Here is a 57,671-nt window from a genome sequence, read left to right as displayed (position 1 = left end):
CTTCTGTGCGTTGCCATGACAGCGGCTATGGTTGCAGGATGCGGAAGCAGCAGTGACGGAGGGTCATCCTCAGACAGTGGCGAGGACAGCGGCAGCGGTGATGTGATCACAGTCGGCTTCTCCCAGGTAGGTGCTGAGTCTGACTGGCGTACTGCCAACACAGAGTCCATGCAGGAGACATTTACAGAGGAGAACGGTTATGAGCTGATCTTCGATGATGCACAGCAGAAGCAGGAGAACCAGATCACAGCCATCCGTAACTTCATCCAGCAGGAAGTTGACTACATACTTCTGGCACCTGTTACAGAGTCCGGATGGGACACAGTTCTCCAGGAAGCATACGATGCAGATATCCCGGTCATTATCGTTGACCGTATGGTAGATGTATCCAATGACGATCTGTACACAACATGGATCGGAACAGACTCCCTGCTGGAGGGACGCAAGGCAGCTGAGTGGCTGAACGCTTACGCTACAGCAAAGGGATGGGATGCAAGCGAACTGAACATTGCTCACATCCAGGGAACAATGGGATCCACAGCTCAGATCGGACGTACACAGGGCCTTGAGGAAGGCGTTGAGAAGTATGGATGGAACCTTGTAGCTCAGCAGTGCGGCGAGTTCACACAGGCCAAGGGACAGGAAGTTATGGAGTCCATGCTGAAACAGTACGACAACATCAACGTAGTATACTGCGAGAATGACAACGAGGCATTCGGCGCAATCGACGCTATCGAGGCAGCAGGCAAGACAGTCGGAACTGATATCGCAAACGGTGAGATCCTTGTACTCTCCTTCGATACAACAAATGCAGGCCTTACCGATACTCTGGAAGGCAAGATCGTCTGCGACGTTGAGTGCAATCCGCTTCACGGACCTCGCGCAGAGGAGCTGATCAAAGCTCTTGAGGCAGGAGAGGAAGTTGAGAAGCTGAACTATGTTGATGAGGAAATCTTCGCATACGACGACACAGTAGCAAGCGTTACAGCTACAAACAGCCTGGACGAGGAAGGCGACTATGCAGTTACAGTGATCACACAGGAAATCATCGACGGACGTGCATACTAAAAAAGAAAGGCAGCGGGTATAGCGCTGTATTCTAAAAAGAAGGGGCGTAGTGGAATAAACGGGGTACTCCGGGTATGCTGCTACGCTTTCTTCATGAAAAAATGGAAACAGATCGAGTAAGGTGGAATAAGAGAAAGCAGGTGAGAGCTATATGGAAGAAAATGTTGTATTAAGTATGAGGGATATATCCAAGACATTTCCTGGCGTAAAAGCACTGCAGCATGTTGATTTCACACTGCGCAAAGGTGAGATCCATGCCCTTATGGGTGAAAATGGAGCGGGCAAATCCACACTCATAAAAGTCCTGACGGGCGTATATGAGCTCCAGACAGGTGAGATCACTATGGACGGACAGAAAATCGTTAATAAGTCCCCTCAGGATGCGCAGAAAAACGGGATCAGCACTGTGTACCAGGAAGTCAATCTTTGCCCGAATCTGACGGTGGCAGAGAACCTTTTCATCGGCAGGGAACCGAGAAAGGCAGGCTTTATCGACTGGAAGACTATGAACAGGAAGTCCGCAGAGCTGCTCCGGGATCTGAAGATCGATGCCAACGCGACAGACAAGCTGGAAGATGTATCTCTGGCCAGACAGCAGATGATCGCCATTGCCCGTGCAGTGGATATGCAGTGTAAGGTCCTGATCCTCGACGAGCCAACATCTTCTCTGGACGATGATGAGGTGGCAAAGCTGTTTACACTCATGAACCGGCTGAAGGACCAGGGGGTGGGAATCATTTTTGTTACCCATTTCCTGGAGCAGGTGTACGAGGTGTGCGACCGTATCACTGTGCTGCGGAACGGTGAACTGGTGGGAGAGTATAAAGTGAAAGAACTTCCGAGAGTTCAGCTCGTGGCAAAGATGATGGGCAAGGATTTTGATGATCTTGCGGATATCAAGAGCGCACATGAGGGACTCAAGGAGTTTGTGCCCGTAGTGGAGGCGAAAGGACTGGGACATCAGGGAACGATCAAGCCGTTTGACTTTACAGTCAACAAAGGCGAGGTTGTAGGCCTTTCCGGTCTGCTGGGATCCGGGCGTTCCGAGCTGGTGCGCACGATCTACGGCGCTGACAAGGCGGACAGCGGTACACTGAAAGTTAAGGGAAAAGAGGTTAAGATAAAAGCCCCTATAGATGCCATGAAGCTTGGCATGGCCTATTTGCCGGAGGACAGAAAGAAGGACGGTATCATCGCGGACCTGTCCGTGAGGGAGAACATCATCATCGCCCTTCAGGCCAAGAGAGGCATGTTCCGCCCCATGAGCCGAAAAGAGATGGAGGAGGCAGCTGACAAATATATCGATATGCTCCAGATCAAGACGGCAAGCCGCGAGACTCCTATCAAGAGCCTTTCAGGCGGTAACCAGCAGAAGGTGATCATCGGGCGCTGGCTTCTGACGGATCCGGACTATCTGATCCTGGATGAGCCTACGAGAGGTATTGATATCGGTACAAAGACAGAGATCCAGAAACTGGTGCTTGATCTTGCCGATCAGGGCATGGCAGTGACATTTATCTCTTCCGAGGTAGAGGAGATGCTCCGCACATGTTCGCGTATGGCGATCCTGCGCGACGGGAAAAAGGTGGGAGAGCTCTCCGGTGACGAGCTGTCACAGGAAGGCATTATGAAAGCGATTGCAGGAGGTGGAGAAGATGAGTAATCAGAAATCCGGACTGAAAAAACTGACATCCATGCGGCTGTTCATGCCGATCGTTTGCCTGCTGGTCATCATCATCGTGGCGACGATCACCATACCCGGCTTTTTGAGCATAACTTTCCAGAACGGAGTGCCCTACGGGTATCCGGTGGACGTGATCAACAGGGCATCTGAGCTGGTGATCCTGGCTGTGGGCATGACCCTTGTCACAGCTGCTTCCGGTGGACAGGACATCAGTGTGGGAGCCGTTATGGCGGTGGCCGCGGCTGTGTGCTGCCAGATCCTCTCCGGAGGGGAGGTCTCCGTTAATTCACTTGCCGCCCCCATCATCCTGGCATTCCTTGCGGCTATCGCAGCATCTGCTCTGTGCGGCGCCTTTAACGGTTTCCTGGTAGCGAAGCTGAACATTCAGCCCATGGTCGCCACCCTGATCCTGTACACAGCAGGACGCGGTATTGCGCAGCTTATCACAAACGGACAGATCACATACATCCGCGTGGACTCTTACCAGATCTTTGGAAGTTATATCGGGAAATTTCCCATTCCCACGCCGGTGATCATAGCGGTGGTCGTAGTCATCATCACTTATCTGATCCTGAAGAAGACGGCTCTGGGACTTTATATCGAGAGCGTCGGAATCAATGGAACGGCATCCAGACTGGTGGGACTTAACTCCACTATGATCAAATTTCTGACATATGTCATTTGCGGCATCCTGGCAGGTGTTGCCGGTTTTGTGGCCTCCAGCCGTATCTATTCGGCGGATGCAAACAATATCGGACTGAACCTGGAGATGGACGCCATCCTGGCAGTTGCCCTCGGCGGCAATGTCCTTGGCGGCGGTAAGTTCAGCCTGATGGGATCTGTGATCGGGGCCTATACGATCCAGGCGCTGACAACCGTACTTTACGGAATGAACGTGTCTTCCGACCAGCTTCCGGTGTACAAAGCTATCGTCGTTGTCATCATTGTCGTTCTTCAGAGCCCTGTATTCCAGAAGCTCCTTGCCACCAGAAAAGCAAAAAGACAGGCGGCAGCGCCTGCTGCGGAAGGAGGTAACCAGTAATGGGAAAGAAGAAAATCAATGCTATGCCTAAAAAGAAGATCAGTGCAACTGGCTTCCTTCTTATCATCACGATAGCGCTTTTTGTTGTCATGTATGCGGCCGGTATGGTGGTGTTCTCGGATAAAGGTTTTGCGAAACCGCAGATGTTTTTTAATCTTTTCGTGTCCAATGCGGGCCTTCTTGTCATCGCCCTCGGACAGACCATTGTCATGATCACAGGAGGAATCGACATTTCCGTGGGATCTGTGACAGCTCTTGTCTGCATGGTTTCCGCGTATGAGATGGAAAATATGGGCATGAGTGCCTATGTGGCAGTGGTTTCGGCGCTTGCTATTGGACTTGCCTACGGCGTGATCCAGGGATTTCTTGTGTCCTATCTGGAGATCCAGCCATTTATCGTCACTCTGGCCGGTATGTTCTTTGGGCGCGGCATGACTGCTGTGATCAGCACGGAAATGATCTCCATCAAGAACGAGCTGTTCCTGGCCTGGGCAAACTTTAAGATCAACCTTCCTATTGGATCCCACAGTAAACGGGGAAAATTTATTCCGGCCTATATCTATCCGACGGTCGTGATCGCAATCCTCGTACTGATCATCATCATCCTTGTGATGAAGTATTCCAAGTTTGGACGCTCCGTATACGCCATTGGAGGAAATTCCCAGAGCGCTCTGATGATGGGACTGAATGTAAAGAAGACGAAGTTCAAAGCCTATATCCTGGACGGTTTTCTGGCAGGTCTTGGCGGCTTTCTGTTCTGCCTGAACAGCTGTGCCGGCTTCGTGGAGCAGGCGAAAGGTCTTGAGATGGATGCCATTTCCTCGGCCGTTATCGGAGGTACACTGCTCAGCGGAGGTGTGGGCGTGCCCTTCGGAACACTGTTCGGAGTGCTGATCAAGGGTACGATCCAGTCCCTGATCACGACACAGGGAACACTGTCAAGCTGGTGGGTCCGCATCGTGCTCTCTGCACTGCTGTGCTTCTTCATCATCCTGCAGGCGGTCCTTGGAAATATCAAAAAGAAAAAATAGGCAGGATATCATATGGATTTTAAATGTTGCGGCTATGGGATAACCTGTAGCTGCAATATTTTTACAGACAACGAAAATTTCCTGTAAAGAAAACAAAAATAAGTTGCAGATACAGCCGGAGAAATATGCGGCATAGTTATAAACATAAATACAGCAAAAAGGAGGATTTGTTATGGAACAGAAACAGTATAAATTTTGGTTTTGTACGGGATCCCAGGATTTATACGGAGATGAATGCCTGGCTCATGTAGCTGAGCATTCCCGGAAAATGGTGGAGGTGCTGAACGCATCGGGCAATCTCCCTTACGAACTTGTGTGGAAACCGACACTCATCACCAATGAGCTGATCCGGAAGACGTTCAACGAAGCCAACATGGACGACACCTGTGCGGGAGTGATCACCTGGATGCACACCTTCTCTCCTGCAAAATCCTGGATACTGGGACTCCAGGAATTCAGGAAACCGCTGCTCCACTTCCACACTCAGTTTAACCGGGAAATCCCCTATGACACTATTGACATGGATTTTATGAATGAAAACCAGGCAGCCCACGGAGACAGGGAATACGGACATATTTTCACCCGGCTTGGGATGGAGCGCAAAGTGGTCATGGGATACTGGGAAGATGAGGCGGTCCAGAAAAGGATCGGCTCCTGGATGCAGACCGCTGTCGGCGTGATCGAGAGCAGCCACGTGCGTGTCATGCGCATTGCGGATAATATGCGCAACGTAGCTGTGACAGAAGGAGATAAGGTGGAAGCCCAGATCCGGTTTGGCTGGGAAGTGGATACCTATCCCGTCAATGAGATCGCAGAGGCTGTTGAGGAAGTGCCAAAAGGGGATATTGACACATTAGTGGAAGAATATTACGATAAATATGATATACTCCTGGAGGGAAGGGATGAGAAAGAATTCCGTGAGCATGTAGCAGTGCAGGCGGGCATTGAGATCGGATTTGAGCGATTTCTCCAGGAAAAAAATTACCAGGCTATCGTGACACATTTTGGAGATCTGGGATCCCTGAAGCAGCTTCCGGGACTGGCCATCCAGCGCCTGATGGAGAAAGGTTACGGTTTTGGCGCTGAGGGCGACTGGAAGACAGCGGCTATGGTCCGCGTTATGAAGATCATGACCCAGGGGATGACGGATGCCAAAGGCACTTCCTTTATGGAGGACTACACTTACAACCTTGTCCCCGGGAAAGAGGGGATCCTGGAAGCGCATATGCTGGAAGTGTGTCCTACGATCGCGGACGGCTCCATAGCTATCAAGTGTCAGCCCCTCTCTATGGGAGACAGGGAGGATCCTGCCCGACTTGTATTTACGTCCAAGACAGGACCTGCCATCGCTACATCGCTGATTGATCTGGGGGATCGTTTCCGTCTGATCATCAATGACGTAAACTGCAAAAAGACGGAGAAGCCCATGCCTAAACTCCCGGTGGCGACGGCGTTCTGGACACCGGAGCCGAACCTGCAGACCGGAGCTGAGGCCTGGATCCTTGCAGGAGGAGCCCACCACACGGCCTTCTCCTACGATCTGACTGCGGAGCAGATGGGCGACTGGGCAGCCTGCATGGGAACAGAAGCGGTGTATATTGACAAGGATACAACGATCCGTCAGTTCCAGAATGAGTTGAAATGGAATGCGCTGGTATACAGAAAGTAAAAACGAGGAAGGTGGAGAAAAAGATGTTGGAAGAGCTGAAAAAAGAAGTGTATGAGGCAAATATGCTGCTCCCGAAGTACAATTTGGTGACATTTACATGGGGAAATGTGAGCGGCATTGACCGTGAAAAAGGTCTCTTTGTTATCAAGCCGAGCGGCGTGGACTACGACAAGCTGACACCGAATGATATGGTAGTCGTGGATCTGGAGGGAAATAAGGTAGAGGGAAGATACAATCCCTCTTCTGACACGCCTACCCATGTAGTTCTGTACAACCGTTTTAAGGACATCGGAGGGATTGTACACACCCACTCACCATGGGCCACAAGCTGGGCCCAGGCAGGGCGCGATATTCCCTGTTATGGTACCACCCATGCGGATTACATCTACGGGGAAGTTCCCTGCGTGCGCAATCTGACGAAGGAGGAGATTGAGGAGGCCTATGAGAAAAATACAGGCGTTCTCATCGCAGACGAATTTGAGATCCGGCAGAAGGATTACAATGCTGTTCCTGCGGTACTCTGCAAGAATCACGGACCGTTTACATGGGGGAAGGATGCTCATGAGGCGGTACACAATGCGGTGGTGCTGGAAGAGGTGGCCAAGATGGCGGCCCGGTGCGAGATGATCAATCCTGGAAATGAGCCGGCTCCGCAGGCGCTGCAGGACAAACACTACTATCGGAAACACGGGGCAAACGCGTACTACGGCCAGAAGGCTGAAGATTAAGTGTACCCTGATGAGGAAAGTATCCTGTATGTCATCACCGGCAATATAGAGGAGGCGGTCCTCAGAAGGAAGAACGGACATAGCAGCAAAAGGAGGAGAAGATGAACGCAAACACAGAAAAGGTAAAACAGATGATAGAGGAAGGGCAGGCTGTTGTCGGCATTGAGCTTGGATCTACCAGGATCAAGACAGTCATGATCGATAAAGATCATATCCCTGTCGCTTCCGGAAGCTATGCATGGGAGAACAGGCTGGACGGCCATATCTGGACTTATACCCTGGATGATATCTGGCAGGGACTCCAGGGGAGCTATCAGGATATGGTGAAGAATGTAAAGGAGACCTACGGGACAGAGGTCAAAAAGATCGCGGCTATTGGTTTCAGCGCCATGATGCACGGATACATGGCTTTTGACAAGGAGGACAGACTCCTTGTTCCCTTCCGGACATGGAGAAATACGATCACAGGCCAGGCGGCGGAAGAACTGACAGAGCTGTTTCAGTATAATATCCCGGAAAGGTGGAGTATCGCCCACTTATATCAGGCAATCCTGAACAAAGAGGAGCACGTAAAAGACGTGGCTTACTTTACGACTCTGGCCGGCTATATACACTGGCGCATGACAGGCAGGAAGGTGCTGGGCATAGGCGACGCTTCGGGCATGTTCCCCATCGATATCCGGACGAAAGACTTTGATGAGCGGATGATCGGCCAGTTTGACCAGCTTGTGGCAGAGAGAGGCTATCCATGGAAACTGCGCCAGATCATGCCGGAAGTGCTGCTGGCAGGAGAAGATGCAGGGACGATGACGGAGGAGGGGGCCGCCCTTCTGGATCCATCAGGAGTGCTGCAGGCGGGAGCTGTCGTATGCCCGCCCGAGGGCGACGCGGGAACCGGAATGGCTGCAACTAACAGTGTGGCAGTGCGCACGGGAAATGTGTCAGCCGGAACTTCTGTATTCGCCATGATCGTTCTGGAAAAAGAGCTCTCCAAAGTACACAGGGAAATCGATATGGTGACAACACCTACCGGAAGTCTTGTGGCTATGGCCCACGCCAACAACTGCACTTCGGATCTGAATGCATGGGTGTCCCTCTTTAGAGAATACGGGGAGGCCATGGGAGTAAAGGCTGATATGGATGAGATATTCTCCGCACTGTATAACAAGGCTCTCGAGGGTGATGCGGACTGCGGAGGACTTCTGTCCTACGGATTTTATTCAGGAGAGAGTATTGTCCCCGTAGATGAGGGAAGACCCCTGTTTGTGCGCACGCCGGACAGCTGTTTCAACCTGGCGAACTTTATGCGAACTCATCTCTATGCGGCCCTCGGAACGCTGAAGATCGGCATGGATATCCTGGTGAAAGAGGAGAAGATCCAGATTGACAAGATACTTGGACACGGAGGTCTGTTCAAGACTCCCGGAGTGGGCCAGCGGATCATGGCCGCAGCTATGCAGGCACCTGTCTCTGTCATGGAGACTGCCGGCGAGGGCGGCGCATGGGGGATCGCGCTTCTGGCTTCTTATGCTCTGCGCAAAGAGGAAGGAGAGGCGTTGGAGTCCTATCTGGACAGCAGAGTGTTCGGCGGAGAGGAAGGCGTAAAGATGGATCCTGACGCCGGTGATGTGGCTGGCTTCGAGGCCTTTATCGAAAGATTTAAGGCAGGGCTTTCCGTTGAGCAGGAGGCTGTCAGGAAACTGGTATAAGTGAAAGGATAATGGACGGATTATAGAAAGACCGGGCAGACAAAAGTTCTGCCCGGTCTTTTATGAGAGTTAAATGCTGGTGGAGGAGATTATATCGTCAAGCACATCGGAAACGGAATCTGTGACATAGGTGGAGTAGAAGGAGATGCCGGGAGCTGCGCTTGACATGGCATAACTGATCCCTGCAAGCTGCAGCATTTCTACATCATTGTACTGGTCGCCAAAGGCAACACATTCTTCCGGAAGGATGTGCAGATAATCCAGAAGGGTGTGAAGGGCAGTCCCTTTGTTGGCGTCAGGGGCAATGAAGTCTACCCATATGTTGCCTGAGGTGACGACTTTGATCTCGCTGGAAAACAATTTCTGAAAATAGGCCAGACAGTCTTTTGTGCCGTTGAAATTGCAGACTGCTATCTTCAGGTAAGGTTCCTGAATCTCGTCAATACTGTCCACAAATTTCATGTCATTTTTCATGACATGCAGCATATGGTATCTGAACTCTTCGTTTACAGAGTCGCTGTAGCACACTTTTTCCCCCGAAATGATACATTCGCATCCGCTGCATTGGTGGATGGCATCAACGATGCGGTTGCCCAAATCCCGTGGGATCAGCCCTCTGGAAAGCACTTTCCCGTCATGCACGCAGAGAGAGCCGTTTTCGGCTATATAGGAAATATCGTCCTGCACGGGGGCAAACAGTCTCCGCAGATTTGGATACTGGCGTCCACTGGCCGCTGCAAAGTGGATACCATTTTCCTTCAGTGTGCGGATCTGGTCAAATATAATGGGGTCCAGTTCCTGGGCTCCGTTCTGGAGCAGCGTCCCATCCAGGTCGCTGGCGATCAATTTTATCATATACGGTACTCCTCATAAAAAATAGAAATAGTATGTAGTCCTTAAGGATCCTACCCATTATAGTACGAAACAGGAAAATGTGCAAAACAAAACTGCTGGGAGGCGAATATTCCTAATAGACATTGCCTTTCAAAAATGAAAAGATTATAATATATCCAGAAATGAATTTTGAGTAAAGAAGGAGACCAGATGTATGAGAATAGGAATAGGAAACGACCACTCAGCGGTGGAGATGAAAAAGGAAGTCATGAAATTTCTGCAGGATCTGGGCTATGAAGTGATCAATTATGGAACAGATTCCACAGAGAGCTGTGACTATCCGGTGTATGGGGAGAAAGTCGGGCGCGCTGTTGTTGCGAAGGAAGTGGATCTGGGTATATTGATCTGCGGTACCGGCGTAGGCATTTCCCTGGCGGCCAATAAAGTGAAAGGCGTTCGGGCGGTAGTCTGCAGTGAGCCGTATTCAGCCCGTTTGTCCAGACAGCACAACAACACGAACATCCTTGCGTTCGGTGCAAGAGTAGTGGGAATTGAGCTGGCAAAGATGATCATAGAGGAGTGGCTGAACGCGGAATTTGAAGGCGGAAGGCACCAGAGAAGGGTCGATATGATCATGGACATAGAAAAGAGAGACGAATAAAGTAAAAAAGTAAAAACGAAACAAAACGAAAGTGGACAAAAGTATAACGAAATGATAAAATGAAGAAAACGAAACAGAAATAACTATAAGGAGGAAGAAAAAATGAAAATTGCAATTGGATGTGATCCCAATGCCCAGGAAGCAAAAGAAGAGATCATCAAGTACATTGAGGCAAAAGGATACGGGGAAGTAACAGATTTTGGAAGCGATGATCCTATCTACGCCAACGTTGCCATTAAGGTCGGCGAGGCTGTGGCTTCCAAGGAGTATGACAGGGGTATCCTGATCTGCGGCACAGGTATCGGCGTATCTATTGCAGCCAACAAAGTAAAGGGCGCCTATGCAGCTCTTGTATCCGATGTATACTCCGCGCAGAGAGCGCGCCTGAGCAATGACGCCAACATCGCATGTATGGGTGCGTTTACAACGGGAAACAAGGTGCGTGAGCTGTTAGTGGACGCCTTCCTCGGAAACGAATTCGTTCCAGGATGCTCTTCTCAGCCGAAAGTAGACGCATTTGTAAAATACGACCAGGAGAGATAATCTTCCGGGTCAGTTCTAAGTTATCAAAAAAGCGATGCAGGTCACGCCGGTCTCATCGCTTTTTTCTATGCAGGGCTGTACAAATGTTCTTTTCGCTCGTTCTTTTCACTCTAAAACCGGGCTAAAACCCGGCCAGGTGCAGGATTATGCCGGCGATCACCGCGCAGGCGTACAGAAGGCCGGTGAATTTGACGCACTCCAGCTTGTCCGGATTGACCTTGAAAAGGACGATCAGCCCGACGCCCGCGTTGGTGCACAGGCCGGCGATGACGGAGGCGAAGGAGAGGGCTTTGCCGAGATAGAGCTCAGTCAACAGCACGGAGGCGGCGCAGTTGGGGATGAACCCGAGAAGGGCCGCCAGAAAGGGCTGGAAGATGCTTCCATTTAATAGGAAGGTGGACACTGACTCAAGGCCGGCTCCCTCGATCACGGCGTTCAGGACAAAGGTGCAGATAAAAATATAGCCGAACAGACGGACCGTGTGGTTCAGGGCCGGGCGCAGGATGCCGTGGTGGTCGTGGCAGCCGCAGTGGTGGCACAGATCCTCGATTTCCTTTTTAGTGGAGATAAATTTGGCGAAGAACAGGTCCGCCAGGTATCCGGCTGCGATGGCAATGATGATTTTAACTGCCAGGAGAGCGGCAATAGCACCCCCGTTTCCCGGGTGGCCGATGAGGATCAGCACAGCCTCGTCGGAGGTGGCCAGAAAGACGGACAGCAGCGTGCCCATGGAGATGACGCCTCCGGAGTAGAGGTTGGCGGCCATGACCGAGAAGCCGCACTGGGGGATACAGCCAAAGAGGGCGCCCACTACAGGGCCTGCCTTCTCGATCTTTGTCAGCGTCCGGCGGATCCAGGCGCTGGAATAGTGCTCCAGACCCTCCAGGAGCAGGAAGGCGGCAAACAGGAAGGGCAGCATGCGGACGCTGTCCTCGGCTGTGTGTAAGAAAATGTGTTCCAGTAATTCCATGATCAGATCTTCCTTTTTATATAAAAATGAAAACGATTATCAGGGTATCTTGAAAATAGTACCAATTTCCGGGCGGAATGTCAAGTAAAAGGAGCCCTGCGTCAGCAGAGCTCCAACTGAAATATTCTGATGATTTTCAGGCCAGACTGCGCGGCGGAGATTAGCCCTCCACAACAAACATGTCTTTGCCCACTCCGCAGATGGGGCATACCCAATCCTCCGGGAGATCTTCAAATGCTGTACCCGGTGCGATGCCGTTGTCAGGATCGCCGATTTCCGGATCATACACATAGCCGCAAGGTTCGCATACATATTTCTGCATAATTTTTTCCTCCTGATATAGTTGATTGTAATGTGTTTTACAATTACAAGGCTATTATAAAATGGATGGACAGTTTCTGCAAGGCATAGAAGAAAGATTATTCTGCCTCCTTGAAATTTGTGCCGGGCTGTGACAAAATAGTTTTGGATGTGCGCAGATATGATGCGCAAATGTCCGGAAAAATAAATAAGAAAGAACAGGAGTGGATAAAATGACAAAAATAGATATTATCTCCGGCTTTCTGGGAGCCGGGAAGACCACACTTATCCAGAAGCTTCTCCGGGAGGCCTTCAAGGGAGAGCAGGTGGTCCTGATTGAAAACGAGTTCGGCGAGATCGGCATTGACGGAGGCTTCCTCAAGGAGGCGGGCATCGAGATACGGGAGATGAATTCCGGCTGCATCTGCTGCTCTCTCGTGGGTGACTTCGGCGCTTCCTTAAAGGAAGTCATCGAGACCTACCATCCGGACAGAATTCTCATCGAGCCCTCCGGCGTGGGCAAGCTCTCTGATGTAAAAAAGGCGGTGGAGAGTGTGAAGACAGATGCGGATGTGGCGCTGAACAGCGCGACCACAGTGGTGGATGTGAAGAAGTGCAAGATGTATCTAAAAAATTTCGGAGAATTTTACAAGAACCAGGTGGAGTCGGCGGGAGCCATTATCCTGAGCCGTACCGACATTGCGGACGATGACAAGGTGGAGCAGGCAGTGGCACAGATCCGCGCCCTCAACCCGGACGCCCCCATTATCACCACCCCGGAGGACCAGATCGACGGGGCCAAGCTCTTTGAGATCATGGAGCAGCACGCTCCCTCTCTGGAGGAGGAGCTGATGGAGGAGACGAGATGCGACGTGTGCGGCGGCCATCACGGGCTCGGCGAAGAGCATCACCATGACCATGATCACGACCACCATCACGACCATGAGGAGCATGATCACGGCCACCATCACGAGCATGACCACGATGGGTGCGGCCACGACCACCATCACGGGCATGACCACGATCATCACGGCCACCACCATCACCATGCGGATGAGGTGTTTGGAAGCTGGGGCCTGGAGACGGTGAAAAAGTACAGCGCCCAGGATCTGAAGGTGCGCCTGGATGCCCTCGGCGACGCGGACACCTACGGCATGGTGCTCCGGGCCAAGGGAATGGTGGAAGGCGACAAGGGAACGTGGATCTACTTTGACATGGTGCCCGGGGAAGTGGAGCTCCGGGAGGGACAGCCGGACTACACAGGACGCATCTGCGTGATCGGATCCAAGCTGAAAGAGGACGCCCTGAAGGAACTTTTTGCGGGCGCGGCAGAATAGAAAGGGCAGGTGACGAAAGCTTATGCAGATGGTAGACAATGCCAGAGTGGTGGTGTACCTAATGGCGGGCTTCCTGGAGAGCGGGAAGACCAGCTTCCTGCGGTACACCTTGAGCCAGGAATATTTTGAGATCGACGGGAATACCCTGCTGATCCTCTGCGAGGAGGGGGAGGAGGAGTACGGCGAGGCGCTTCTGAAGCGGACTAACACCACCCTCCTTACTGTGGATGACCCGGAGGAGATGACCCTGGAGTGGCTCCAGGAGGCGGACCGGAAGTATCATCCGGAGCGGGTCATCATCGAGTGCAACGGCATGTACCCGGTGAGCAGGATCGAGGCCATGGACGTGCCCTCCGGGTGGGGGCTTGTGCAGAAGCTGGTGACAGTGGATGCCACCACCTTTGGGACCTACATCGCCAACATGAAGCCCCTCTTTATGGATATGGTGAGAAATGCGGAGCTTGTCATGTTCAACCGCTGCACAAAGGATATGCCTCTCGCCTCCTACCGGCGGAATGTGAAGGTGGTCAACCAGAGCGCCCAGATCATTTTCGAGGGGGAGGACGGGGAGATCGACAACATCTTTGAGGACGCCATGCCCTATGACCTGGACGCTCCGGTGGTGCAGATCGATGACATGGACTACGGTATCTGGTACGTGGACATGATGGATCATCCCGAGAGATACTTAAAGAAGACAGTGGAGTACAAGGCGAAGGTACTCAAGCCGAGAGGATTTCCGGCCAAGGAGTTCGTGGCGGGCCGGATGGCGATGACCTGCTGCGCCGACGACACCACCTTCCTGGGATATATATGCCGCAGTCCTTACGCCCCCAAGCTGACGCCCGGACAGTGGGTGAAGGTGCGGGGGACGGTAGGCTATGAGTATACCCGCGCCTACGGGCGGAAGGGCCCGGTGATCAGGGCGGAATATGTGGAGGAGGCACAGGCTCCCCAGGACGAGATGGTCTATTTTAACTAGACGGATATGAGGAGGAGTATATGAGTAATGTACTGATCGGTATTCTGATACCGTTTTTTGGCACCACACTGGGCGCGGCCTGCGTTTTTCTGATGCGGAGAGAGAGTATGCCGCCCCTTGTCCAGAAGGTGCTTTTGGGGTTCGCCTCCGGCGTCATGGTGGCGGCCTCCGTGTGGTCCCTTCTCATCCCGGCCATGGACATGTCCGCGGATATGGGAAAGCTGGCATTTATCCCCGCGGCGGCGGGAGTGGCAGTGGGTATGCTCTTTCTGCTTCTGCTGGATAAGAGGGTGCCCCACCAGCACATGGACCACAGGGAGCCGGAGGGGCCAAAAAGCAGCTGGCGCCGCTCTACCATGCTGGTCATGGCAGTGACCCTCCACAATATACCGGAGGGAATGGCAGTGGGCGTAGTGTTTGCCGGGCTTCTGGCGGACAACGCCCAGATCTCCCTCATGGGGGCCTTTGCCCTTTCCATCGGTATTGCCATCCAGAATTTCCCGGAGGGCGCCATCATTTCCATGCCCCTTAGAAGTGAGGGCGGGGCTACCAGGGGCAGGACCTTCCTGTATGGAACCCTGTCCGGCATCGTGGAGCCGGCCGCGGCTCTTGTCACTATCCTGCTCTCGGAGCTTCTCACCCCGGTGCTTCCCTTTCTCCTGGCCTTTGCGGCGGGAGCTATGCTGTACGTGGTGGTGGAGGAGCTCATACCGGAGGCCAACGAGGGAGAGCACAGCAATATTGGCACGATGGGCTTCGCGGTGGGATTTATCCTCATGATGATCCTGGACGTGGCCCTGGGCTGATGTGGTAACGAATGAAAAGACAAGCAGCAAAGGAGGAACAAGGACATGAAAGAGACACTGAAGGATTTAAAGGAGAGAAGGAGCGTCCGGGCCTATAAGGCGGAGCAGATCAGGGACGAGGAGCTTGAGCGGATCCTGGAGGCCGGCCTCTGGGCGCCCAGCGGTATGGGGCAGCAGCCGGTTGTCTTTGTGGCCGTGCAGGATCCGGAGACGAGAGAACAGCTCCGGAAAATGAACGCTTCCATTATGGGGGATCCGGATACAGATCCCTTCTACGGAGCGCCCACCATCGTGGTGGTGCTGGCGGACACAGGGCGCCCCACCTATGTGGAGGACGGAAGCCTGGCCATGGGCAACCTGATGAATGCGGCCCAGGCGGTGGGACTTGGCTCCTGCTGGATCCACAGGGCGAAGGAAGAGTTTGAGAGCGAGGAGGGGAAAAGGCTCCTGGAAAAATGGGGGCTTGGAGAAAACTATGCCGGCGTCGGACACTGCGCGCTGGGCTATGCGGCCGGGGAGAAGCCGGCAGCCAAAGAGCGCAGGCCGGGCCGCGTGATCCGGATCTGAGCTGACAGCATACAAAAGAGCGGGGCGGGGCATCCTTAAGAGGAAGGTTCCCGCCCCGGCGCTTTGCGGGCTTAAGAGAATTTTTAGAGAACCTTTATAGAAATCTTAAGAGGAGAGGTATATAATAGGATAGATATAGAGGAGACGTAAATATACATGAAGAAAAGACAAAAAAATGTGAAGAAAAAAGTAGAGGAACACAGTGAGAGGAGAAACCGGCGGATCCGCACGACCCGGTATGACCCGGACCCGGCGGAGGGGCTTAGCTCCCAGAAGGTGCAGGAGCACCGGATGCACGGGTGGACCAACATCTCGGTGGATCCGCCTGCCAAGACGACAAAGGAGATCATACATGAAAATGTATTTACCTACTTCAACCTGATCTTTGTCGTGCTGGGCGTGCTGCTCTGCCTGGTGGGCTCCTTCCGGAACCTGACCTTCCTCCCGGTGGTCATTGTCAACACCCTGATCGGCATTGTCCAGGAGGTGCGGTCCAAGAATGTGCTGGAGAAGATGAGCATGCTGAACGCGCCCCACGCCAGGGTGGTCCGGGACGGAAAGGTGAGAAAGGTGAATTCCGAGGAGCTGGTGCTGGATGACATCGTCATCTTCAGCGCGGGCAATCAGATCTGCGCGGACGCAGTGGTATCCGCAGGGGAGATACAGGTCAACGAGTCCCTGCTGACAGGCGAGTCCGACGAGATCACCAAGCGAAAGGGGGATAAGCTCATGTCCGGCAGCTTTGTGGTGTCCGGGGAGTGCCGGGCCCGGCTGGACAAGGTGGGGGAGGACTCCTACATCTCCCGTCTGACCATGGAGGCCAAGGCCATGGACGACCAGGAGCAGTCGGAGATGATCCGCTCTCTGGACAAGCTGGTCAAGTGGGTGGGCATTATCATCATCCCCATCGGCCTGATCCTCTTTTCCCAGAGCTTTTTCTTCAACCATGAGGGCTTTTCCCAGAGCGTCACCTCCATGGTGGCGGCGGTCATTGGTATGATCCCTGAGGGACTGTATCTGCTGGCCAGCGTGGCCCTGGCGGTGAGCGCCATGCGCCTGGCCAGCCAGAAGGTGCTGCTCCACGACATGAAGAGCATCGAGACGTTGGCCAGAGTCAACGTGCTCTGTGTGGATAAGACGGGAACCATCACGGAAAACACCATGACGGTAAACCGGGTGGAGCCCACGCTGGACTACCGGGAGAAGGAGGAGGAGTATCCGCCTCTGGAGAAAATGCTGGGGGATTTCGCGGCGGCCATGAGCGAGGACAACATCACCATGGCAGCTCTGAAGGAGTATTTCCAGGAGAATACGGGGAAAAAGCCGGTGAGCCTGACCTCATTTTCCTCCGCAGTGAAATACAGCAGCGTCACCTACAAGGACGGCGCCTATGTGCTGGGAGCGCCGGAGATGGTCCTGCGGGACGATTATGTCCTCTATGAGGCGGAAATCGAGCAGTTTACAAAGAAAGGCTACCGTGTTCTCGTGTTCGGAAAATATGCGGGACAGATAGACGGAAAGCCCCTTACGGAGAAGGTCACGCCCCTGGGCTATGTGATGCTCTCCAACCCCATCCGGCAGAATGCGCCGGAGACCTTCGCCTACTTTGCGGAGCAGGGCGTGGACATCAAGGTCATCTCCGGTGACAACCCGGTGACAGTGTCCGAGGTGGCCTCCCGGGCCGGCATTGCGGGGGCGGAGAACTATGTGGACGCGGGCACGCTGAAGACGGACCAGGACGTGGCGGCGGCCATGAAGAAGTACACGGTCTTCGGCCGTGTGACTCCAAATCAGAAGCGGCAGTTTGTGAATGTGCTGAAGGACCAGGGAAACACAGTGGCTATGACAGGGGACGGCGTCAACGATATCCTGGCTCTGAAGGACGCGGACTGCAGCATCGCCATGGCGTCGGGCAGCGAGGCCGCCTCCCAGGCGGCCCAGGTGGTGCTGCTGGAGTCGGATTTCTCCTGTATGCCCTCTGTGGTAATGGAGGGACGCCGGGTGGTCAACAACATCCAGAGGTCGGCAAGCCTGTTCCTTGTGAAGAATATCTTTTCCCTCCTTTTGTCCGTGTTCTCGGCGGTGTTCATGATCACCTACCCGCTGGAGCCGGCCCAGGTCTCGCTGATCAGCATGTTTACCATCGGCGTGCCCGCCTTTTTCCTGGCGCTCGAGCCCAACAAGAACCGGATACAGGGACATTTCCTCCCCAACGTCTTCCTGAAGGCGCTGCCCGGGGGACTGACCGATGTGCTGATCGTGGGAGCGCTGGTCATCTTCGGGCAGACCTTTGAGGTGGGACAGTCGGATATCGCCACGGCGGCCACCATCCTTCTGGCCATTGTGGGCTTCATGGTTCTCTGGAAGATCAGCCAGCCTATGAACCCCATCCGGATCGCTGTGCTGTCAGGCTGCGGCATTGCCCTTGTGCTCTCCAGCATCTACCTGGGTGACCTGTTTGCCATCACGGCCATGTCCACCAAGTGCATCATGCTCTTTATCGTGTTCTCCATCGCCGCGGAGCCGGTGTTCCGCTACCTCAGCTTTGTGGTGGAGGCTCTGGGGAAATTTGGAAAGCGGCTGATCCTGTGGCATGAGAAGAATAAGGGGAAGACGGCGTAGGGATACAAAAAAGAGTTCCAATGAGGAACTCTTTTTTTGTGAGGACAGGAGCGGTCCTATCTCATAAATTTATTGATCACATGCAGAACCCCGTTCTCATCGTTGGACTTGGTGATGTAGTCCGCGCTGTCCCGCACAGGGGGCTGGGCGTTTGCCATGGCCACTCCCAGCCCGGCGGTCTCGATCATGGTGATGTCGTTGTACCCGTCCCCGCAGCAGATCATCTGCCGGGTGGAGAGCCCGATGCTGCCCAGCAGCTTTACGAGGGCGTGGGCCTTATCCACGCCCCTTGGCATGATCTCCAGGAAGAAAGGGTCTGAGCAGTAGATGTTCAGATAAGAGCGGAAATGGGTGGTCATGATATCCTTCATACGGCTGATCACCTCCGGCTCGCCGGTGGCCAGGAGCTTATTGATCTGCCGGGGAATATCTGCTGTAAAGTCGCTGCTTTCCAGAATCGGCATGTGATTGATCCGGGACTCCAGCAGCGTGTACCGGTTGGGCTTTATCCCCGAGATAATGTGATCCTCCGTGTAGGTCAGGATATCCGCACCCTCCCCGGCAAAGGACGAGGCCAGCCGGAAAGCGGGGGCGGGGGCGTCCTGGGGGAGATAGCGGTTGTACATGATCTGTCCGCTGCGGCAGTCTGTAATGCGCGCCCCGTTAAAGGAGAGAATGTAGCTCCCGTAGTCGGACAGATGGAGCTGCTTGGCCAGGGGCAGCACACCCTTTGTGGGGCGGCCGCTTGCCAGGACCACCTTTTTCCCCATCTCCTGTATATCGATCAGCGCTTCCCGGGTCTCCGGCGTGATCTCTTTTTTTGAGTTTGTCAGTGTGCCGTCCAGATCAAGGACAAGAACCTGATAATCCATGGTCTGCTCTGTTCTCCTTTGTGAAATCCCCTACAGCTCTCTCAGCGCCTGTACGATCCCGCTGAAGCCGAGGCTGTTGGATGCTTTTACAAGAACATTGTCCCCCTTCTGTATCAGATCTCCCAGATGAGGGATCAGCTCCTCTCTTGTGGCGAACCAGTGTGTCTCTATGTGTGAGCCGGCATCTTCAATGCCCCGGATGATCTCCCTGGCCAGCTCGTCCACGGCGATCACCACATCGGTCTCTGAGGCGGCCAGATAGGCGCCCACCTCGTAGTGGAGCTCCTTTTCGTTGCTGCCCAGCTCGCCCATCTTTCCCAGGATAGCCACCCTGCGCCCGATGCCCAGATCCAGCACATCGATGGCGGCCTTCATGGAAACCGGATTGGCGTTATAGCAGTCGTCCAGGATGATGATCCTGTCGGTCTGTATGATATTGTTCCTGCCAGCCATGAAGGGCAGATTTTCAATGCCGTCTTTGATCTGTCTGCTGTCAAGGCCCAGCACATACCCTACAGCCGCTCCGGCCAGGGCGTTGGACACCATGTGGGAGCCGGGGGTGGGCACCAGACAGGAGAACTCTCCGGCCGGGGTGTGGATGACGCAGGAGGATCCCTTCAGCCCCTGGGACTGCACATCTGAGGCGTATACGTCGCAGTCCGGCGATGTTCCGTAGAAGAGGGGAGTCACACCTTTTACGGGCCCGATAGTGGACAGAAGAGGATCGTCCCCGTTGAGGACGATGGAACCGCCCGGCTTCATGTCCTGGAACATCTGCGTCTTCTCCTGCATGATGCCCTCCTGTGTCTTGAGAAATTCCAGGTGGGCCACACCGATGTTTGTGATCACGCACACATCGGGCTGAGCCACGGTGGAGAGCTTGCGCATTTCACCGAAATGGTTGATGCCCATTTCCAGGACGGACACTTCATTTTCCTCCTTCAGGTCAAAGACAGTCAGGGGGAGTCCGGACTCGCTGTTTAAGTTTCCCTGGGTCTTGTGGACATTGTACTTCTGAGACAGGACAGAGGCGATCATCTCCTTTGTGCTTGTCTTTCCCACGCTGCCGGAGATGCCTACCACCTTTACGTCAAAGGAGTCCCGGTACAGCTTTGCGATGTCCAGAAGGGCCTGGGCCGTTGACTCCACCTGGATATAGGGGAAGGCTGTCTCCCCCAGATCCTGCTCGGACACAGCGCAAAGGGCGCCCTTTTCCATGACACCCGGGATGAAGGAGTGGCCGTCCACCCGCTCGCCCTTGATGGCTACGAACACATCGCCGGGGCCGGCCTTGCGGCTGTCGATGACCACGTGGGCAGCCTCCCTTCCAAGGAGGCTGTCGCTGCCGTGATAAATGCCCCTGCAGGCCTTTGTCATATTTTCTATTGTGAGATTTTTCATGTTCTTCTCCTATCTGTATCTGGCGTCCAGAGATTTCTCAATGATCTGTTCGCAGAATTCACCGTACTCATATCCTGCCGCCTTTGCCGCCTTGGGCAGAAGGCTGGCGCTTGTCATGCCGGGGAGAGAGTTGACCTCCAGGCAGTAGAACTGTCCGGTGTGATTGTCTACGATAAAATCAGCCCTGCAGTACACGTTCAGGCGCAGAGCCTGGGCGGCCAGCACGCCGGTCTTCTGGATGGCCTCTGTAGTCTCCTTGTCCACGGATGTGGCGGGGCAGATCTCGGAGGCGCCGCCGCTCTGGTATTTGTGGACATAGTCGAATACGCCGCCATCGGGGATGATCTCCACGAGAGGCAGGGCCTGACCGTCAAAGATCCCGCAGGCATATTCCCGGCCGTCGATGAAGGGCTCAATGACCACTTCGTCCTCCTTCTCGAAGGAGACGCGCATGGCCTCCCTGAACTCCTCCTCCGTATGTACAAAGTGGACTCCGATGCTGGAGCCGCCGGAGCAGGGCTTCACCACAAGGGGAAGGGGGATCTGAAGGGTCTCAAGGGAGATGTCCTTGTTCCTCCTGGAAACATGGGTTCCGTAGGGAGTGGGAACCCCGGCGGAGTGGAAGAGATCCTTTGTCACGCCCTTATCCATGGACAGGGCGCAGCCCAGAGAGTCAGGCCCTGTGTAGCGTATCCCCAGTGTGTCAAAGGCAGCCTGCAGCTTGCCGTTCTCGCCCAGTCCCCCGTGGAGGGCCAGGAAGGTGATGTCAGCCAGACCGCACAGCTCCAGCACGTTGGGGCCCAGGAAGCTGGGGGAATCCCCGGGGCGCGAGGCCCAGAGGGCGTCAAGGTCCGGCTCGGATGTCTGGATACCTGTGGCGATCTCAAGGCCGCCTCCCGGGAGTGTGAATACGTCCTCCAGGTTTTCGGGGGCCTTCTCAAGGCCAAGGAAAGCGTCCAGAAGATAGGCGTTGTGTCCTCTCTCCCGGAGCGCCCGGCAGATACTGCCTCCGGAGCTTAAGGACACATCCCGCTCGTTGCTGTAGCCGCCTGCCAGTACAATAATATTCATAGAAATAAATCCTCCTTAAAAATAAAACCAATTAATCCATATCCATCTGATCAAGCAGAGATTTCTTCACCTCGTAGAGTCTGTCAGACAGATCCACGTAGACCTGATGGGGGTAGAAGAGACGCTTTGTCTCCTCCCACAGGGTCTTTTTCTCCTGCTTGCAGTATTCCGCTATCTCCATGACGGAGGGTGACTGGTACACGCACTCTCCATTTCGGAAAATGGGCACAAGGATCTCCCGCATGGTGTAGGAGCCGCCCGGCAGCTTTGTCTTCTTCCATGTGTCGATGGGGTCGAAGATAAGAAGATCCTTTTCTGTGTCGTAGGTCTCGTCCGCGAAGCAGATCAGGTCTGCCCGGACCTTCCCTGTGGGCTTGTCGTAAATGCGCAGAACCGTCTTGTTTCCCGGGTTGGTGATCTTCTCCGTGTTCTCGGAAATCTTGATCTTGGGTACAAACTGTCCGGATTCATCCTGGATGGCCGCCAGCTTGTAGACGCCGCCGAAGGAGGGGCAGTCCTTTGAGGTGATCAGGTTGGTGCCCACACCCCAGGAGGTGATAGCCGCCTGCTGCATCTTCAGGTCGTGGAGCAGGTACTCATCCAGATCGTTTGACGCGGAGATCACTGCGTCTGTAAAGCCCGCCTCGTCCAGCATGGTCCTGGCCTTCTTGGACAGGTAGGCCAGATCGCCGCTGTCCAGGCGGATACCGTACTTTTTCATGGAAATCCCCGCGTCCCGCATCTCCGTAAATACGCGGATAGCGTTGGGAACGCCGGATTTCAATGTGTCGTAGGTGTCCACAAGGAGGATGCAGTTGTCCGGGTAGAGCTGCGCGTAATTCTTAAAGGCCGTGTACTCGTCCGGGAAGCTCATGATCCAGCTGTGGGCGTGAGTGCCGAGAACAGGCACGTCAAAGCGCTGGCCGGCCAGCACGTTGGAGGTGCCGATACAGCCGCCGATGATGGCAGCCCGGGCGCCGTAGAGCCCTGCGTCAGGGCCCTGTGCCCGGCGCAGGCCGAATTCCATGATGCCGTCTCCGCCCGCTGCGAACACGACGCGGGAGGCCTTTGTGGCGATGAGACACTGGTGATTCAGAATGTTGAGGATGGCTGTCTCCACAAGCTGGGCCTCCATGATGGGGGCAATCACCTTCAGGATGGGCTCCTTGGGGAAGATGACCGTCCCCTCGGGGATGGCGTAGATATCTCCCGTAAAGTGGAAGCCGCTCAAATAGTGGAGGAAATCCTCGCTGAACATGCCAAGGCTGCGCAGATAGTCTACGTCCTCGTATGTGAAATTCAGATTTTTTACGTACTCAATGACCTGGTCCAGGCCCGCGCAGATGGAGTAGCCTCCGTTGTTGGGGTTCTGGCGGAAGAACACATCGAAGATGACGGTCTCGTTCTGTCCTTTTTCGTAATATCCCTGCATCATGGTAAGCTCGTAGAAGTCCGTCAGCAGGGTCAAATCGTGTCTGCTCATTGTTCTCTTTTTTAAACTCCTTTGCATTTGTATCTGAAAAAGTTATCCCAATTATAGCACCCCGGGCATAAAAAGTAAAAACAAAGTAAAAATTAAACGAGGGACTGGTTTTTTATGATGGTCTCCTGAATGATGTTCTGGCAGTAGTCCCCCAGATGCCGCCGCGTCTGCTTATCAAGCTGGTTCGGGTAGATGGGCTTTCCGTACTCCAGCACCACATGGGTCTTTCTCACAAAGGGAAGGTGTCCCTCGAAGATGGCCTGTGTGTTGTTCATGGACATGGGGATGACGGCGCAGCCGGTCTTCTCCGCAATCTTCAGGGCTCCGTCCTTGAAGGGCAGCATGGACAGCTCCGCCCCCTTGTTCCTTGTGCCCTCAGGGAAGATGCAGATGGAGATGCCGTTCTTCACATAGTCGATGGCCTGCAGGATAGTCTTGAGCCCCTCCTTGGGGGTGCTCCTGTCCAGGAAGAGGCAGTAGAGATTTTTCATCCAGTCCCGCAGGAGAGGGTAGCGGAGCATCTCCTTTTTCGCCACATACCCGGTCAGCCGTCTGCACCTGGAGTAGGTCAGCAGGATGTCAAAATAGCTCCTGTGGTTTCCTATATAAAGGACTGGCTCGTCGGGCACATTTTCCTCCCCGATAACCGTCACCTTCACGCCCGCGATCTTCAGCATCAGCCGGAAGGTCCACTGCACCATCCGCAGGCAGGAGTAATCCTTCGCCCTCCGGTTCACCAGACCGACAAAATGTTCCACGATGAGAACCGGTATGCCGACGATGAGATAAACGAAAAGTACGATCATAATGGCAATAAATCTTATCATAATCCAGAAGCCTCTCCTTTGTATCTATCATGATGTTGGGGCCAAAACCCCAGCTGCGATGCCTGCGGATTGTTCCGTGCCGCGCATTTCTACAATCCTACTCTGGCATCATACCATAAGCATCTTACCATAAAAATGTCATTTTTCAAAGGGGTGGCGTGTATGATAATAGAGAGAAAATCTATATGGTGAATATATGAAGGGACGGAGGATACTGTGCATATTTGCCGTGGCGGCCCTCCTGCTCTCCGGGTGCGGCGCCCGGCGGGCAGACATGGACAAAAAGGGGGATCTGGAGTACGAGACGGCCTGCGGCCCGGATCTGCCGGAGACCCTGAGGCAGAAGATAGAGGAGGAGAAGGCAGAGCCTTTCCTCGCGGCATACGGGGACGGGCAGCGGCTGTACATAGCTCTGGGGTATGGGGAGCAGGAGAGCGCTGGCTACAGTATCCAGATCGAGGAAGTGTATGAGACGGAGGACGCAGTCTTCATCCGCACCTGCCTGACAGGTCCGGATGAGGGGGAGGAGGTGGCGCAGGAGGCGGACTGCCCCTGGACGGCATTGGCGACAGGCTATACGGAAAAAAGAATTTTGTGGGAAATGTAAGGAGGAGCAAAATGGAGCAGATCAAAAAGACGGTCCGGGCAGGCCGGATCGGACCTGGTGTGACGGATCAGTTTTATGTAGATGAGGATATCAACATACCGGAGGCCAAATACGACGCCTCCCGGGTGGTGTACAGCAGCGGTCAGATCCATGTGGACGAGATACGCCCGGCGGAGCACTACGCCAGAGTGACAGGCAGGCTGGCCTACCAGATCCTCTACGAGACAGAGGGAGGGGCGGATCAGCTCTCCTCTCTGGCTGGCAGGCTGCCCTTTGAGGAGATGGTCTACATGGAGGAGGAGCCCCAGGACCAGCTTTTTGCCAGGGGAGCTACGGCGGAGGTCAGCGTGACCCTGATCAATTCCCGGAAAATGAACCTGAAGGCCTCCGTGGAACTGGAGATCGGGTCTGAGGGGGTGTCTGAGGAGCAGATCACCACGGACATGGAGGATGAGTCTCCTCTCTACAAAAAGTTCTCGGAGAAGGAGATCCTGGAGCTGTGCGGCGTGCAGAAGGATGTGTACCGCATCAAGGAGGAGATTCACCTGCCCGCGGCCAAGGAGAACATCGGCAGCCTCCTCCTGGGGGAGAGCGCCCTTAGGAAGCTGGATACCAGGCTGGAGGAGGGAGGCCTTGTGCTGCGGGGAGAGCTGCAGATCTTCTGCCTCTACGAGTCCCAGAATATGAAGACTGAGTGGGTGGAGCAGAGCGTGCCCTTCGAGGGGCGGCTGTCCTGCGACGGGGCGGAGGAGGAGATGTACCACTGCGTGTACGCCGCCCTGGGGGAGGACAGCATCGAGGCCAGGCTGGACGAGGACGGGGAGGTGCGCATCTTCGGGGTGGAGGCGTCCCTGGAGGTGCGCTGTTGCGTCTACCGGGAGGAGAAGATCCGGATCCTGGAGGATCTGTACGCGCCGGGGCGGCGGCTGATTCCCGAGCGGGAGGAGACGGCTCTGGAGAGCCTGGTCATGCAGAATCACTCAAAGTGCAGGCTGACGGAGCAGCTGAGCCTGCCGGAGATCCGGGAGGGGACGCTTCAGATCTGCCACAGCAGCGGCTTTCTGCAGATGGAGCCGGCCCAGATGCAGGGCGGGGAGATCCTTGCGGAGGGGGTGCTGAACGTCACCTTCCTCTACGTGCGGGCGGACGACGAGCAGCCCTTTGGAATCTGGCAGGGCATGGTGCCCTTCTCCCACTCCATCGAGTGCGGCGGCGCGTCGGATGAGATGCGCTGCGACATAGAGGGCAGCCTGGAGCAGCTCTCTGTCAGCCTGCTGGGAAGCGGGGAGGCGGAGGTGAAGGCGGCCCTGTCCTTCCAGGTATTCCTGCGAAGGCCCGAGAAAGTGGAGAACATCCTGGATGTGAGCGAGCAGCCGGTGGATCCGAAGGAGCTGGAAAACGCGCCCGGCATCGTGGGCTATATTGTGAAGGAAGGGGATACGCTGTGGAATCTGGCACGGCGGTACAACACTACGGAGGATGGCATAAGGGAGGTCAACGACCTGAAGGACGGGACCCTGAGAGCGGGAGAGAGGTTATTGATTTTTAAGGCAAACATGGGTATACTGTAAGTACACTGTATACAAGATACAAGGAGAGTACAATGGATAAACTGGAGTTGAAAGCACTGGGGAAGATCAATCTGGGACTTGACATTCTGGGCCGGAGGGAAAACGGCTACCACGATGTCAGGATGGTCATGCAGACGGTCTATCTCTACGACCGTGTGACCCTGGAGAAGACGCGGGAGCCGGGCATTGAAATTTCTACAAATCTGCCCTATCTGCCGGTCAATGAAAACAATATCGCCTACAAGGCGGCGGAGCTCCTGCGCGGCGAGTTTGGGATCCGGGAGGGGATCCGGATCACCCTGGAGAAGCACATCCCGGTGGCGGCCGGAATGGCGGGGGGAAGCTCCAACGCGGCGGCGGTGCTTTTCGGCATGAACCGGATGTTTGGCCTGGGACTCTCCGAGGAGGGACTGAAGGAGAGAGGCGTGACGCTGGGGGCAGATGTGCCCTACTGCATTATGCGGGGGACAGTCCTTGCGGAGGGGATCGGTGAGATCCTGACGCCCCTTCCCCCTCTGCCCAAATGCTACGTGTTGATCGCCAAGCCGCCCCTCTCGGCGTCCACCAGGACCGTGTACGAGAAGATTGACAGAGAGGGCATTAAGAGCCATCCGGATATCGACGGGATCCTTGCGGGACTTCAGGAGGGGGATCTGCAGCAGGTGGCCGGCAGCATGGGAAATGTGCTGGAGCAGGTCATGCTGGAGGAGCATCCGGTGCTGCAAAGGATCAAGGACGTGATGATCGGGGCCGGCGCCCTGAACGCCATGATGAGCGGAAGCGGCCCCACTGTATTCGGGATCTTTACTTCCCGGGGCAGGGCCAGGGCAGCGGCGGCCAGACTGAAGAGACAGACGCCTGTGAAGCAGGCCTATGTCACAAATGTACACAATGTCAGGAGGAAATAAATGAAGGAACCGAATTTTGAAGTCAGTATGAATGAGTACCTGCCGCTGCGGGACGTGGTATTCAACACACTGCGGCAGGCCATTTTGCGGGGGGAGCTCAAGCCCGGGGAAAGGCTCATGGAGATCCAGCTCGCCAACAAGCTGGGGGTCAGCCGGACCCCCATCCGCGAGGCCATCCGGAAGCTGGAGCTGGAGGGACTTGTGCTGATGATCCCCAGGAAGGGGGCTGAGGTGGCCGAGATCACAGAGAAGAGCCTGCGGGATGTGCTGGAGGTGCGCCGGGCTCTGGAGGAGCTGGCAGTGGAGCTGGTGTGCGAGAAGATCACAGACGAGCAGATCCAGGATCTGAAGGATGCCGCGGAGGAGTTTAAGGAGTCCTTGAAGGACGGGGATATCACCCGCATTGCAGAGGCAGACGTGAAGTTTCACGACGTCATCTACATGGCTACAGACAATCAGAAGCTGATCCAGCTCCTGAACAACCTGAGAGAGCAGATGTACCGGTACAGAGTGGAGTATCTGAAGCGGTCGGATTTCCATCAGCAGCTCATCGACGAGCACGAGGAGATCATCGAGACCATTGAGAGCGGCCAGAAGGACCGGGCGGTGCAGGTGGTGTGCCAGCACGTGGACAATCAGGTGGAGGCCGTGATGGATACCATCCGGACGAAAAAATAGAGGAGCCCTGCATAAAGACCAAAAAAACTGTGAAGACTCCTGATAGATCCCCGAGGGGACAGTCAGGAGGTACATAGTATGAGAAACAGGAACCGGAATAGAAGAAAGAAGGAGGCCATCTGTCTTGGCATTGCCCTCATATGCGGGGCTCTGCTGACAGGGCTCCTTCTTGTGCAGAGGGGGATGCTGGTGGAGGCCAGGGCCCGGAGAGCGGGACAGGAGCTGAGCCGGGAGGTGCTCCGCTTCCACGTGCTGGCTGACAGCGACAGCCCGGAGGATCAGCAGAGGAAGCTGGAGGTGAAGGAGGCGCTCCTTGCTTACATGGAAGAGGCCATGCCCCTGGATGCGGACCTGGAGGAGACCTGCTCCTGGGTCCGGGAGAACCTGGACAGCCTGGAGCAGACCGCGGAGGAGAGGCTCCGGGAGGAGGGGTGCTCTGACCCTGTCCGGGCTGAGCTTGTCCGGGATTATTTCCCGGAGAAGACCTACGGGGACGTTACCTTTCCGGCTGGGGAGTACACGGCGCTTCGGATCCTCATCGGAGCGGGACAGGGGCACAACTGGTGGTGCTGCCTCTACCCGTCTCTCTGCTTTACGGATGCGGTGACAGCCCATGTGCCCGAGGAGGAGAAGGAGGAGCTGGGCCGCGTCCTGGGGGAAGACGAGTACGACATGATCACGGCGTACTCAGATTTCAGGATCAGATGGTTCTTCTTCGGAGACCGGGACTAGAGCGGCAGACCTTTGGATCGCGGGACAGACGCGGCGCACAAAAGAGCATACTTGAGAGGAAAAAGACATGACAGAATTTTTGATCAGACATTTTGTAAAAGACTATGAGCAGACAGAGAAGGTGTCCGTCCGCACCCAGTATGGCACGCTGGCGTCGGTGGTGGGCATCTTCTGCAATGTGCTGCTATTTGCGGCCAAGGCTGTGATCGGCCTTCTGATGCACAGCATCTCCGTCACAGCGGACGCCTTCAACAACCTGTCCGACGCGGCCTCATCGGTTATCGGCCTGATCGGCGTGAAGATGGCGGGAAAGCCGGCGGACAGCGAACACCCCTTCGGCCACGGGCGGATGGAGTACATAACGGCTCTGGTAGTCTCCTTCCTTGTCATTGAAGTGGGCTTTACCTTTTTCAAGGACGCCATCGGCAGGATACGGGAGCCCCAGCACATGGAGTTCAGCATGGTGTCCGTGCTGATCCTGCTGCTGTCCATCTGCGTCAAGCTGTGGATGAGCTTCTTTAACAGGAAGCTGGGAAAACGGATCGACTCCAAGGTGATGCTGGCCACGGCGGCGGACGCCATCGGGGATGTCATCACCACGTCGGCCACGGTCTTTTCCCTCCTGTTCTTCAGCTTTACAGGGTGGAACATTGACGGCTTCATCGGACTGTGCGTGTCCCTTGTCGTCATGTGGGCCGGCATCGGCATTGCCCGGGATACCCTGAAGCCCCTCCTGGGGGAGGCCATCGACCCGGCGGACTACAAGAAGATATCCGGCTTTGTGGAGAGCTATGACGGGATCGTGGGAAGCCATGACCTGATCGTACATAACTACGGCCCCGGACGGAACATGGCTTCCATCCACGCCGAGGTGCCCAACGATGTGGACATAGAGACCTCCCATGAGATCATTGACCGCATCGAGAGGGACGCAGTGAGAGAGCTGGGCGTCTTCCTCGTCATCCATATGGATCCGGTGGAGACGAAGGACGAGAAGATCCTGCTCGTGAAGAGGCAGGTGCAGGAGACGGTGAGCAGTATCGATCCGGAGGTCTCCATCCATGACCTTCGGGTGGTGGAGGGAAAGGAGAGAGCCAATGTGATCTTCGACATGGTGGTTCCCTACCGCTACACGAAGGAAGAAGAAAAGGAACTGACAAAAAAGGTGAGAAAAGCACTCCAGCAGATCGACCACAGATATCAGTGCGTGATCACTACAGAAAAGAGCTACATAGCACAGGGAGAGGACGAGTAATATGTATGCATTTGACAGCAGGGTGAGGTTCAGTGAGGCAGACCACCACGAGACCATTACCCTTCCGGGGATCATCAATTATTTTCAGGACTGCAGTATTTTCCACTCAGAGGATGTGGGCCTTGGGATCGACTATCTGAAAGAGAAGAAGAGAGCCTGGGTGCTCACATCCTGGCAGATCGTTGTGGACCGGTATCCAAGGATCGGCGAGCGCATCCGGGCGGCCACCTGGGCCACGGAGTTCAACGGCCTGTACGGCTACAGAAATTTCTGCATGTGGGACGAGAAGGGGGAGAGGGCAGCCTGCGCCAACTCCATCTGGGCCTTTATGGACCTGGAGAAGGGGCGCCCGGTGAAGCCCCAGCCGGAGGATATAGAAAAATACGGCACGGAGGCGCCTCTGGAGATGGAGTACGCGCCGAGAAAGATCCGGCTCCCACAAAAGCTGGAGGAGGGAAGCGCGTTCCCGGTGCGTAAATATCACATTGACACAAACGAGCATGTCAACAACTGCCAGTATGTGCAGATGGCCCTGGAGGCGCTGCGTGAGGAGATGCTTGTGAGGCAGGTGCGGGTAGAATACAAAAGATCAGCTGTGCTGGGGGACATGATCTGTCCCAGGACGGCAAGGGAAGAAGAAAGGACAGTTGTGGAGCTGTGCAGTGCGGAGGGAAAACCGTACGCAGTTGTGGAGCTGACAGGAGAAAAGAGATGTTAGAAAAAGAATTAGGGAAAAAACAGACGCTGACTGTGGTGAAGCAGACGGAGTTCGGCGTGTATCTGGGGACAGATGAGGAAAGGGTGCTGCTTCCCAGAAAGCAGGTGCCCGCAGGAACCCGGCTGGGAGACAAGATAGAGGTATTTCTCTACCGGGACTCACAGGACCGGATCATTGCCACCACTCATGAACCGAAGATCCAGCTCGGTGAGGTGAAGCTGCTGACGGTAAAGGACACCGCTCCCATCGGGGCCTTTCTGGACTGGGGGCTGGAGAAGGATCTCTTTCTCCCCTTTAAGCAGCAGACGGCAAAGGTGAGGAAGGGGGACGCCTGTCTTGTCAGTCTCTATGTGGACAAGAGCGGAAGGCTGTGCGCCACTATGAAGGTGTACGATAAGCTGGAGAAGAGATCCCCCTACAAAAAGGATGACAGAGTCACTGGCATCATCTACGAGAAGAGCCTGAACTTCGGCCTTTTCGTGGCTGTGGACGACCGGTACTGCGCCCTCATCCCCAAGAGGGAGGCATCCGCGAAATACAAAGTGGGCGACAGGATCGAAGCCCGCGTGACGGACGTGAAGCCTGACGGCAAGCTGGACTTAAGCCTGCGGGAGAAGGCTTTTATCCAGATGGACAGGGACGCGGAGGCTGTCATGGAAAAGCTGTTGGCAAACGGCGGGGAGCTCCCCTTCACGGACAAGGCGGACCCGGAGCTGATCCGGGCGGAGTTCGGCTTTGGCAAGAACGCCTTCAAGAGGGCGGTGGGACGCCTGCTCAAGGAGGGAAAAATCGAGATCCGAGAAAAAACCATTGCAATCCGGTGAGATGAGGTTATAATGGTGAGTGAGCAGGGGTGTCCGCTTGCGGGCAGTACCCATGTATGAATCTGAGAGAAAGGAACAAAGAGCATGAAAGTACAGAATATTACCGATATCGATAAGTTTTTTAAGGTCGTTGACGACTGCAAGGGAAGAGTGGAGCTGGTGACAGGTGAGGGAGACAGACTGAATCTGAAGTCCAAGCTGTCTCAGTACGTGTCCATGGCCAACATATTCTCCAACGGCGAGATCCCGGAGCTGGAGATCATCGCATACGAGAAAGAGGATATTGACAGACTGGTCAGCTTTATGATCAACGGGTAGTGAAACACAGAATTCTTGCGCCTCCCTTTCAAACGTAGTACAATATTTCCAAGTACCACGTCTGAAAGGGAGGCTTTTTATATGAGTTTTGCGCATCTGCACGTCCACACAGAGTACAGTCTGCTGGACGGATCCAATAAAATAAAGGAATGTATCTCCCGGGTGAAGGAGCTGGGCATGGACAGCGTGGCCATCACGGATCACGGCGTCATGTACGGCGTGATCGACTTTTACAAGGCGGCCAAGGCGGCTGGCATCAAGCCGGTGCTTGGGTGCGAGGTGTATGTGGCCCCCGGCTCCCGCTTTGACAAGGAGGCCAGAGGCAACAGCGAGAGCAGGTACTACCACCTTGTGCTGCTGGCGGAAAATGACACCGGCTACCATAACCTGATGAAGCTGGTCTCCCGGGGATTTACGGAGGGCTACTACTACAAGCCCAGGGTGGACATGGAGCTCCTTCAGGAGTTTCACGAGGGGATTATCGCCCTCAGCGCCTGCCTGGCGGGGGAAGTGGCCAGAAATATCGTGCAGGGACTCTATGAGGAGGCCAAGGAGGCGGCCCTGCGGTATGAGAAAATCTTTGGAAAGGGCAATTTTTTCCTGGAGCTCCAGGATCACGGCATGTCCCAGCAGCAGATGGTGAACCAGGCTCTTGTGCGCATGAGCCGGGAGACGGGGATCCAGCTGGTGGCTACCAACGACGTCCATTACACCTATGCGGACGACGTGAAGCCCCACGATATCCTCCTCTGCCTCCAGACAGGGAAAAAGCTGGCGGACGAGGACCGGATGCGCTACGAGGGCGGCCAGTACTACATCAAGTCCGAGGAGGAGATGAGGGGACTCTTCCCCTACGCCCTGGAGGCTCTGGAGAACACCCAGAAGATCGCGGACCGATGCAATGTGGAGATCGAGTTCGGCGTGACCAAGCTGCCCAAGTACGATGTGCCGGAGGGATACACCTCCTGGGAATACTTAAATGAACTGTGCCACAAAGGGCTGGAGGAGAGGTACAGCCCTGTCACAGAGGAGCTGAAGGAGCGGCTGAAATACGAGCTGTCCGTCATCCACGACATGGGCTACGTGGACTATTTCCTCATTGTGTGGGACTTTATCAAATACGCCAGGGACAACGACATTATGGTGGGGCCCGGCCGCGGATCCGCTGCCGGCAGCATTGTGGCCTACTGCCTGGGCATCACCAGCATCGACCCCATCCGGTACCAGCTCCTCTTTGAGAGGTTCCTCAACCCGGAGCGTGTGTCCATGCCGGATATTGACGTGGACTTCTGCTTTGAGAGAAGGCAGGAGGTCATCGACTATGTGGTGCGCAAGTACGGCCCTGACCGGGTGGTGCAGATCGTCACCTTCGGTACTCTGGCGGCCCGGGGCGTCCTTAGGGATGTGGGCAGGGTCATGGATCTGCCCTACGCCTTTGTGGACACTATTGCGAAAATGGTTCCCACAGAGCTGAACATCACCCTGGATAAGGCCCTTGCCATGAATCCGGAGCTGAAGAAGCTGTACGAGGAGGACAGCCAGGTGCGGGAGCTTGTGGACATGTCCAAGAGGCTGGAGGGACTGCCAAGGCACACCTCCATGCACGCGGCCGGCGTGGTCATCAGCCAGAAGGCGGTGGACGAGTACGTGCCCCTGTCTCTTGGCTCTGACGGCTCCGTGACCACCCAGTTCACCATGACTACCCTGGAGGAGCTGGGCCTTCTGAAAATGGATTTCCTGGGCCTTCGGACCCTGACGGTGATCCAGAACGCGGTGGAGCTGGCCCAGAAGAGCACAGGAAAAGAGATTGACATACACAGCATCGACTACAATGACAAGGAGGTGCTGGACTCCATCGGCACGGGAAAGACAGACGGCGTGTTCCAGCTTGAGAGCACCGGGATGAAGGGCTTCATGAAGGAGCTGAAGCCCCAGAGCCTGGAGGATATCATTGCCGGGATTTCCCTGTACCGGCCCGGCCCCATGGACTTTATCCCCCAGTATATCAGGGGAAAAAACAACCCGGAGCTGATCACCTACGACTGCCCCCAGCTGGAGCCGATCCTGGCACCCACCTACGGGTGCATTGTCTACCAGGAGCAGGTTATGCAGATCGTCCGGGATCTGGCCGGCTACACCCTGGGACGAAGCGACCTTCTGCGCCGCGCCATGTCCAAGAAAAAGGGAGATGTGATGCAGAAGGAGCGGCAGAACTTTGTCTATGGCAACCCGGAGGAGGGAGTGCCCGGCTGTGTGAACAATGGCATAGATGAGAAGACGGCCAACAAGATTTACGACGAGATGATTGATTTCGCAAAATACGCCTTCAACAAGTCCCACGCGGCGGCCTACGCGGTGGTCTCCTACCAGACCGCCTGGCTGAAGTACTACTACCCGGTGGAATTTATGGCGGCTCTCATGACATCCGTGATTGAAAATCCATCCAAGGTGGCAGAATATATTTACAGCTGCCGCCAGATGGGCATTGACATCCTGCCCCCTGACATCAACAAGGGCGAGGGCAATTTCTCTGTGGACGGAGGCAATATCCGGTATGGCCTGGCAGCTATCAAGAGCATCGGGAAGCCGGTGATCCACTCCATCATCGAGGAGAGGGAACAAAACGGCCTCTTCCGCAGCCTGAAGGATTTCATCGAGAGAATGTCCGGAAAGGACGTGAACAGGCGCACCATCGAGAACTTCATCAAGGCGGGGGCCTTTGACGGGCTGGGAGGCACAAGGCGGCAGTTCATGGCCATCTACGTGCAGATCCTGGACCAGGTGAACCAGGAGAGAAAATACTCCATGACCGGTCAGATGTCCCTTTTTGACCTGGTGGATGATGAGCAGAAGAAGGAGTTTGACATTCCCCTCCCGGACGTGGGCGAGTATGACAAGGAGACAAAGCTGGCCTTTGAGAAGGAGGTCAGTGGCGTGTATCTGACCGGCCATCCCCTGGAGGACTACGAGGAGAAGTGGAAGAAAAATATTTCCAGAACCACCCTGGACTTTCAGATCGATGACTCTACCGGCCGCTCCAAGGTCCGGGACGGCGCCAGGGAGACAGTGGGCGGCATGATCACGGCAAAGACCATCAAGCACACGAAAAACAATAAGATGATGGCCTTCCTAACTCTGGAGGATCTGGCGGGCACGGTGGAGATCGTCGTATTTCCCCGGGATTACGAGAAATACCAGCGGATGCTGAGGCAGGATGACAAGGTGTTTATCCGGGGCAGAGTGTCCGAGGAGGACGACGCCCCCAGCAAGCTCATCTGCGAGAGCGTGGTGCCTTTTGAGCAGACGAAGAAGGAGCTGTGGATCCAGTATAAGGACAAAGCCTCCTACATGGAGGACGAAGAGCATCTCTTTGACATGCTCCGGGCCTCCGACGGGGACGACTCGGTGGTTATTTACTGCCGGGCGGAGAAGGCGGTGAAGCGTCTTCCGGCCGGAAAAAATATTTATATTGAGCCTGGAATACTGAGCAGATTGACGAATTATTTCGGAGAAAGTTGTGTAAAAGTTGTAGAAAAACCCATTGAAAGCATAAGGTAGATAATGTAGAATGGTAAAGAATAAGAGAAAGATCCAGATTATGAATACACGACAAATGGAGGAAAAATCATGGCAGAGAAGAAGGTAATTCGTACGATCGGAGTTTTGACAAGCGGCGGTGACGCCCCTGGAATGAACGCTGCGATCCGTGCGGTAGTGAGGACAGCTTTAGGGAAAGGCTTAAAGGTAAGGGGTATCCGCAAGGGATATCAGGGACTTCTGGATGAAGAGATCATAGACCTGACTGCGAGAGATGTATCCGACACGATCCAGAGAGGAGGCACCATTCTGCAGACAGCCCGCTGTGAGGAGATGCGCACAGAGGAGGGACAGCAGAAGGCTGCGGCTATCTGTAAGAAATACGGCATTGACGGCCTGGTAGTCATCGGAGGAGACGGCTCCTTCGCGGGCGCTCAGAAGCTGGCAAACCTGGGGATCAACACCATCGGTATCCCGGGAACCATCGACCTGGACATCGCCTGTACAGAATATACGATTGGATTTGACACAGCTGTAAACACAGCTATGGAGGCTATTGACAAGGTAAGAGATACTTCCACATCCCACGAGAGATGCTCCATCATCGAGGTTATGGGAAGAGACGCCGGATGGCTGGCCCTGTGGTGCGGTATCGCCAACGGCGCTGAGAGGATCCTTCTTCCCGAGGAGCACGACTTTGATGAGGCCGCGATCATCGCGGATATCCAGGAGTGCAGAAAGCGTGGAAAGAAGAACTATATCATCATCAACGCGGAGGGAATCGGCGGCTCCATTGAGCTGGCCAAGAGAATTGAGGCGGCCACAGGCATGGAGACAAGAGCCACCATCCTGGGACACATGCAGCGCGGCGGAAGCCCCACATGTAAGGATCGTGTGTACGCTTCCATCATGGGCGCGAAGGCAGTAGATCTTCTGATTGAGGGCAAGAGCAACCGCGTAGTTGGATACAAAGGCGGCGAGTATGTAGACTTTGATATCAACGAGGCGCTGAACATGCAGAAACAGATTCCTGCTTATCAGTATGAGATCGCGAGAGAGCTGGCACTGTAAATGACAAAGGATGTATTGATCAGTATTTCCGGACTCCACTTCGGTGCAGGGGAGGAGAACGGGGAGGGCGAGCCGGTGGAGATCATCACTCCGGCCGCCTATTATCTGAAGAATGACAGGCACTACGTACTCTACGACGAGGTCGTGGAGGGCGTGCCCGGCACGGTCAAAAATACGATCAAGATCATAGGCGACAGCCTGTTCGAGGTGCGCAAAAGCGGGATCGCCAACGCCCGGATGGTGTTTGAGAAGGGCAGGATGAACATGACCGCCTACGAGACGCCTTACGGGGAAATGATGGTGGGCATCCACACGAGAGATATCACCACCGAGGTGTCAGAGGACAGGATCGACGTACACATCAGCTACGCCCTGGACATCAACAGCGAGCCCCTGTCCGATTGTGAGATAGATGTGACCATCCGCCCGGTGCAGCCGGCACAGCCGGCGCAGGGTTCTGCCCCGGAGCAGATATAAAACCAGAAAAAAACTCCAGGCCTTTCAGCCTGGAGTTTTTTTGCCTCATTATACATGATACGTACTATATTTTGTCCCGAAGCCTGGCGATAAAGCCCTTCTTCTTCGGGGGCGCTTCCAGAGGACCGCGCAGGCCTCTCACCGCTGTGATATAGATGCCGCTCACGGTTGCCTTGACTTCCTTTTTCACGGGAATCAGGGGATACACCTTTGAGTCGCACATCAGCGTCATGATCTTTGGCCCAACCTTTGCCTTCACAACCGGCACCTTGGACCGGCGCAGATACTTGGGTGTGTTTTCCAGCACGATGGAAGGAAAGCCTGCGTCTCTCAGGCGCATGGTACGCTTGTCAATGATAAGCATGGTAACTGTCTGTGCCGCGGCGTCCAGCTGCTCCTGCTGCTCAGCCTGTCTCCTCTCCGCCTTTCTGCCGAGGAAGTACAGCACGATACACGCAATGATCAAAACGACCAGAATTACTAACAAAACAATCGTCAATGTATTCACGGGGAAACCTCCTCACTATGTAATAATCGCACAGTATATTTTAACATTGTTTAGGGGGTTGCGCAATGTTTTTCTTGGAGAGATTTGGCCTTTTGCGGGGAAAGACAATGAAAAAAGCATAAACTTACTTTTATTCAAAAGCGGGATGTGCTATACTGATACGAGTATCCGGTAAAGATGAAAGACAGGGTACAGAAGAAATCATAAACGATTAAGAGGTGTAGACATGAAAAGAAAAGCAGCGCTTTTACTGGCCGGCATGCTGGTATGCTCCGCCGCGCTGGCAGGATGCTCCGGCAGCAACCAGGCGTCAAATGACTATGTGACTGTCGGCGGCTACAAAGGGATAGAAGTGGACAAGGTGGCAGATCAGGAGGAAGTGACAGACGAGGATATTGACAACTATATAGCCTCTGTTCAGCAGCAGAATGCCCAGGAGGTGACAGACCGCCCTGTCCAGGAGGGAGACATTGCCAACATTGACTTTGTGGGCAAGATGGACGGACAGGAGTTCGATGGCGGCTCCGGTCAGGGCTATGATCTGACCATCGGCTCCGGCCAGTTTATCGATGGATTTGAGGACAGCATCATCGGGCACAATGTGGGAGAGACCTTTGACTGGAACGGTCAGTTTCCGGATCCCTATACTCGAAACCCGGATTTCTCCGGCAAGCCGGTGACATTTACCATCACAGTCAACTCTATCAGCACCCTTCCCGAGGTAAACGATGACTTTGTGAAGACCGTGTCTGATGAGTCAACGACAGTGGACGAGTACAGAGAGGAAGTCAAGAAAACTCTGGAGGAGTCCGCAAAGGACAACTACGACTACAGCCTGCAGGCAGAGGCCTGGGACGCGGTTCTTGAGAAGGCAGAGGTAGAGAAGTATCCGGAGGATGAGGTGAACGAGATCAAGGATCAGCTCATTCAGCAGTACAAGGACGCGGCAGAGTCCTACGGCATGACCTACGAGGACTTTATCTCAAGCCAGATGAACACGGACGTGGCCAGCTTTGAAAAGCAGGCGGAGGAGGCAGCTCAGCAGTCTATCAAGCAGAAGTATGTCGCCGAGGCCATCGCGGATAAGGAGAAGCTGACGCCTACAGATGAGGAGTACGAGGAGCATTTCCAGGAGTTGGCAGAGTCCTACGGCTTTGAGGATGTGGACGCGCTGAAGCAGGCGGCCTCAGAGGATGACCTGAAGGACATGGTGCTCCAGCAGATCGTGCAGGAGTGGCTGGCGGACAACTGCATACAGGTGGTCAATGACTCGGCGGAGTAGATGGAAGGGCCGGGTCAGGCTACAGACAAAGAGATTTTCAGGCAGGGCGTGGCTCTGCCTTTTTTATACTTCCAGGCATAAAGTACTGCTTGACAGTATATTGTAATTAATAAATTTGGCACATGTGTCAAAAATATTCAATGGAAGAGGCTCTGTATGGAGATTAGGAGAGAACAGCCTGAAGCTACAGACAGTATTTACCCAGATTTAACAATAACCCTCCTGTTTGCTTGCTATAATGAGAGCAGACAGGAGGGTTATTATGCACAAAGACAGCAGATTTATGAGAGAGCACCCGGTTGCCCTGATCGCACTGATCATAACCGTCGTGTGTCTGGCAGCAGGACTTTCCACAGGTGTCTCGGGGTTCCTGGGAGGAAAAGAGGGAATTTCCGGTTACATTTCCACCTGGGCCTGGAGGCTGGGAGTATCCTTTGCGGCTCTGTCCGCAGCGGCGTACATTGTTGTTCGGGGGATGAACGCAAACAAGCAGAAGGGACGGAGCATAGTCCGCACCGCCCTCATGGCCCTGGGAGTGGCGGTGTGCCTGCTTCTGGTGATCTGGCTGCTGCAGGCACCTATACGAGACATTCCCTATCTGATGGCGCCGGAAGGCGCCTATGTGCGCCAGCTCAGCTATGATGTGAGCACTGGTGAAGACACAGATCATTACTATGTGGAAGGGATCAGCGCAGAGGGAAAAGAGGTGCGTTTTCAGGTAAACAGATCCACGTACAGGCAAGGAAAAGAGCTGCTGGAGGAAAATCCGGGAGTGATCATGAAAATTGACTATCTTCCCCACACAGATGTGGTGATGGAACTGGATTACAAGGAAAATCTTGACCGAGCGGCCTATCAGGACAGGATCAGCCCGGAGCTCTCGGACAACCCTGAAAGCTTTCAGATCCAGATCGGACAGGATGTGTTTACAGTGCCCGTGGCAGTCAGCAGGCTGCGGGAGAAGGGCTGGAATTTTGTGAGTCAGGAGGAGGCAAATACAATGGTCGCATCTATTTTCGCCCCCTGGGAGAGCCGCTTTGAAGACCATCCCCTGATCCACCTTGTCAACGACAGCGGACAGACCATCACAGTATTTGTCCGCAATACGGCGGACCACGAGGCCCCTGCGCAGGACTGCATGGCAGATGTGATTTCCCTGAGCAATGACAATCTGGAATACGAGGGGATCGATGTGTTCCTTCCCGGAGAGCTGATCCTGTCCTGGTCCGGGAAAGAACAGATGACAGAGCAATACGGGAGACCGGATGAGATAAATGAGCTGGGAGATTATGAGACAGAATATACCTATCACCTTTTGGGAGAAGAGTACGGGCACAGGCTGCGGCTGGGCTACGGGGCAAATGATCTTCTGAACTCTATCTGGATAGAAAATTGGATAGAGGCGGATGATTGAAAAACGGGGCTGAAAACGTACAGAGACACACGGAATAGAATCCCGCTAAACCGTCCGATATAATTTTTACAAAAACGAGAGGACGGTTAGATCAATGGAGAACAAAAGAGACATGTCTGCGCTGCGCCGGCAGGAGCTGGCCCACATAGCGGCCTTTTGGCTGGAAAATGTCAGGAAGAGGATCAAGGAATCCTCCTACATCAAGTACGGGAACCTGCTTAAAAATCACATTTTACCTGAGCTTGGAGAACTGTATGTCACAGAGATCTCCACAGAGCGGGTGGACCGCTTTGTCCGGAGCAAGCTGCTGGAAGGGCGCAGGGATCACAGGGGCGGCCTGACCGAGAAGACTGTGAAGGATATACTGGCGGTCCTGAAGGAGGTATGCGGCTTTGCCGTGCAACTGGGCTATGAAATTCCCTGCCGGTTTGAGCTGATACGGCTGCGCCAGAGGGAGAGACAGATCCGGATACTGGACAGGGAGGAGCAGAGAGCGCTGGGAGCCTTTCTCTTCCAGGACGAGGGGCTTTTAAAGACAGGGGTTCTTCTCAGCCTCTACATGGGGCTGCGGATCGGCGAGGTCTGCGCCCTCAGGCGGGAGCATATCCGCTATGAGGAGGCGGTGCTCCAGGTGCGGCTTACCATGCAGCGCATCCAGGATCCGGAGGCGCACGGCGGGAAAAGGACCAAGATCATAGTGACAGCTCCCAAGAGCGATAAATCCCTGCGGGACATCCCCATCCCGCAGCCGCTTTTTGGAAGGCTTCTCGCTCTTTCCGGAGATGTGCCGGACAACGCCTATGTCCTTACCGGGCGGCCGGACCGGTTCATAGAGCCAAGGACAATGGAAAACGTGTTTAAGCGCTACCTGAGAGAATGTCACATGCCGGACATCAACTACCATGCCCTCCGGCACACCTTTGCCACCCGGTGCATTGAGAGCGGCTTTGATGTGAAGACGCTCAGCGAGATCCTGGGGCATGCCAACGTAAATATCACCCTGAACAGGTATGTCCACTCCTCCATGGAGCGCAAGAGGGAGAATATGGGCAGACTTCAGGTGCTGTACTAAAGTAAAAAGCCATTGCCTGGCCGGTGAAGAGCAGTTCTTCATCTGTCAGGCAATGGCTTTTTTCGTAGAGTAATCAGCTCTACGAAACCGAAGCTATTATAACGCATTTTTTTTTATAATTCAACAGGGAACCTTTGCCGGTGTATTAAGTTTGTGTAAGATTACAGGGCGTTTTCCCTGCTTTTTTCACGATACAGGGCAAATTTGATCAATTTATTTCTGCATTTCATATTATTTTATTCCCATTTTTCTCACCTGCTTTTCGTAGAGCTGATTAATCTACGAAAAACAGGAGTGATTTTATGTGGTGCATACTCAGATGCCAGTCCGAAAAGACAGAGCAGATCATGGAATCCTGCCGGAGAAATATATCCGGCCAGGTGCTGCGAGATGTTTTTACATTTACATACGAGAGAATGCGCCGCTATGAGGGCAGCTGGCACACAGAGACCAGATCCATGTTTCCTGGATACATTTTTCTGGAGACGGAAAAGCCGGATGAGCTGTCAGAGGCGCTTGAGCCGTACCGCGGCGTGGTGTCTGTCATGGAGAATGACAGGCTGCTGCTGAGGGTACAGCCGGAAGAAGAAGAGTTCCTCCGCAGTCTGTGCGGCAGAGAGCATCATCTTGCAATGTCACAGGGCTATATCCGCGACGGGATCACCCACATAACGGAGGGACCGCTTGTGGGGATGGAAAGACGGATACGGAGGATTGACAGGCATAAGCGTCTTGCGGACATTGCGGCACCGGTGCAGGGCATGGAAGGACCGGTGAGGGCAGGCCTGGAGATCACATCCAAGAGCTAAAAAACAAGAATTCAATCAATCAGAAAAATACGAAGATCAGAACCATTGTCTGTGGTCAGTGCCATGGGGAATGGAGATTTTTGTGATAGTGGTATGTGGCAGCAGTCCGGAATTTTTTGAAATTGCGGATATGGCGGAGCATACCCAAAAAGGGGCTGCATGAATCGATATGTGGTATGTGATACAGACAACGACAGGCAGCGAAGAAGCGCTTGTCTGTTTGATAAAGGAAATGATTTCAGAGGATTTCTATAAGGAATGCTTCTATATAAAAAGAGAGTGCGCCAGGAAAGAGGGGGATGGATGGCATATACATCTCGGAACCATGTTCCCGGGCTATCTCTTTGTGGACACTGACAAACCAAAGGAGATGTACATGAAGCTGAAGAAAGTCCCAAAGCTGACAAAGCTCCTGAAAGAAGAGGGAGAGACATTTCTGGCAGTGTCGGAGGAAGAGCAGCGTTTCCTGGAAGAAATCCAGGACAGACAGCATGTGGTGAGAAGATCCCTTGTACAGCTGGAGGCTGACAGGAAGATCATCAGCGCAGACGGGCCGGTAGGGCGGTATCTTTCCCATATCGTCAGGCAGAGGATCCGCAAGCGCTATGTGCTGATCGAGAGGGAGCTTCTGGGAGAGAAGAGAAGCATCTTATTTGGGATCAGACTGGAAGAAGATAAGCTGGCAGATGACGACTGAGAGAGTCGGAGCATCTGCCGGCTGTTTTTATTGCATGAACGTATTACTAAAGCGGGATATTTGAACCATAAGTATAAAACGAGAATGAAGGAGGAGGGTGTTATAGATGAGGAATGTGCCATTTAGCCCGCCGGATGTGGGTGAAGAAGAGATCAAAGAGATAGCGGAGGCTGTGAACAGCGGCTGGATTACGACAGGGCCAAAGACAAAACAGTTTGAAAATGAGATAGCGCAGTACTGCCATACAAACAAGGCCGTGTGTCTGAACTCAGCTACTGCCTGTCTTGAATCCATCCTGCGTCTGCTGGGAATAGGACCGGGGGATGAGGTCGTTACATCCGCCTATACATATACGGCATCAGCCAGTCCGGTGTGCCATGTAGGCGCAAAGCTGGTACTGGTGGATGTGCAGAAGGACAGTTATGAGATGGACTACGAACTGTTGGAAAATGCTGTCACCGAAAAGACGAAGGCCATTATCCCGGTTGACCTGGGAGGTGTTGTGTGCGACTACGAGAAGATATATAAGATCGTGAACCGACAGAAAAATAAATTTCATCCGAACGGCCCGATACAGGAAGCGTTGGGAAGGGTAGCTGTAGTGACAGATGCGGCACACGCTTTTGGAGCCAGGAGAAAGATGGACGGTGACTGGAAAATGTGCGGGGAGATCGCAGATTTTACCAGCTTTTCATTCCATGCGGTCAAAAATCTTACTACTGCGGAGGGAGGGGCACTGACCTGGCGCTCTATAGACGGAATAGAGGATGAATGGATCTACAAGCAGTTTATGCTCCTGTCACTCCATGGACAGTCCAAGGACGCGTTGGCCAAGACGCAGCTGGGAGCCTGGGAATACGATATAGTTTCCCCGGCTTACAAGTGCAATATGACGGATATCATGGCAGCGCTGGGCCTGGCGCAGTTCCGCCGTTATCCCGGTCTTCTGGCAAGAAGAAAGGATATTATAAGAAAATATGACCAGGCACTTCGCCCTCTGGGCGTGGAGGTGCTGGAGCATTACACAGATGAGGCTGTTTCCAGCGGGCACCTGTATCTGACACGGATACCAGGCATCCATGCAAAGGAGCGCAACGAGATCATCACAAAGCTGGCAGAGCAGGGGATTGCATCCAATGTTCACTATAAACCGCTTCCTATGATGACGGCATATAAGAATCTGGGATTTGACATCAAGGATTATCCCCGGGCTTATGAAAGATATGAAAATGAAATAACGCTGCCGCTGCATACGAAGCTGGCTGATGAGGATGTGGAGTATGTGGTGGAAAATTTTGGGAGAATATTAACTGAATTATGGAAAAACTAATGATTTTAGGAGCAAGTGACTTGCAACTTCCAGCGTATTTAGAAGCAAGGAAAATGGGGTTACATACAATAGGGGTAGACATTGATCAAAATGCGCCTGCTTTATGTTATGCAGATAAACCTTTAATAATCAGTACAATTGATACAAAAAGAATTCTTGAAGCTGCAGAAAAGTATAGTATAGATGGTATTATGACGTTAGCAAGCGATATGCCAATTAGATCGGTGGCAAAGGTTGCAAAAGAATTAAATCTTGTAGGAATTTCTGAGGAGACAGCGTTGAATGCAACAGATAAGTACAAAATGAGGGTATGTTTAAAAAATGCAGGTGTTCCGATACCAAAATTCTACAAAGTTAATTCTTGGAAAGAATATGTTAGGGCTTTAGAAAATTTTAAAGAAGAATGCATTGTAAAACCTACAGACAATTCTGGGAGTCGTGGCATATATGTTATAGAAAATATTCATGATTATGAACAAATAAAAAAAGCATATGAATACAGTAAATCGTATTCGCGTAAAGGGTGGATTCTTGTAGAGGAATTCATGCGTGGCGAAGAAGTGAGTGTGGAAGCACTGACATATGATGGGAAAACGGATATTATACAAGTTACTGATAAAAAGACAACAGGCATTCCGTATTTTGTGGAAGTAGGTCATTCACAGCCAAGTAGACATACTACGAAGGAGATTGAAGCTATAAAGAGTGTAACGAAAAGAGCCGTGAAAGCAGTTGGGATTGATAATGGACCTTCACATACAGAAATAAAATTAACAAAAGAAGGTGCCAAAATAGTTGAACTGGGAGCACGCTTAGGAGGCGGGAATATCACAACGCATCTAGTGCCTCTATCTACAGGGGTTAATATGGTAAAAGCTTGTATTAATTTAGCATTAGGGAAGAAAAATTATCCCAGGCAAACGCTAAACAGAGCTTCTGCTATAAAATTTTTGGTTGGCAAAGAGGGAACATTACGTGCCATAAATAATATTGAAAGAGCTAAAGAAATACCAGGTATATGTGAAATTAATATTACAAAACATGTGGGAGAGAATGTGCATGATCCAATCAATGGCTCAGAAAGACTAGGATATGTGATTTCTAGTGCAGATACAGTTACTGAAGCAGAAAAAATATGTCAAATTGCTAGTGATATGATAGAACTTGAAATAGTATAAAATTTTGGTGATTGCTATGAGAAAATGTATCTTATTCGGAACAACATGTTTTTCGGAACTGATTGCAAATTATATATCGATAGAGGAAGAGTTTGAAATTCTTTGCTACACAGTAAATAGAAAATACTACTCAACTACTATGTTCGATGATAAACCGGTTGTCCCGTTTGAACAGTTAGAGAATTTTTATAATATGGACGATATTGGAATTATTAATACTGTCGGATATACAAATATGAATTCAATAAGAGAAAGGATTTACTGTCAGTGTAAAGAGAAAGGCTACAAAGTAGAATCATATGTAAGCCCTAATGCGGTAATATATGCTAATGAAAAAGATATAGGGGAAGGGAATCTTATTCTACCGTCTGCATTTGTAGGTCATAATATTAAAATTGGAAATAATAATATTATCTTTTCGGGAGTAAATCTTACACATGAAATAAAGATTGGAAATAATAATTTTTTTGCAGCAGGTAGTACCATAGGTGGTTATGTTACTATTAAGAATAACTGCTTCTTAGGATTGAATTCAATAATTAAAAACCGAGTAGAATTAGAAGACAGAACATTAGTTGGTGCAGGCGCATATATATCTCATAGTACGGAAAAAAATAGTGTCTATGTGCCACCAAAATCATACAAATTAGATAAATACAGTAATGAGTTGATATAGGGGTGGGATTATGTATAAAAGATTTGGTAAACGGTTTATAGACATTATTTTGAGTGGTATAGGTATTATAATCATCTTTCCAGTCTGTTTGATTGTATCTATTGCTATTCTTTTAGAAGACGGCGGGCCAGTATTATATTGTGGAGAGAGGTTAGGAAAAAATGGGACAAAATTTAAAATGTATAAATTTCGCTCTATGTATAAAAATGCACCGGATTTGCGAAATAATGACGGAAGTACATATAACGCAATTGATGATCCTAGAGTTACTAAAGTCGGCCATTTTCTTAGAGAAACTAGTATCGATGAATTACCACAATTATTTAATGTATTAAAAGGGGAAATGAGTTTAATTGGTCCACGGGCAAGTGTAGGGGATTCTCTTACTGGATATGCAAAAGATGAACTTGGGAAATTGACTGTTCGCCCGGGAATTACTGGATATGTCCAGGCATATTACCGAAATGGACTTACAGTTCATGAAAAAAGATTACAGGATGTGTGGTATGCTCAAAATATTTCATTAGTATTAGACATTAAGATAATTATAAAAACGATAAGTACCGTTTTATTAAGAAAAGGATTATATACGAATGGAAACAAATAAAAAGTGTAAGAAAATATTGAGACTTTTGGCCTACTATAATCCGGAAATAACAGCAAGTACTCATCTTATTGAGGATCTGGAAAAAGCATGCTTACATAATGGATTTGAAATAGACTATGTATGTCCGACACCTTCCAGAGGAATCGGTAAAAAGATCAGAAAAACTTATAAGAAGATGCTATTTGAAAAAAAATGTCAAGGAGCAGTAAGAGTGCACCGTTTCAAGCTGCTTTCAGAACATAAAAATGTTTTTCTGAGGGCATGCAGATATCTGTTGTCAAATATTAAACAATATAATCTTGCTAAAAGAATAAAAAATATCGATATTATTTTGGCTGGAAGTACACCCCCTACCCAGGGATTAGTTGCGGCATTTTTAAAAAAGAAATTAAAAAAACCTATGGTTTATATTTTACAAGATATATTCCCGGACTCTTTAATAAGTACAGGAATTATTCAAAAGAAATCGTTGATTTATCAGATAGGTAGAGTGATAGAAAATTACACTTATAAATATGCAGATAAAATTATTGTGGTCAATCAGACATTTTATGAGAATTTAGTAAAAAAGGGTGTTGATGAAGAAAAAATTGAAATAGTTTACAATTGGATTGATTGTAATGAGGTACATCCGATAGAAAAAAAAGATAATATATTGTTTCAAGAATTAGATATAGGTAGAGAAAAATTTACAGTCGTTTATGCAGGGAATATGGGTACGGCTCAAGATATACAGACAATTTTTGAAGCCTTGCGGATGTTGAAGGGGCATGAAGATATTCAATTCTTGCTTTTTGGAAATCACGATGCAGTAGAGCAGTATAAAAAGATAATAACGGATATGGAAAATACATATTTATTTCCGCTACAGCCTAAAGAAAAAATATCAGAAGTGTATAGTATGGGAGATGTCTCAATTGTGATTTGTAAAAAAGGAGCTGGAGGAACTGCTATGCCTAGTAAAACTTGGAGCATAATGGCTACGGCGACACCGGTTTTAGCTTGTTTTGATTTAGATTCTGAATTGAGTAAGATATTGAAAGACACAAAGAGCGGTTTTGTTTGTGAAGCTGGTAATCCACAAAAACTAAAGGAAACTATCTTGAGAATATATAAGCACAAAAAACAATGTGTTGAATTCGGGAAGAATGGAAGAAATTTTGTGGTTCAAAACTTAAGTGCAGATGTTGGAACAAAACATTATGTCGATATTATAAATGAAGTTGTTAATAAATACGGAGAAATATAATGAATATATTATTAGAATCCCCACTTCCGCCTCCGGCAGGTGGAATTGCAACATGGACAGAAAAGTACTTGGAATACTGTAAACAGAATGTTATCAAAGTTACATTGGTTAATACTGCAACAATTGGAAGAAGAAAGCAGGGAGGAGGGAGAAAGCAATTTTGGGGAGATGAACTGATTCGCTGTAGTCAAATTGCCTTACATACTATAAAGGGATTAAAGAAAAAACCCGAAATTGCACATATTAATACATCATGTTCAAAAAGGGGAATAATAAGAGATTATATTATTTTATCACTAATTAAGAGGAAAAAGGTACGGGTTATAGTGCAATGCCATTGTAATATTGAGACTGAAATGGGATCAGGACGTGTTGAAAATTGTTTCCTAAAAAAGTTATGTTCAAAAGCAGATAGAGTATTATGTTTAAATAAATCCTCAATAAGGTACTTACACGGTCTTGGGATAAAAAATGTAGAGCTATTTCCTAACTTTATAGATGATGAGATGATTATAGAAAAAGAAAAAAAAATCAACCAAAATCTATCACGAATATTGTTTGTAGGGCATGTGGCGAGAAAAAAAGGAATTTGTGAATTAATTGAGACAGCAAGAGAATTTCCAGAGATTCAGTTTGACGTGGTTGGAGAAATTTTTAAAAATCAAATAGAGAATATTCAGCTTCCCTTAAATGTCATTTTGCATGGAAATAAGTCCCATGGAGAGGTTGCCAGATATTTAGATAAAGCAGATCTTTTTGTCCTTCCGTCTTATTCGGAAGGTTTTTCATTAGCGGTATTGGAGGCTATGGCAAGAGCACTACCCATTATTGCTACAGATGTTGGCTATAACAGAGAATTGTTACAAAAGGGGAATGGGATTGGGGGAATAATTATTCCGCCTGGAGATGTCACAGAACTAAAAAGTGCTGTCAAAGACCTCTTCGAAGTTAGAACACGAAAAAAAATGTCTATAAGAAATTTAAGGGAGGTGAAAGAGTATTCAAGAACGCGAGTTTTACATAGACTTTTTCAAATGTATAACGAGGTAATAGGTAATAATGTATAGAATTATAAAAAAAATTAGTTGGATTATATATAAAATCTTAATCATGCCTTTTATAAAACGTGACATGAAACATTGTGGTAAACAAGTTACTATAGGAAGGAAAAGCATATTTAGCGGCATTGAGAATATATCTATAGGAAACCACTCTTCGATTGGGAGTAAGGCACTTTTTTTGTCTACACGTGCAGAAATAATAATAGGAGAGTGGGTTATGCTTGCCCCCTGTGTGACTATTATTACAGGTAATCACAGGACAGATATCGTTGGTAAATATATGGCACAAATTAGTGATAAAGAAAAGGAACCAGAGAATGACCAATCAGTTCAGATATGTGATGATGTATGGGTAGGAGCAAATACAACTATTTTGAAAGGTGTTACGATAGGAGAAGGGGCAATAGTAGCAGCGGGTGCAGTGGTGACTAAAAGTGTGCCACCCTATGCTATTGTGGGAGGAAACCCTGCAAAAATAATAAAATACCGTTTTAGTAAAGAACAGCAGGAAGAACATTTGCGTATCAAAAAAATGGAGAAAAGATGAAAGCAATAATTATTACATTTGACAAATATCCGAATCAGGATGCGGGGGCAGTACGTTTGCATATGTTTGCGCATATATTAAAAGATACGGGATATTCCGTCAAGATAATTTCTATGGGACAAAGTACCGATTTTGTTTGGAAAGAAAAGGATGATATTGAATATGTTTCGTTTCGATCAAGAAGAGAGGGGAAATGTTTTCGTATATTGGACTATATTTTATTTCCCATACATTTAGCAAAAGAGCTTAGTAAAGAAACATATAAGGTGATTCTTCATACTCAGATAGATAAGATAAGTTTAGATGTTATTAAAAGTTATAGTAAGAGAAAGAAATGTAATCTTCTATATGATGCTGTTGAATGGTTTTCACCTGAGCAGTTTATGCGAGGAGAAAAATCCAGAGGATATAAACAGAACGATGCTTATAATACAAAATGGATTGGTCCAGAACATCAAGTGATAGCAATTAGCCATTATTTGACAGAACACTTTGTAAAAAGGGAAATTGATACGATAAATGTGCCTGTGATTTTGGATGTACAAGAAATTTCTTTCAAAAAAAATCTTTCCGAGGATAAAGTAAAGATAGTATACGCAGGGAGCCCAGGCAAGAAGGATTATCTGGGAAATGTAGTAAGAGCAATTGGTCTTTTAAAGGCGGAAGAAAGAAAAAAAATAGAATTTATTATTATTGGTGTGACGGAGAAACAATTAGTCGATATGTTCGGTGTGAGCAGAGGAAGTTTAGAACAAATCAAAAGCACTGTCAAAATAAGAGGGAAAGTGTCAAGGGATGAAGTTTTAAAAGAGCTGCAAAGCGCAGACTTTACAATTCTTATCCGTAACGAAAAACAACGATATGCAAAAGCGGGATTTCCGACAAAGTATGTGGAAAGTCTGGCAACAGGAACACCAGTGATTTGTAATTTGACATCTGACATATCAGAATATACAGAAGACATGGTAAATGGTGTGGTTGTAAATGATGCAAAAGAGGAAAGTATCTGTGTTGCTTTGGAAAAAGTACTAGCACTAACAGGAGAACAGAGAAAAGCTATGTGTTTAAATGCAAGAAAAGTGGCAGAAAACAGATTTGATTATCGTTTGTTTACACCAAAGATAAAACATTTTATAGATAAAAATGACTAAGAGGTAATATGAAAAAATTAACAACATCTGAGCTAGTAATGTATATACTACTTTTTTTGTTTGCCGCTAATTTTATAAATATGGAAAGTCGGTTGATATTGATAGTGGCAGTCTCTGTCTTTATATTAACTAGTCCAAGGTTCTATTTGGATTTTGGGTTCGAAGCGATATTGATATTTTCGTTGGTCTTTTATTTAATGTCAGTTTATTATCATCCAGAATACCTTACCTATTACCTTATACCGTATTTATTAGCGCCTGGGCTAGGGTATCTGGCGGGAAATAAAATATACAAAATTAATCATACAAGCCAGAATATTAACGCAAGTATAAGAAGTGTTACATTAATTATTGTGTTGGGAAGGTTTGCGCATGGACTATTAAACCTGTTAGTTTCAGGTGGATATCAGACCTATAATAGAAACGGTATCGATGTATGGACAAACAGCGTTTTGGCTGCAACAGGTCAAGGCGCATTAATAACATTAAGTATTTCTTTGTTGTTTTATAGTGTATTTGTCTTAAAGTGGAGAGAAGCAAAGTCGAGCAAATTGATTTTGGTAGGTAGCGTAATTCTGTCCATTTATAATAGTATTATGACAGCATCTAGAACAGCCTTGATTGTTATGGTAATTGTGCTAATCATAAATATTATTTATATGATCTTTTCCAGTGACATGGGTATAAAGAAAAAAACAGGAAGACTGTTAATAATTGCAATAGTTTGTGTGGGAAGTTATGTTTTGTTTGTGAATAATGTCCTGAGGATATATGACAAATGGGAATCCTCTCCATTATATGAAAGAATGAATCTTTCTACGGGATATCTTGAAGGCGATGAAAATAGAGTAAACAGTATAAAGGAGACATTAACTAATGCGTGGGATCTTCCATTTGGGGACGGAAGTCTAGATACAGCGCACAATCTATGGCTTGATGTTTTGAAACAGGTGGGGTGGATACCTTTTTTACTTCTCGTAATTTTTACTGTTTTTGCGATAAAGCAAGTCGTAGATATCATGTGCTCAAAAAATGTATCCAAGGACAATAAATTCTTAATTTTATCGGTTACTTCAGCCTTTGTAATTAATTTTGCAGTAGAACCTATTTTTAAAGGAATGCCTTATTATTTTGTGTCATTTTGCATTTTTATTGGAATGCTTCATGGCGGAATTCGGATAGAAAAAAATCTAAAAAGGATAAGGGAGAAACGCTTATCATAAGGAGAGCATTGCGTTTTTACAGAGAAAAAGGAGAACATAATATTATGGCGTCAAATTTCTCGAAATCAGTTAAAAATATTGTGTGGACTTCAATATGTCAAATTACGACATTACTTATGAGCTTTATATCAAGAAGCATTTTTATTCATTTTTTGTCGGCAGAATACCTGGGTGTAAATGGCCTTTTTTCAAATATATTAACATTATTATCTTTTTCCGAACTGGGCATTGGAAATGTGATAATCTATACACTTTATGAACCTATAAAAACTAATAATTATCAAAAAATCAATGCCCTTTTGACTTTGTATAAAAAAGCTTACAGGATTATTGCCAGCGTAATGCTGGGGGCGGGGATACTTATAACTCCGTTTATCGAGTATTTGATTAAAGACAAACCAACGATTTCAGAAGATATACATTTGCTGTTTCTATTGTACTTGGGAAATACGGTTGTATCTTATTTATGTACATATAAAAAATCTATGCTCCTTGCTGACCAAAAAGCATATATTAATAATTTGGTTACGAATATTGCTCAGATTACATTAATGATTGTACAATGTATAGTCTTATATCTGACACATTCTTTTATATTATATTTGGTTTGCCAGATTATATGTACGTTTTTAATTAATGTTATATTAACAATTATTGTAAACAAACAATATCCTCATATATTGTCTTCGTCTGGTGCTCCGTTAAGCAAGGAAGAAAAGCACTCAATTTTTATCAACATAAAAGCATTAGCAATTTCAAAAATAAGTGGTGTTGTGGCTAATGGAACAGCAAATATTATTATTTCAAAAATGTTTGGACTTATATCGGTCGGCTTGACCGCTAATTATACAATGGTAACTAACTCTGTAAATAATATATTTTATAATGCTCTTACCAGTATTTCTTCAAGTATAGGTAATTTTAATGTTGATAGCAATGTGGAGGCTAAAAGAAGGATATTTGATGAATTGTTTATGGCAGTATATTTATTATATAGCTTTGTATGCGTTTGTTTAACAGTCTTGTTACAACCATTTATTGTACAGTGGCTAGGGCAATCTTATTTGATGTCTTTTTTTACTGTAGTTGCACTTGTTTTATCAATTTATGTTGGAGGTATCAACTATCCAATATATGCGTTTAGAACGACGCATGGATACTTCCGGGAGGTACAGTATACTTATATGATATCGGCTATTATGAATATTATACTTGCAATGTTTTTCGGGAAGGCAATGGGAGTAGGGGGAGTGTTTTTTGCTATTAGTTTCTCGAAATTATTTATTACAGAAGTGGCAGATAGCTATTATACGTACAAAAAAATTTTGAGAAGAAAGCATGTGTATTATTTATATAGGTATTTGATTTTTTTTGCTCTTTTGGTAGTAAATACGATTATATGTTTCGGAGGCGTGAGCTTAATTTCTTTAAGTGGATGGATAGGAGTATTTGTAAAAGGTGCAGTATGTGCAATACTAAATATTTTAGTGAATATTGTTTTTTTTGCACATCGTTGGGAGTTTAAAGATTTAGTTGCCCGCTATAAAAAATTAGTCTTAAGTAGGAGAAAATAAATATGGAAAATCCGGAAATATCGATAATTGTTCCTGTCTATAATGTTGAAAAGTACTTACGACGATGTCTAGAAAGTATACAAAAGCAAAAATATAGGGATTATGAGGTTATTTTAGTTGATGATGGTTCTACCGATATGAGTAGACAAATATGTGAAGAATTTGTACAGTCTGATTCAAGATTTCAACTTATTATTCAAGAAAACGGCGGACTATCAGTTGCAAGAAATCATGCGATGAAAAGAGCAAAAGGAAACTTTGTTGTCTTTATAGATAGTGATGATTATATTATGCCGGATTATCTGGAACACATGAAACAGATTTCTGAAAAGACACAAGCTGATATTGTTAAATGTTCTTATTTTTATGGCAAGATTGAAAGAGATAAAGAGCCCACAGTAAAAATTATGGGAGCAAGGGAGTTTACGAAATTATTATTAGAAGACAAAATAGGCAGTCAGCTATGGCAATATCTATATAAAAGAGAACTGTGGAATGGTATCAGTAGTCCAAAAGGAAGATATGCACAAGATATGATGATTTTACATGAGGTTGCTAATCGTGCTAGCACTATTGCTATAACTGATGAGAAGTTATACTTTTATTTTATTGACCGCAAAGATAGTACATCTAACAGCTCAGAGAAAAAAATAAAAGGTGCATTGGATAGGGCGATGGCGTTTTATATGAGATATAGCTTTGCAAAAGAGCATGGATATTCAGAAAGTTGTGAAATATTAGCAAAATATGTTCTGGACTACTTAAATAATGCCTTAACAATGAAAAAAGTATTAGACAATCGATACCGAGAAGATATTAAGAAGTTATCCAGTTTTATTCGAAAGGAACAGAAAAACTGGAAAAGTGATATTAAATATAAGGTGCTAGAGATATTTTTAGGGTATTGTCCAAATGTGTATTGTGCATTGAAAGGATATAAAAAATGATTATTACTTTTTACTCAAATTATTTATCACATCACCAGTTACCTTTTTCGGAAGCAATGTACGGAATTCTGGGAAGTGATTACAGATTTGTTTCTTGTCAGGAGTTTGATAAAGAACGTCTAAAACTGGGATGGGAACATGGGAAGAAAAAAGAATATGAACTGCGTCCGTATGAGTCGATAGAAGAAAAGCAATACGCTGAAAAACTGGCATATATAAGTGATGTTGTAATTTGGGGATCAGCAGATTACAAATATTTACAAATAAGGAAAAGAAACAACAAAATTGTTTTTAGATATTCAGAACGATTGCTGAAAAAAGGATTAAAAAAAGAATTGTTGACACTCAATTTTTTTCGCTACGTAAAATTGAACTGTTTAGCAGCTTTGCCTAATTCTTATCTTCTTAGTGCAAGTGCTTATGCGCCGTTTGACTATAAGCTTACAGCAGGGAGATTTAAATACTGTTTTAAATGGGGATATTTTCCAGAGAGTATCAAATATAATATTGACAATCTAATGAAGTTAAAACAGGATACTACTATTAAGATTGTATGGTGTGCAAGGTTTATATATTTGAAACACCCTGAAAAAGTAATAGAGCTTGCACAGTATCTTTCCAAGAAAAATTATAAATTTTCTATTGAGATGATTGGAGACGGAGAGCTTCTTCAAAGTATAAAATGTAAAATTAATGAATTGTGCTTGGCGGATTATGTCCATGTAGTAGGAAGGGTCAAATCAGAAGATGTTAGGCATTATATGGAAAGAGCAAATATTTTCTTATTTACTAGTGATTATAATGAAGGTTGGGGAGCTGTACTTAATGAAGCAATGAATAGCGGATGTGCTGTTGTTACAAGTGATGCAGCAGGATCAGCGAAATATCTGGTGAAAAATGGCGATAATGGATTTATCTATCAATATGATGATATGATGGAGTTATATAAAGAAATAGAATTTCTATTACAACATCCAAAAAAGATAAGACGAATGGGAGTTGCAGCTTATAATACAATTACGAAAATGTGGAATGCCGAAGAAGCCAGCAGGAGATTTGTGGGTTTATGTAGTGCTCTGTTGAAGGGGGAGATTAAGGAAGAAGCAGAAGGCCCTCTGAGTAAAGCATGTATAGTAAAGCCATATAAAATTTGGTAGATAAGATAACAGTATTATAGTAAGAGGCAGTAGACGATGAAAGTAATGCAGATTAACGGAGTATTCCACAGAGGAAGTACAGGGGCTATCATAGATTCTATTGATCAACTACTAGAAAAAAATGGAATTGATACAGTTGTATGTTATGGGATTGGTCCCAGGGAAAAGAATGCGATTAAATTTTGTTATAGATATGAACAAGCGATATATAGGCGGGTTTCAAAAGTAATTGGTTTGCGGTATGGATTTGCACCATTTTCGACGAGACGCTTGATTAAAACCATAAAGAAAGAGGCTCCGGACATTGTACATTTGCATTCTGTAAATGGAAACTGTCTGAATATATATAGCTTATTAAAATGGCTAAAGAAGAATAGTATTTCAACTGTAATTACAAACCATGCAGAATTTTTTTATACGGGCAATTGTACTTCTACATATGGATGTACACGATTCCAAGAAGGCTGTTTAAAATGTCCGCATAAAAAATGGGCTACAGATGGTGCGATATATTGTAATACTAATAGAAGCTGGAAAAAAATGAAGGAGGCATTCGACGGATTTAAAAAGATTAGCATAGTGTCTGTGTCCGAATACATAACACGCCAGTCATTGAAATCTCCGATTGTTAATCAGTTTAGGCATGAAACCATATTTAATGGAATTGATACCAATATTTTTTATCCAAGAAACGCTAGAAGTATAAAAGAAAGACATGGAATTAAAATAAATGAAAAAGTCCTCCTTTTTGTAACTGCTGAATTTTCAACAGATAAGAACCATTTAAAAGGTGGATATTATTTTATAAAATTAGCAGAACTTATGAGACATTTCCCATATAAGTTTGTTCTTGTGGGAAGTGTTAAGAATATAGATGAAAGTAAATATCCCAATATCCTATTTGTTGGTTCGGTTTACGAAAAAAATTTGCTTGCAGAATATTATTCTATGGCAGATGTTACGTTATCATTGAGTAAAGCAGAGAGTTTTGGATTAACTTGCGCAGAATCATTATGTTGTGGGACTCCAGTGGCAGGTTTTAAATCTGGTGGGGCAAATAGTATAAGTATACAGCAATATAGCTTTTTTACAGAGGTTGGGAATGTCAAAGAACTTGCTGATCATCTTGAAGAGTTTATTGATCTGTGTGCAAATAAGAAAGGGATTATTAGTAGTAAAGCACGAGAACGCTATTCTGATACAAAAATGGGGGAACAATATATGAGATTATATAAAACTATGCTTTAATATTTTAGAAAGGGAAGGGATAAGAACAATGATTTTAAAATCGCTAATCAATAAATACTTCCAACTATATAGGCCTTATGAATACGCAAAAAAAGTAGGCGTTAACTTTACAGGTAATGGGAAGGTAAAAATTTATGGAAAATGTTCCTACGGATCAGAACCTTGGATTATTTCTATGGGAGATAATGTATTTATTACAAACAATTGTCAATTCATAACGCATGACGGAGGAACGCTTCTGTTTCGCAAAGAGCTTCCGGATCTAGAAGTCACGAAACCTATTGTTATAAAGAATAATGTGTATATAGGGAATAATGTGACAATTTTACCAGGAGTAACTATCGGAAACAATGTGGTCATCGGTGCATGTTCTGTAGTTACCAAAGATATACCGGATAATTCAGTTTATGCAGGAAATCCGGCTCGTTTTATTAAGGGAATAGATGAGTATAAAGAAAAATTACAACAAGAGTCTTTACATTTAGGAAATTTGAAGGGCAGAGAAAAAGACGAAGCCTTAAAGAAATATTATCATTATGGAGAGCTGAAATAGGAAAATGTTTTGACAATAGAATATCATCTGACGAAAAAGTTTTTCTTCCATAATATAAATATGGGAGAATTTTTTTATTAAACAAAAACAAAGGAGATCAAACCAATGAGCAGTATATTTGCAGGTAAAACCTTAATAATCACCGGCGGCACCGGCTCCTTCGGGAACGCCGTCCTGGACCGGTTCTTAAAGACAGATATAGGGGAGATCCGCATATTTTCCCGCGATGAGTTAAAGCAGGATAATATGCGGCATTTTTATCAGCGGGAATTCCCCGAGTACAGCGACAAGCTGAAGTTCTATATCGGGGATGTGCGGGATATCCAGTCCGTGAAAAATGCTATGCACGGCGTGGACTACATCTTCCACGCAGCGGCCCTGAAGCAGGTGCCCTCCTGCGAGTTCTTTCCCATCGAGGCGGTGAAGACCAATGTCCTGGGCACCGAGAACGTGCTGACCGCGGCCATCGAGGCAGGGGTGAAGAA

The 57,671-nt window shown here is 49.4% G+C and carries 55 protein-coding genes (1 of these 55 running past the window's edge); 46 read left to right on the top strand and 9 right to left on the bottom strand.

Annotated elements, in window-relative coordinates; all coding sequences use genetic code 11:
• The 7 genes from FGQ86_RS02900 to FGQ86_RS02870 all read left to right on the top strand — a co-directional run.
• Positions 1–1,068, top strand: the 3' portion of a protein-coding gene (locus FGQ86_RS02900; protein ID WP_033125991.1) for an ABC transporter substrate-binding protein. 24 nt of this gene lie to the left of the window's left edge; the window shows 1,068 of its 1,092 coding nt (coding positions 25–1,092); the start codon falls outside the window, past its left edge; it ends in the stop codon at positions 1,066–1,068.
• Positions 1,069–1,219: 151 nt separating this feature from the next.
• Positions 1,220–2,731, top strand: coding sequence for a sugar ABC transporter ATP-binding protein (locus FGQ86_RS02895; RefSeq protein ID WP_033125992.1), 1,512 nt, complete (start codon positions 1,220–1,222; stop codon positions 2,729–2,731).
• The gene (locus tag FGQ86_RS02890; protein ID WP_033125993.1) at positions 2,724–3,794 is read left to right on the top strand and encodes an ABC transporter permease; all 1,071 of its coding nucleotides are present in this window, start codon (positions 2,724–2,726) and stop codon (positions 3,792–3,794) included. Before FGQ86_RS02895 ends, FGQ86_RS02890 begins: the two co-directional genes overlap by 8 nt.
• Complete coding sequence (locus FGQ86_RS02885; protein ID WP_242842836.1) at positions 3,794–4,825, top strand: sugar ABC transporter permease YjfF; 1,032 nt, start codon at positions 3,794–3,796, stop codon at positions 4,823–4,825. The genes FGQ86_RS02890 and FGQ86_RS02885 overlap by 1 nt, the downstream gene beginning before the upstream one ends.
• Before the next feature lie 172 nt (positions 4,826–4,997).
• The gene (gene araA, locus FGQ86_RS02880; protein ID WP_138302929.1) at positions 4,998–6,494 is read left to right on the top strand and encodes an L-arabinose isomerase; all 1,497 of its coding nucleotides are present in this window, start codon (positions 4,998–5,000) and stop codon (positions 6,492–6,494) included.
• Between the two features lie 23 nt (positions 6,495–6,517).
• On the top strand, positions 6,518–7,222 hold the full coding sequence (locus FGQ86_RS02875; protein ID WP_138302928.1) for an L-ribulose-5-phosphate 4-epimerase: 705 nt from the start codon (positions 6,518–6,520) through the stop codon (positions 7,220–7,222).
• A gap of 101 nt (positions 7,223–7,323) precedes the next feature.
• Positions 7,324–8,931, top strand: coding sequence for an FGGY-family carbohydrate kinase (locus FGQ86_RS02870; RefSeq protein WP_138302927.1), 1,608 nt, complete (start codon positions 7,324–7,326; stop codon positions 8,929–8,931).
• 69 nt (positions 8,932–9,000) lie between these two features.
• Here FGQ86_RS02870 and FGQ86_RS02865 read toward each other — a convergent pair whose 3' ends face one another.
• Positions 9,001–9,786, bottom strand: a complete 786-nt coding sequence (locus tag FGQ86_RS02865) for a Cof-type HAD-IIB family hydrolase (protein ID WP_033125996.1) — start codon at positions 9,784–9,786, stop codon at positions 9,001–9,003.
• Positions 9,787–9,979: 193 nt separating this feature from the next.
• Between FGQ86_RS02865 and rpiB the strand changes: the two genes are divergently transcribed.
• Together rpiB and FGQ86_RS02855 are read left to right on the top strand one after the other, a co-directional pair.
• Positions 9,980–10,426, top strand: coding sequence for a ribose 5-phosphate isomerase B (gene rpiB / locus FGQ86_RS02860; RefSeq protein ID WP_138302926.1), 447 nt, complete (start codon positions 9,980–9,982; stop codon positions 10,424–10,426).
• 102 nt (positions 10,427–10,528) lie between these two features.
• Complete coding sequence (locus FGQ86_RS02855) at positions 10,529–10,969, top strand: RpiB/LacA/LacB family sugar-phosphate isomerase (protein ID WP_033126004.1); 441 nt, start codon at positions 10,529–10,531, stop codon at positions 10,967–10,969.
• Between the two features lie 121 nt (positions 10,970–11,090).
• Here FGQ86_RS02855 and FGQ86_RS02850 read toward each other — a convergent pair whose 3' ends face one another.
• Together FGQ86_RS02850 and rd are read right to left on the bottom strand one after the other, a co-directional pair.
• Positions 11,091–11,939, bottom strand: a complete 849-nt coding sequence (locus FGQ86_RS02850) for a putative manganese transporter (protein ID WP_033126005.1) — start codon at positions 11,937–11,939, stop codon at positions 11,091–11,093.
• 160 nt (positions 11,940–12,099) lie between these two features.
• Positions 12,100–12,261, bottom strand: coding sequence for a rubredoxin (rd, locus tag FGQ86_RS02845; protein ID WP_033126006.1), 162 nt, complete (start codon positions 12,259–12,261; stop codon positions 12,100–12,102).
• A 211-nt stretch (positions 12,262–12,472) separates the two neighbouring features.
• On the opposite strand from rd, the gene FGQ86_RS02840 reads away from it, so the two are divergent.
• The 5 genes from FGQ86_RS02840 to FGQ86_RS02820 all read left to right on the top strand — a co-directional run bounded on the left by FGQ86_RS02840 (position 12,473) and on the right by FGQ86_RS02820 (position 18,553).
• A complete protein-coding gene (locus FGQ86_RS02840) occupies positions 12,473–13,576 on the top strand; it encodes a GTP-binding protein (protein ID WP_138302925.1) in 1,104 nt (367 codons plus the stop codon).
• 22 nt (positions 13,577–13,598) lie between these two features.
• Entirely contained in the window at positions 13,599–14,558 is a 960-nt protein-coding gene (locus FGQ86_RS02835) for a GTP-binding protein (protein ID WP_242842837.1), read from the top strand.
• Between the two features lie 20 nt (positions 14,559–14,578).
• Entirely contained in the window at positions 14,579–15,364 is a 786-nt protein-coding gene (locus FGQ86_RS02830; RefSeq protein ID WP_138302924.1) for a ZIP family metal transporter, read from the top strand.
• 45 nt (positions 15,365–15,409) lie between these two features.
• Complete coding sequence (locus FGQ86_RS02825) at positions 15,410–15,931, top strand: nitroreductase (protein WP_033126009.1); 522 nt, start codon at positions 15,410–15,412, stop codon at positions 15,929–15,931.
• 156 nt (positions 15,932–16,087) lie between these two features.
• Positions 16,088–18,553 (top strand): cation-translocating P-type ATPase, encoded by a 2,466-nt coding sequence (locus FGQ86_RS02820; protein WP_138302923.1) that lies wholly within the window; start codon positions 16,088–16,090, stop codon positions 18,551–18,553.
• A gap of 56 nt (positions 18,554–18,609) precedes the next feature.
• On the opposite strand, the gene FGQ86_RS02815 is transcribed toward FGQ86_RS02820, so the two are convergent.
• From FGQ86_RS02815 to FGQ86_RS02795, 5 genes are all read right to left on the bottom strand, one after another.
• Complete coding sequence (locus tag FGQ86_RS02815) at positions 18,610–19,425, bottom strand: Cof-type HAD-IIB family hydrolase (protein WP_138302922.1); 816 nt, start codon at positions 19,423–19,425, stop codon at positions 18,610–18,612.
• 30 nt (positions 19,426–19,455) lie between these two features.
• Positions 19,456–20,826, bottom strand: coding sequence for a UDP-N-acetylmuramoyl-tripeptide--D-alanyl-D-alanine ligase (murF, locus tag FGQ86_RS02810; RefSeq protein ID WP_033126012.1), 1,371 nt, complete (start codon positions 20,824–20,826; stop codon positions 19,456–19,458).
• 9 nt (positions 20,827–20,835) lie between these two features.
• Positions 20,836–21,897, bottom strand: coding sequence for a D-alanine--D-alanine ligase (locus tag FGQ86_RS02805; protein ID WP_138302921.1), 1,062 nt, complete (start codon positions 21,895–21,897; stop codon positions 20,836–20,838).
• Between the two features lie 31 nt (positions 21,898–21,928).
• On the bottom strand, positions 21,929–23,380 hold the full coding sequence (locus FGQ86_RS02800; RefSeq protein WP_033126014.1) for a nicotinate phosphoribosyltransferase: 1,452 nt from the start codon (positions 23,378–23,380) through the stop codon (positions 21,929–21,931).
• 92 nt (positions 23,381–23,472) lie between these two features.
• Positions 23,473–24,207, bottom strand: a complete 735-nt coding sequence (locus FGQ86_RS02795) for a lysophospholipid acyltransferase family protein (protein WP_138302920.1) — start codon at positions 24,205–24,207, stop codon at positions 23,473–23,475.
• A 196-nt stretch (positions 24,208–24,403) separates the two neighbouring features.
• Here FGQ86_RS02795 and FGQ86_RS02790 point away from each other — a divergent pair, with 196 nt between their 5' ends.
• The 12 genes from FGQ86_RS02790 (at position 24,404) to FGQ86_RS02735 (ending at position 36,903) form a co-directional block, all read left to right on the top strand.
• Positions 24,404–24,814 carry a protease complex subunit PrcB family protein gene (locus tag FGQ86_RS02790; protein WP_052084034.1) on the top strand — a complete coding sequence of 137 codons (411 nt, stop codon included), beginning with the start codon at positions 24,404–24,406 and terminating at the stop codon, positions 24,812–24,814.
• An 11-nt stretch (positions 24,815–24,825) separates the two neighbouring features.
• A complete protein-coding gene (locus FGQ86_RS02785; RefSeq protein ID WP_138302919.1) occupies positions 24,826–26,385 on the top strand; it encodes an SPOCS domain-containing protein in 1,560 nt (519 codons plus the stop codon).
• A gap of 32 nt (positions 26,386–26,417) precedes the next feature.
• Positions 26,418–27,293, top strand: a complete 876-nt coding sequence (gene ispE, locus FGQ86_RS02780; protein ID WP_138302918.1) for a 4-(cytidine 5'-diphospho)-2-C-methyl-D-erythritol kinase — start codon at positions 26,418–26,420, stop codon at positions 27,291–27,293.
• Complete coding sequence (locus tag FGQ86_RS02775; RefSeq protein ID WP_033126018.1) at positions 27,294–27,971, top strand: GntR family transcriptional regulator; 678 nt, start codon at positions 27,294–27,296, stop codon at positions 27,969–27,971.
• Between the two features lie 78 nt (positions 27,972–28,049).
• Positions 28,050–28,703, top strand: coding sequence for a stage II sporulation protein R (gene spoIIR / locus FGQ86_RS02770; RefSeq protein ID WP_033126019.1), 654 nt, complete (start codon positions 28,050–28,052; stop codon positions 28,701–28,703).
• Between the two features lie 67 nt (positions 28,704–28,770).
• The gene (locus FGQ86_RS02765; protein WP_033126020.1) at positions 28,771–29,958 is read left to right on the top strand and encodes a cation diffusion facilitator family transporter; all 1,188 of its coding nucleotides are present in this window, start codon (positions 28,771–28,773) and stop codon (positions 29,956–29,958) included.
• 1 nt (position 29,959) lies between these two features.
• Positions 29,960–30,676 (top strand): acyl-ACP thioesterase domain-containing protein, encoded by a 717-nt coding sequence (locus FGQ86_RS02760; RefSeq protein ID WP_138302917.1) that lies wholly within the window; start codon positions 29,960–29,962, stop codon positions 30,674–30,676.
• Positions 30,670–31,500, top strand: a complete 831-nt coding sequence (locus FGQ86_RS02755) for a S1-like domain-containing RNA-binding protein (protein WP_138302916.1) — start codon at positions 30,670–30,672, stop codon at positions 31,498–31,500. Before FGQ86_RS02760 ends, FGQ86_RS02755 begins: the two co-directional genes overlap by 7 nt.
• 84 nt (positions 31,501–31,584) lie before the next feature.
• Entirely contained in the window at positions 31,585–31,818 is a 234-nt protein-coding gene (locus FGQ86_RS02750) for a hypothetical protein (protein ID WP_033126023.1), read from the top strand.
• 81 nt (positions 31,819–31,899) lie between these two features.
• Positions 31,900–35,376, top strand: a complete 3,477-nt coding sequence (locus FGQ86_RS02745; protein ID WP_138302915.1) for a DNA polymerase III subunit alpha — start codon at positions 31,900–31,902, stop codon at positions 35,374–35,376.
• Positions 35,377–35,445: 69 nt separating this feature from the next.
• Positions 35,446–36,426, top strand: coding sequence for a 6-phosphofructokinase (pfkA, locus tag FGQ86_RS02740; RefSeq protein ID WP_033126025.1), 981 nt, complete (start codon positions 35,446–35,448; stop codon positions 36,424–36,426).
• Entirely contained in the window at positions 36,427–36,903 is a 477-nt protein-coding gene (locus FGQ86_RS02735; protein ID WP_033126026.1) for a DUF1934 domain-containing protein, read from the top strand.
• 64 nt (positions 36,904–36,967) lie between these two features.
• On the opposite strand, the gene FGQ86_RS02730 is transcribed toward FGQ86_RS02735, so the two are convergent.
• A complete protein-coding gene (locus FGQ86_RS02730; protein ID WP_033126027.1) occupies positions 36,968–37,411 on the bottom strand; it encodes a hypothetical protein in 444 nt (147 codons plus the stop codon).
• A 226-nt stretch (positions 37,412–37,637) separates the two neighbouring features.
• Here FGQ86_RS02730 and tig point away from each other — a divergent pair, with 226 nt between their 5' ends.
• From tig to FGQ86_RS02630, 20 genes are all read left to right on the top strand, one after another.
• Positions 37,638–38,693 (top strand): trigger factor, encoded by a 1,056-nt coding sequence (tig, locus tag FGQ86_RS02725; RefSeq protein WP_138302914.1) that lies wholly within the window; start codon positions 37,638–37,640, stop codon positions 38,691–38,693.
• A 262-nt stretch (positions 38,694–38,955) separates the two neighbouring features.
• Positions 38,956–40,107, top strand: a complete 1,152-nt coding sequence (locus FGQ86_RS02720; RefSeq protein ID WP_033126029.1) for a hypothetical protein — start codon at positions 38,956–38,958, stop codon at positions 40,105–40,107.
• Positions 40,108–40,201: 94 nt separating this feature from the next.
• The gene (locus FGQ86_RS02715; RefSeq protein WP_138302913.1) at positions 40,202–41,179 is read left to right on the top strand and encodes a site-specific integrase; all 978 of its coding nucleotides are present in this window, start codon (positions 40,202–40,204) and stop codon (positions 41,177–41,179) included.
• 302 nt (positions 41,180–41,481) lie between these two features.
• The gene (locus FGQ86_RS02710; RefSeq protein WP_138302912.1) at positions 41,482–41,988 is read left to right on the top strand and encodes a transcription termination/antitermination NusG family protein; all 507 of its coding nucleotides are present in this window, start codon (positions 41,482–41,484) and stop codon (positions 41,986–41,988) included.
• A gap of 169 nt (positions 41,989–42,157) precedes the next feature.
• A complete protein-coding gene (locus FGQ86_RS02705) occupies positions 42,158–42,685 on the top strand; it encodes a transcription termination/antitermination NusG family protein (protein WP_138302911.1) in 528 nt (175 codons plus the stop codon).
• Positions 42,686–42,791: 106 nt separating this feature from the next.
• A complete protein-coding gene (locus FGQ86_RS02700; RefSeq protein WP_138302910.1) occupies positions 42,792–44,015 on the top strand; it encodes a DegT/DnrJ/EryC1/StrS family aminotransferase in 1,224 nt (407 codons plus the stop codon).
• Complete coding sequence (locus FGQ86_RS02695) at positions 44,003–45,193, top strand: ATP-grasp domain-containing protein (RefSeq protein ID WP_171031497.1); 1,191 nt, start codon at positions 44,003–44,005, stop codon at positions 45,191–45,193. The genes FGQ86_RS02700 and FGQ86_RS02695 overlap by 13 nt, the downstream gene beginning before the upstream one ends.
• 16 nt (positions 45,194–45,209) lie before the next feature.
• Positions 45,210–45,869, top strand: a complete 660-nt coding sequence (locus FGQ86_RS02690; RefSeq protein ID WP_138302909.1) for a DapH/DapD/GlmU-related protein — start codon at positions 45,210–45,212, stop codon at positions 45,867–45,869.
• Positions 45,870–45,879: 10 nt separating this feature from the next.
• Positions 45,880–46,476, top strand: coding sequence for a sugar transferase (locus tag FGQ86_RS02685; RefSeq protein WP_138302908.1), 597 nt, complete (start codon positions 45,880–45,882; stop codon positions 46,474–46,476).
• Entirely contained in the window at positions 46,463–47,725 is a 1,263-nt protein-coding gene (locus tag FGQ86_RS02680) for a glycosyltransferase family 4 protein (protein ID WP_138302907.1), read from the top strand. The genes FGQ86_RS02685 and FGQ86_RS02680 overlap by 14 nt, the downstream gene beginning before the upstream one ends.
• Positions 47,725–48,792: a glycosyltransferase family 4 protein gene (locus FGQ86_RS02675; RefSeq protein WP_138302906.1), complete on the top strand. Its 1,068-nt coding sequence runs from the start codon at positions 47,725–47,727 to the stop codon at positions 48,790–48,792. The genes FGQ86_RS02680 and FGQ86_RS02675 overlap by 1 nt, the downstream gene beginning before the upstream one ends.
• Positions 48,785–49,333 carry a CatB-related O-acetyltransferase gene (locus FGQ86_RS02670; protein ID WP_243127134.1) on the top strand — a complete coding sequence of 183 codons (549 nt, stop codon included), beginning with the start codon at positions 48,785–48,787 and terminating at the stop codon, positions 49,331–49,333. Before FGQ86_RS02675 ends, FGQ86_RS02670 begins: the two co-directional genes overlap by 8 nt.
• Complete coding sequence (locus FGQ86_RS02665; RefSeq protein WP_138302905.1) at positions 49,330–50,484, top strand: glycosyltransferase; 1,155 nt, start codon at positions 49,330–49,332, stop codon at positions 50,482–50,484. Before FGQ86_RS02670 ends, FGQ86_RS02665 begins: the two co-directional genes overlap by 4 nt.
• Positions 50,485–50,492: 8 nt before the next feature.
• On the top strand, positions 50,493–51,707 hold the full coding sequence (locus FGQ86_RS02660; protein ID WP_138302904.1) for a hypothetical protein: 1,215 nt from the start codon (positions 50,493–50,495) through the stop codon (positions 51,705–51,707).
• A 44-nt stretch (positions 51,708–51,751) separates the two neighbouring features.
• Complete coding sequence (locus FGQ86_RS02655) at positions 51,752–53,281, top strand: hypothetical protein (RefSeq protein ID WP_138302903.1); 1,530 nt, start codon at positions 51,752–51,754, stop codon at positions 53,279–53,281.
• A gap of 2 nt (positions 53,282–53,283) precedes the next feature.
• Positions 53,284–54,228: a glycosyltransferase gene (locus FGQ86_RS02650; RefSeq protein ID WP_138302902.1), complete on the top strand. Its 945-nt coding sequence runs from the start codon at positions 53,284–53,286 to the stop codon at positions 54,226–54,228.
• Entirely contained in the window at positions 54,225–55,385 is a 1,161-nt protein-coding gene (locus FGQ86_RS02645; protein ID WP_138302901.1) for a glycosyltransferase, read from the top strand. Before FGQ86_RS02650 ends, FGQ86_RS02645 begins: the two co-directional genes overlap by 4 nt.
• Positions 55,386–55,421: 36 nt before the next feature.
• Positions 55,422–56,633 carry a glycosyltransferase gene (locus FGQ86_RS02640; protein ID WP_138302900.1) on the top strand — a complete coding sequence of 404 codons (1,212 nt, stop codon included), beginning with the start codon at positions 55,422–55,424 and terminating at the stop codon, positions 56,631–56,633.
• A 28-nt stretch (positions 56,634–56,661) separates the two neighbouring features.
• Positions 56,662–57,186: an acyltransferase gene (locus tag FGQ86_RS16575; protein ID WP_138302899.1), complete on the top strand. Its 525-nt coding sequence runs from the start codon at positions 56,662–56,664 to the stop codon at positions 57,184–57,186.
• Positions 57,187–57,300: 114 nt separating this feature from the next.
• A partial coding sequence (locus tag FGQ86_RS02630) for a polysaccharide biosynthesis protein (protein ID WP_195639063.1) occupies positions 57,301–57,671 on the top strand: 371 nt, incomplete at its 3' end.

It is taken from the genome of Clostridium sp. BSD2780061688st1 H5 (assembly GCF_005845155.1).
Taxonomy (GTDB): domain Bacteria; phylum Bacillota; class Clostridia; order Lachnospirales; family Lachnospiraceae; genus Claveliimonas; species Claveliimonas intestinigallinarum.
Note: the sequence above shows the minus strand (reverse complement) of the source record. Positions and strands in the feature narration are given on the sequence as shown.

Coding starts and splice junctions, on each gene's coding strand:
- FGQ86_RS02895 (WP_033125992.1), top strand. CDS start 1,220: ATGGAAGAAAATGTTGTATTAAGTATGAGGGATATATCCAAGACATTT.
- FGQ86_RS02890 (WP_033125993.1), top strand. CDS start 2,724: ATGAGTAATCAGAAATCCGGACTGAAAAAACTGACATCCATGCGGCTG.
- FGQ86_RS02885 (WP_242842836.1), top strand. CDS start 3,794: ATGGGAAAGAAGAAAATCAATGCTATGCCTAAAAAGAAGATCAGTGCA.
- araA (WP_138302929.1), top strand. CDS start 4,998: ATGGAACAGAAACAGTATAAATTTTGGTTTTGTACGGGATCCCAGGAT.
- FGQ86_RS02875 (WP_138302928.1), top strand. CDS start 6,518: ATGTTGGAAGAGCTGAAAAAAGAAGTGTATGAGGCAAATATGCTGCTC.
- FGQ86_RS02870 (WP_138302927.1), top strand. CDS start 7,324: ATGAACGCAAACACAGAAAAGGTAAAACAGATGATAGAGGAAGGGCAG.
- FGQ86_RS02865 (WP_033125996.1), bottom strand. CDS start 9,786: ATGATAAAATTGATCGCCAGCGACCTGGATGGGACGCTGCTCCAGAAC.
- rpiB (WP_138302926.1), top strand. CDS start 9,980: ATGAGAATAGGAATAGGAAACGACCACTCAGCGGTGGAGATGAAAAAG.
- FGQ86_RS02855 (WP_033126004.1), top strand. CDS start 10,529: ATGAAAATTGCAATTGGATGTGATCCCAATGCCCAGGAAGCAAAAGAA.
- FGQ86_RS02850 (WP_033126005.1), bottom strand. CDS start 11,939: ATGGAATTACTGGAACACATTTTCTTACACACAGCCGAGGACAGCGTC.
- rd (WP_033126006.1), bottom strand. CDS start 12,261: ATGCAGAAATATGTATGCGAACCTTGCGGCTATGTGTATGATCCGGAA.
- FGQ86_RS02840 (WP_138302925.1), top strand. CDS start 12,473: ATGACAAAAATAGATATTATCTCCGGCTTTCTGGGAGCCGGGAAGACC.
- FGQ86_RS02835 (WP_242842837.1), top strand. CDS start 13,599: ATGCAGATGGTAGACAATGCCAGAGTGGTGGTGTACCTAATGGCGGGC.
- FGQ86_RS02830 (WP_138302924.1), top strand. CDS start 14,579: ATGAGTAATGTACTGATCGGTATTCTGATACCGTTTTTTGGCACCACA.
- FGQ86_RS02825 (WP_033126009.1), top strand. CDS start 15,410: ATGAAAGAGACACTGAAGGATTTAAAGGAGAGAAGGAGCGTCCGGGCC.
- FGQ86_RS02820 (WP_138302923.1), top strand. CDS start 16,088: ATGAAGAAAAGACAAAAAAATGTGAAGAAAAAAGTAGAGGAACACAGT.
- FGQ86_RS02815 (WP_138302922.1), bottom strand. CDS start 19,425: ATGGATTATCAGGTTCTTGTCCTTGATCTGGACGGCACACTGACAAAC.
- murF (WP_033126012.1), bottom strand. CDS start 20,826: ATGAAAAATCTCACAATAGAAAATATGACAAAGGCCTGCAGGGGCATT.
- FGQ86_RS02805 (WP_138302921.1), bottom strand. CDS start 21,897: ATGAATATTATTGTACTGGCAGGCGGCTACAGCAACGAGCGGGATGTG.
- FGQ86_RS02800 (WP_033126014.1), bottom strand. CDS start 23,380: ATGAGCAGACACGATTTGACCCTGCTGACGGACTTCTACGAGCTTACC.
- FGQ86_RS02795 (WP_138302920.1), bottom strand. CDS start 24,207: ATGATAAGATTTATTGCCATTATGATCGTACTTTTCGTTTATCTCATC.
- FGQ86_RS02790 (WP_052084034.1), top strand. CDS start 24,404: ATGAAGGGACGGAGGATACTGTGCATATTTGCCGTGGCGGCCCTCCTG.
- FGQ86_RS02785 (WP_138302919.1), top strand. CDS start 24,826: ATGGAGCAGATCAAAAAGACGGTCCGGGCAGGCCGGATCGGACCTGGT.
- ispE (WP_138302918.1), top strand. CDS start 26,418: ATGGATAAACTGGAGTTGAAAGCACTGGGGAAGATCAATCTGGGACTT.
- FGQ86_RS02775 (WP_033126018.1), top strand. CDS start 27,294: ATGAAGGAACCGAATTTTGAAGTCAGTATGAATGAGTACCTGCCGCTG.
- spoIIR (WP_033126019.1), top strand. CDS start 28,050: ATGAGAAACAGGAACCGGAATAGAAGAAAGAAGGAGGCCATCTGTCTT.
- FGQ86_RS02765 (WP_033126020.1), top strand. CDS start 28,771: ATGACAGAATTTTTGATCAGACATTTTGTAAAAGACTATGAGCAGACA.
- FGQ86_RS02760 (WP_138302917.1), top strand. CDS start 29,960: ATGTATGCATTTGACAGCAGGGTGAGGTTCAGTGAGGCAGACCACCAC.
- FGQ86_RS02755 (WP_138302916.1), top strand. CDS start 30,670: ATGTTAGAAAAAGAATTAGGGAAAAAACAGACGCTGACTGTGGTGAAG.
- FGQ86_RS02750 (WP_033126023.1), top strand. CDS start 31,585: ATGAAAGTACAGAATATTACCGATATCGATAAGTTTTTTAAGGTCGTT.
- FGQ86_RS02745 (WP_138302915.1), top strand. CDS start 31,900: ATGAGTTTTGCGCATCTGCACGTCCACACAGAGTACAGTCTGCTGGAC.
- pfkA (WP_033126025.1), top strand. CDS start 35,446: ATGGCAGAGAAGAAGGTAATTCGTACGATCGGAGTTTTGACAAGCGGC.
- FGQ86_RS02735 (WP_033126026.1), top strand. CDS start 36,427: ATGACAAAGGATGTATTGATCAGTATTTCCGGACTCCACTTCGGTGCA.
- tig (WP_138302914.1), top strand. CDS start 37,638: ATGAAAAGAAAAGCAGCGCTTTTACTGGCCGGCATGCTGGTATGCTCC.
- FGQ86_RS02720 (WP_033126029.1), top strand. CDS start 38,956: ATGCACAAAGACAGCAGATTTATGAGAGAGCACCCGGTTGCCCTGATC.
- FGQ86_RS02715 (WP_138302913.1), top strand. CDS start 40,202: ATGGAGAACAAAAGAGACATGTCTGCGCTGCGCCGGCAGGAGCTGGCC.
- FGQ86_RS02710 (WP_138302912.1), top strand. CDS start 41,482: ATGTGGTGCATACTCAGATGCCAGTCCGAAAAGACAGAGCAGATCATG.
- FGQ86_RS02705 (WP_138302911.1), top strand. CDS start 42,158: ATGTGGTATGTGATACAGACAACGACAGGCAGCGAAGAAGCGCTTGTC.
- FGQ86_RS02700 (WP_138302910.1), top strand. CDS start 42,792: ATGAGGAATGTGCCATTTAGCCCGCCGGATGTGGGTGAAGAAGAGATC.
- FGQ86_RS02695 (WP_171031497.1), top strand. CDS start 44,003: ATGGAAAAACTAATGATTTTAGGAGCAAGTGACTTGCAACTTCCAGCG.
- FGQ86_RS02690 (WP_138302909.1), top strand. CDS start 45,210: ATGAGAAAATGTATCTTATTCGGAACAACATGTTTTTCGGAACTGATT.
- FGQ86_RS02685 (WP_138302908.1), top strand. CDS start 45,880: ATGTATAAAAGATTTGGTAAACGGTTTATAGACATTATTTTGAGTGGT.
- FGQ86_RS02680 (WP_138302907.1), top strand. CDS start 46,463: ATGGAAACAAATAAAAAGTGTAAGAAAATATTGAGACTTTTGGCCTAC.
- FGQ86_RS02675 (WP_138302906.1), top strand. CDS start 47,725: ATGAATATATTATTAGAATCCCCACTTCCGCCTCCGGCAGGTGGAATT.
- FGQ86_RS02670 (WP_243127134.1), top strand. CDS start 48,785: ATGTATAGAATTATAAAAAAAATTAGTTGGATTATATATAAAATCTTA.
- FGQ86_RS02665 (WP_138302905.1), top strand. CDS start 49,330: ATGAAAGCAATAATTATTACATTTGACAAATATCCGAATCAGGATGCG.
- FGQ86_RS02660 (WP_138302904.1), top strand. CDS start 50,493: ATGAAAAAATTAACAACATCTGAGCTAGTAATGTATATACTACTTTTT.
- FGQ86_RS02655 (WP_138302903.1), top strand. CDS start 51,752: ATGGCGTCAAATTTCTCGAAATCAGTTAAAAATATTGTGTGGACTTCA.
- FGQ86_RS02650 (WP_138302902.1), top strand. CDS start 53,284: ATGGAAAATCCGGAAATATCGATAATTGTTCCTGTCTATAATGTTGAA.
- FGQ86_RS02645 (WP_138302901.1), top strand. CDS start 54,225: ATGATTATTACTTTTTACTCAAATTATTTATCACATCACCAGTTACCT.
- FGQ86_RS02640 (WP_138302900.1), top strand. CDS start 55,422: ATGAAAGTAATGCAGATTAACGGAGTATTCCACAGAGGAAGTACAGGG.
- FGQ86_RS16575 (WP_138302899.1), top strand. CDS start 56,662: ATGATTTTAAAATCGCTAATCAATAAATACTTCCAACTATATAGGCCT.